The 57671-nt window shown below is 71.4% G+C and carries 50 protein-coding genes; 30 read left to right on the top strand and 20 right to left on the bottom strand.

Going from position 1 to position 57671, the window contains the following annotated elements; genetic code table 11:
• Nucleotides 1–24: 24 nt before the first annotated feature.
• Nucleotides 25–1683: an amidohydrolase gene (locus ACZ4TV_RS16050; RefSeq protein WP_468134965.1), complete on the top strand. Its 1659-nt coding sequence runs from the start codon at nt 25–27 to the stop codon at nt 1681–1683.
• 61 nt (nt 1684–1744) lie between these two features.
• Here the strand turns inward: ACZ4TV_RS16050 and ACZ4TV_RS16045 are convergent, their stop codons facing one another.
• The 5 genes from ACZ4TV_RS16045 to ACZ4TV_RS16025 all read right to left on the bottom strand — a co-directional run bounded on the left by ACZ4TV_RS16045 (nt 1745) and on the right by ACZ4TV_RS16025 (nt 9992).
• Nucleotides 1745–3184 (bottom strand): serine/threonine-protein kinase, encoded by a 1440-nt coding sequence (locus tag ACZ4TV_RS16045; protein WP_468134963.1) that lies wholly within the window; start codon nt 3182–3184, stop codon nt 1745–1747.
• Entirely contained in the window at nt 3181–3990 is an 810-nt protein-coding gene (locus tag ACZ4TV_RS16040) for an FHA domain-containing protein (protein WP_468134961.1), read from the bottom strand. Before ACZ4TV_RS16040 ends, ACZ4TV_RS16045 begins: the two co-directional genes overlap by 4 nt.
• A gap of 409 nt (nt 3991–4399) precedes the next feature.
• Nucleotides 4400–6430 carry a DUF8189 domain-containing protein gene (locus ACZ4TV_RS16035; RefSeq protein ID WP_468134959.1) on the bottom strand — a complete coding sequence of 677 codons (2031 nt, stop codon included), beginning with the start codon at nt 6428–6430 and terminating at the stop codon, nt 4400–4402.
• A gap of 28 nt (nt 6431–6458) precedes the next feature.
• On the bottom strand, nt 6459–7970 hold the full coding sequence (locus tag ACZ4TV_RS16030; protein ID WP_468134957.1) for a DUF8189 domain-containing protein: 1512 nt from the start codon (nt 7968–7970) through the stop codon (nt 6459–6461).
• Nucleotides 7971–8321: 351 nt separating this feature from the next.
• Complete coding sequence (locus ACZ4TV_RS16025; protein ID WP_468134955.1) at nt 8322–9992, bottom strand: PLL family lectin; 1671 nt, start codon at nt 9990–9992, stop codon at nt 8322–8324.
• Between the two features lie 292 nt (nt 9993–10284).
• On the opposite strand from ACZ4TV_RS16025, the gene ACZ4TV_RS16020 reads away from it, so the two are divergent.
• Nucleotides 10285–10944, top strand: coding sequence for a cutinase family protein (locus ACZ4TV_RS16020; protein WP_468134953.1), 660 nt, complete (start codon nt 10285–10287; stop codon nt 10942–10944).
• 71 nt (nt 10945–11015) lie between these two features.
• Here the strand turns inward: ACZ4TV_RS16020 and ACZ4TV_RS16015 are convergent, their stop codons facing one another.
• Both ACZ4TV_RS16015 and ACZ4TV_RS16010 read right to left on the bottom strand, forming a co-directional pair.
• Nucleotides 11016–12068, bottom strand: a complete 1053-nt coding sequence (locus ACZ4TV_RS16015) for a BTAD domain-containing putative transcriptional regulator (protein ID WP_468134951.1) — start codon at nt 12066–12068, stop codon at nt 11016–11018.
• Nucleotides 12069–12245: 177 nt separating this feature from the next.
• A complete protein-coding gene (locus ACZ4TV_RS16010) occupies nt 12246–12668 on the bottom strand; it encodes a DUF6223 family protein (RefSeq protein WP_468134949.1) in 423 nt (140 codons plus the stop codon).
• 221 nt (nt 12669–12889) lie between these two features.
• On the opposite strand from ACZ4TV_RS16010, the gene ACZ4TV_RS16005 reads away from it, so the two are divergent.
• Nucleotides 12890–14017, top strand: a complete 1128-nt coding sequence (locus ACZ4TV_RS16005) for a sensor histidine kinase (protein ID WP_468134947.1) — start codon at nt 12890–12892, stop codon at nt 14015–14017.
• Nucleotides 14014–14676, top strand: coding sequence for a response regulator (locus ACZ4TV_RS16000; protein ID WP_468134945.1), 663 nt, complete (start codon nt 14014–14016; stop codon nt 14674–14676). Before ACZ4TV_RS16005 ends, ACZ4TV_RS16000 begins: the two co-directional genes overlap by 4 nt.
• Nucleotides 14677–14713: 37 nt before the next feature.
• On the opposite strand, the gene ACZ4TV_RS15995 is transcribed toward ACZ4TV_RS16000, so the two are convergent.
• A complete protein-coding gene (locus ACZ4TV_RS15995) occupies nt 14714–15970 on the bottom strand; it encodes a PucR family transcriptional regulator (protein WP_468134943.1) in 1257 nt (418 codons plus the stop codon).
• A gap of 113 nt (nt 15971–16083) precedes the next feature.
• On the opposite strand from ACZ4TV_RS15995, the gene lysA reads away from it, so the two are divergent.
• The 4 genes from lysA to ACZ4TV_RS15975 all read left to right on the top strand — a co-directional run bounded on the left by lysA (nt 16084) and on the right by ACZ4TV_RS15975 (nt 23763).
• Nucleotides 16084–17367, top strand: coding sequence for a diaminopimelate decarboxylase (lysA, locus tag ACZ4TV_RS15990; protein ID WP_468134941.1), 1284 nt, complete (start codon nt 16084–16086; stop codon nt 17365–17367).
• A gap of 92 nt (nt 17368–17459) precedes the next feature.
• A complete protein-coding gene (locus tag ACZ4TV_RS15985; protein ID WP_468134939.1) occupies nt 17460–18935 on the top strand; it encodes an APC family permease in 1476 nt (491 codons plus the stop codon).
• An 819-nt stretch (nt 18936–19754) separates the two neighbouring features.
• A complete protein-coding gene (locus ACZ4TV_RS15980) occupies nt 19755–21920 on the top strand; it encodes a PIG-L family deacetylase (RefSeq protein ID WP_468134937.1) in 2166 nt (721 codons plus the stop codon).
• A gap of 331 nt (nt 21921–22251) precedes the next feature.
• A complete protein-coding gene (locus ACZ4TV_RS15975) occupies nt 22252–23763 on the top strand; it encodes a DUF6056 family protein (RefSeq protein WP_468134935.1) in 1512 nt (503 codons plus the stop codon).
• A 43-nt stretch (nt 23764–23806) separates the two neighbouring features.
• Here ACZ4TV_RS15975 and ACZ4TV_RS15970 read toward each other — a convergent pair whose 3' ends face one another.
• Complete coding sequence (locus ACZ4TV_RS15970) at nt 23807–24490, bottom strand: helix-turn-helix transcriptional regulator (protein ID WP_468135196.1); 684 nt, start codon at nt 24488–24490, stop codon at nt 23807–23809.
• A 130-nt stretch (nt 24491–24620) separates the two neighbouring features.
• On the opposite strand from ACZ4TV_RS15970, the gene ACZ4TV_RS15965 reads away from it, so the two are divergent.
• The 6 genes from ACZ4TV_RS15965 (at nt 24621) to ACZ4TV_RS15940 (ending at nt 31530) form a co-directional block, all read left to right on the top strand.
• The gene (locus tag ACZ4TV_RS15965) at nt 24621–25055 is read left to right on the top strand and encodes a hypothetical protein (RefSeq protein WP_468134933.1); all 435 of its coding nucleotides are present in this window, start codon (nt 24621–24623) and stop codon (nt 25053–25055) included.
• A gap of 143 nt (nt 25056–25198) precedes the next feature.
• Nucleotides 25199–27040, top strand: coding sequence for a glycoside hydrolase family 15 protein (locus ACZ4TV_RS15960; RefSeq protein ID WP_468134931.1), 1842 nt, complete (start codon nt 25199–25201; stop codon nt 27038–27040).
• Nucleotides 27037–27519, top strand: coding sequence for a hypothetical protein (locus tag ACZ4TV_RS15955; protein ID WP_468134929.1), 483 nt, complete (start codon nt 27037–27039; stop codon nt 27517–27519). The genes ACZ4TV_RS15960 and ACZ4TV_RS15955 overlap by 4 nt, the downstream gene beginning before the upstream one ends.
• A 248-nt stretch (nt 27520–27767) precedes the next feature.
• Nucleotides 27768–29915: a SpoIIE family protein phosphatase gene (locus ACZ4TV_RS15950; RefSeq protein ID WP_468134927.1), complete on the top strand. Its 2148-nt coding sequence runs from the start codon at nt 27768–27770 to the stop codon at nt 29913–29915.
• Nucleotides 29916–30404: 489 nt separating this feature from the next.
• Entirely contained in the window at nt 30405–30767 is a 363-nt protein-coding gene (locus ACZ4TV_RS15945) for a transglycosylase family protein (protein ID WP_468134925.1), read from the top strand.
• 559 nt (nt 30768–31326) lie between these two features.
• Nucleotides 31327–31530, top strand: a complete 204-nt coding sequence (locus ACZ4TV_RS15940) for a hypothetical protein (RefSeq protein ID WP_468134923.1) — start codon at nt 31327–31329, stop codon at nt 31528–31530.
• Nucleotides 31531–31626: 96 nt separating this feature from the next.
• On the opposite strand, the gene ACZ4TV_RS15935 is transcribed toward ACZ4TV_RS15940, so the two are convergent.
• The 3 genes from ACZ4TV_RS15935 to ACZ4TV_RS15925 form a co-directional block, all read right to left on the bottom strand.
• The gene (locus ACZ4TV_RS15935; RefSeq protein ID WP_468134921.1) at nt 31627–32253 is read right to left on the bottom strand and encodes a DUF305 domain-containing protein; all 627 of its coding nucleotides are present in this window, start codon (nt 32251–32253) and stop codon (nt 31627–31629) included.
• A 111-nt stretch (nt 32254–32364) separates the two neighbouring features.
• Nucleotides 32365–32808: a DUF6153 family protein gene (locus tag ACZ4TV_RS15930; RefSeq protein WP_468134919.1), complete on the bottom strand. Its 444-nt coding sequence runs from the start codon at nt 32806–32808 to the stop codon at nt 32365–32367.
• A gap of 166 nt (nt 32809–32974) precedes the next feature.
• The gene (locus ACZ4TV_RS15925; RefSeq protein ID WP_468134917.1) at nt 32975–33196 is read right to left on the bottom strand and encodes a hypothetical protein; all 222 of its coding nucleotides are present in this window, start codon (nt 33194–33196) and stop codon (nt 32975–32977) included.
• Between the two features lie 388 nt (nt 33197–33584).
• Between ACZ4TV_RS15925 and ACZ4TV_RS15920 the strand changes: the two genes are divergently transcribed.
• Together ACZ4TV_RS15920 and ACZ4TV_RS15915 are read left to right on the top strand one after the other, a co-directional pair.
• Nucleotides 33585–34391 carry a hypothetical protein gene (locus ACZ4TV_RS15920; RefSeq protein ID WP_468134915.1) on the top strand — a complete coding sequence of 269 codons (807 nt, stop codon included), beginning with the start codon at nt 33585–33587 and terminating at the stop codon, nt 34389–34391.
• A gap of 92 nt (nt 34392–34483) precedes the next feature.
• The gene (locus ACZ4TV_RS15915; RefSeq protein ID WP_468134913.1) at nt 34484–35053 is read left to right on the top strand and encodes a DM13 domain-containing protein; all 570 of its coding nucleotides are present in this window, start codon (nt 34484–34486) and stop codon (nt 35051–35053) included.
• A gap of 75 nt (nt 35054–35128) precedes the next feature.
• Here ACZ4TV_RS15915 and ACZ4TV_RS15910 read toward each other — a convergent pair whose 3' ends face one another.
• Nucleotides 35129–35926, bottom strand: a complete 798-nt coding sequence (locus ACZ4TV_RS15910) for a VOC family protein (protein WP_468134911.1) — start codon at nt 35924–35926, stop codon at nt 35129–35131.
• A 250-nt stretch (nt 35927–36176) separates the two neighbouring features.
• Between ACZ4TV_RS15910 and ACZ4TV_RS15905 the strand changes: the two genes are divergently transcribed.
• Complete coding sequence (locus ACZ4TV_RS15905; RefSeq protein ID WP_468134909.1) at nt 36177–36647, top strand: Dps family protein; 471 nt, start codon at nt 36177–36179, stop codon at nt 36645–36647.
• Between the two features lie 60 nt (nt 36648–36707).
• On the opposite strand, the gene ACZ4TV_RS15900 is transcribed toward ACZ4TV_RS15905, so the two are convergent.
• Nucleotides 36708–37433 carry a dienelactone hydrolase family protein gene (locus tag ACZ4TV_RS15900; protein ID WP_468134907.1) on the bottom strand — a complete coding sequence of 242 codons (726 nt, stop codon included), beginning with the start codon at nt 37431–37433 and terminating at the stop codon, nt 36708–36710.
• A 341-nt stretch (nt 37434–37774) separates the two neighbouring features.
• On the opposite strand from ACZ4TV_RS15900, the gene ACZ4TV_RS15895 reads away from it, so the two are divergent.
• A complete protein-coding gene (locus tag ACZ4TV_RS15895; RefSeq protein ID WP_468134905.1) occupies nt 37775–38602 on the top strand; it encodes a helix-turn-helix domain-containing protein in 828 nt (275 codons plus the stop codon).
• 253 nt (nt 38603–38855) lie between these two features.
• On the opposite strand, the gene ACZ4TV_RS15890 is transcribed toward ACZ4TV_RS15895, so the two are convergent.
• The 4 genes from ACZ4TV_RS15890 to ACZ4TV_RS15875 all read right to left on the bottom strand — a co-directional run bounded on the left by ACZ4TV_RS15890 (nt 38856) and on the right by ACZ4TV_RS15875 (nt 42314).
• The gene (locus tag ACZ4TV_RS15890) at nt 38856–39470 is read right to left on the bottom strand and encodes a pyridoxamine 5'-phosphate oxidase family protein (RefSeq protein ID WP_468134903.1); all 615 of its coding nucleotides are present in this window, start codon (nt 39468–39470) and stop codon (nt 38856–38858) included.
• Nucleotides 39471–39506: 36 nt separating this feature from the next.
• Entirely contained in the window at nt 39507–40637 is a 1131-nt protein-coding gene (locus ACZ4TV_RS15885; protein WP_468134901.1) for a globin domain-containing protein, read from the bottom strand.
• A 464-nt stretch (nt 40638–41101) separates the two neighbouring features.
• Nucleotides 41102–41548: a DUF7144 family membrane protein gene (locus tag ACZ4TV_RS15880; RefSeq protein WP_468134899.1), complete on the bottom strand. Its 447-nt coding sequence runs from the start codon at nt 41546–41548 to the stop codon at nt 41102–41104.
• 127 nt (nt 41549–41675) lie between these two features.
• On the bottom strand, nt 41676–42314 hold the full coding sequence (locus ACZ4TV_RS15875; protein WP_468134897.1) for an endonuclease: 639 nt from the start codon (nt 42312–42314) through the stop codon (nt 41676–41678).
• A gap of 422 nt (nt 42315–42736) precedes the next feature.
• On the opposite strand from ACZ4TV_RS15875, the gene ACZ4TV_RS15870 reads away from it, so the two are divergent.
• The 7 genes from ACZ4TV_RS15870 (at nt 42737) to ACZ4TV_RS15840 (ending at nt 52428) form a co-directional block, all read left to right on the top strand.
• Nucleotides 42737–43885, top strand: coding sequence for a baeRF2 domain-containing protein (locus ACZ4TV_RS15870; RefSeq protein ID WP_468134895.1), 1149 nt, complete (start codon nt 42737–42739; stop codon nt 43883–43885).
• A 249-nt stretch (nt 43886–44134) separates the two neighbouring features.
• The gene (katG, locus tag ACZ4TV_RS15865) at nt 44135–46324 is read left to right on the top strand and encodes a catalase/peroxidase HPI (RefSeq protein WP_468134893.1); all 2190 of its coding nucleotides are present in this window, start codon (nt 44135–44137) and stop codon (nt 46322–46324) included.
• A 135-nt stretch (nt 46325–46459) separates the two neighbouring features.
• Nucleotides 46460–48883, top strand: coding sequence for a SpoIIE family protein phosphatase (locus ACZ4TV_RS15860; RefSeq protein WP_468134891.1), 2424 nt, complete (start codon nt 46460–46462; stop codon nt 48881–48883).
• 227 nt (nt 48884–49110) lie between these two features.
• Nucleotides 49111–50499, top strand: coding sequence for a UDP-glucose dehydrogenase family protein (locus ACZ4TV_RS15855; RefSeq protein ID WP_468134889.1), 1389 nt, complete (start codon nt 49111–49113; stop codon nt 50497–50499).
• A 507-nt stretch (nt 50500–51006) separates the two neighbouring features.
• Complete coding sequence (locus ACZ4TV_RS15850) at nt 51007–51660, top strand: phosphoribosyltransferase (protein WP_468134887.1); 654 nt, start codon at nt 51007–51009, stop codon at nt 51658–51660.
• A gap of 85 nt (nt 51661–51745) precedes the next feature.
• Complete coding sequence (locus tag ACZ4TV_RS15845) at nt 51746–51949, top strand: cold-shock protein (protein ID WP_468134885.1); 204 nt, start codon at nt 51746–51748, stop codon at nt 51947–51949.
• Between the two features lie 74 nt (nt 51950–52023).
• Nucleotides 52024–52428 carry a ChaB family protein gene (locus ACZ4TV_RS15840; RefSeq protein WP_468134883.1) on the top strand — a complete coding sequence of 135 codons (405 nt, stop codon included), beginning with the start codon at nt 52024–52026 and terminating at the stop codon, nt 52426–52428.
• A gap of 12 nt (nt 52429–52440) precedes the next feature.
• Here ACZ4TV_RS15840 and ACZ4TV_RS15835 read toward each other — a convergent pair whose 3' ends face one another.
• A complete protein-coding gene (locus ACZ4TV_RS15835) occupies nt 52441–52893 on the bottom strand; it encodes a YbhB/YbcL family Raf kinase inhibitor-like protein (protein WP_468134881.1) in 453 nt (150 codons plus the stop codon).
• Between the two features lie 213 nt (nt 52894–53106).
• Here ACZ4TV_RS15835 and ACZ4TV_RS15830 point away from each other — a divergent pair, with 213 nt between their 5' ends.
• Both ACZ4TV_RS15830 and ACZ4TV_RS15825 read left to right on the top strand, forming a co-directional pair.
• Entirely contained in the window at nt 53107–54336 is a 1230-nt protein-coding gene (locus ACZ4TV_RS15830) for a serine hydrolase domain-containing protein (RefSeq protein WP_468134879.1), read from the top strand.
• A gap of 75 nt (nt 54337–54411) precedes the next feature.
• A complete protein-coding gene (locus ACZ4TV_RS15825) occupies nt 54412–55167 on the top strand; it encodes a VOC family protein (RefSeq protein WP_468135194.1) in 756 nt (251 codons plus the stop codon).
• A 69-nt stretch (nt 55168–55236) separates the two neighbouring features.
• Here the strand turns inward: ACZ4TV_RS15825 and ACZ4TV_RS15820 are convergent, their stop codons facing one another.
• Complete coding sequence (locus tag ACZ4TV_RS15820) at nt 55237–55473, bottom strand: DUF6213 family protein (protein ID WP_468134877.1); 237 nt, start codon at nt 55471–55473, stop codon at nt 55237–55239.
• A gap of 215 nt (nt 55474–55688) precedes the next feature.
• On the opposite strand from ACZ4TV_RS15820, the gene ACZ4TV_RS15815 reads away from it, so the two are divergent.
• The 3 genes from ACZ4TV_RS15815 to ACZ4TV_RS15805 all read left to right on the top strand — a co-directional run.
• Nucleotides 55689–55901, top strand: a complete 213-nt coding sequence (locus tag ACZ4TV_RS15815; protein ID WP_468134875.1) for a hypothetical protein — start codon at nt 55689–55691, stop codon at nt 55899–55901.
• Between the two features lie 142 nt (nt 55902–56043).
• Complete coding sequence (locus tag ACZ4TV_RS15810) at nt 56044–56472, top strand: Hsp20/alpha crystallin family protein (protein ID WP_468134873.1); 429 nt, start codon at nt 56044–56046, stop codon at nt 56470–56472.
• 81 nt (nt 56473–56553) lie between these two features.
• On the top strand, nt 56554–57671 hold a 1118-nt coding region (locus ACZ4TV_RS15805), incomplete at its 3' end, for an Hsp70 family protein (RefSeq protein ID WP_468134871.1).

The raw sequence follows: 57671 nt of genomic DNA, 5'->3' as shown, positions 1-57671 counted from the left end.
CCTGTCACCCACCGGAGCCCGCACATGCGCCACGCAGACCTCGTCCTCCTCAACGGCACCGTCTGGACCGCCTCCCCGGTACGCCACCGGACATCGGCAATGGCCGTCACGGGCGGCCGGATCACCGCCCTCGGCACGGACCGGGAGATCCGTGAACACATCGGTCCGCGGACCGAGGTAACCGACCTCGGCGGCCGGTTCGTGCAGCCCGGGTTCACCGACGCACACGTACATCCGCTGATCGCCGGGATCGGCATGCTCGGCTGCGATCTGAGTCCGGGCCGTACCGCCCGGGAGTACCGCGCCACGATCGCCGCCTACGCCGCCGCCCACCCCGAGGCCGCCTGGATCCAGGGCAGCGGCTGGTCCTTCGACGCGTTCCCCGGAGGCCTGCCGCACCGCGACCGGCTCGACGACATCCTCCCCGACCGGCCCGCCTACTTCCCGGTCCGCGACGGACACTCCGCGTGGGTCAACTCACGGGCCCTCGTCCTGGCCGGAATCGACCGGCACACACCCGATCCCGCGGACGGCCGCATCGAACGCGACGCCGCGGGCGAACCCACCGGCGTACTGCACGAGGGCGCCATGACGTTGGTCGGGACGCTCGCGCCGGCCCCCTCGGCGGCCGAGGCCCGCGCCGGACTCCTGGCCGCCCAGGACCTGCTGCACTCGCTCGGGATCACCGGCTGGCAGGACGCGCTCGTCGGCGCGTACGCGGGCTTCCCGGATCCGCTCGACACGTACCTCGCCTGCGACGCCGACGGCTCGCTGACCGCCCGGGTCCGCGGCGCGCTCTGGTGGGAACGGGACCAGGACCTCAGCCAGCTCGACTCGCTGCTCGCCCGCCGTGAGAAGGCCGCTCAGGGCCGGCGCTTCACCGCCGGCAGCGTCAAGATCATGCAGGACGGGGTGGTGGAGAACTTCTCCGCCGCCATGCTCGAGCCCTACCTGGACCCCTGCGGCTGCCCGGGCGACAACGCCGGCATCTCCATGGTCGACCCCGCCCTGCTCCGCGACGCCGTGATCGCCCTCGACGGACACGGCTTCCAGATCCACTTCCACGCTCTCGGCGATCGAGCGGTCCGCGAGGCGCTGAACTCGCTCGAAGCGGCCGTGGCCGTCCACGGCCACACCGGCCTGCGCCACCACCTGGCCCACCTCCAGGTGGTCCATCCCGACGACATCCCGCGCTTCCGCACCCTGCGCGCCGCCGCGAACATGCAGCCGTTGTGGGCAGCGCACGAACCCGCGATGGACGAGCTGACGTTGCCCTTCCTCGGCGAGGAAAGGGGCCGGCGCCAATACCCGTTCGGCGCCCTGCACGCGGCTGGTGCGGTGCTCGCGGCGGGCAGCGACTGGTTCGTCTCGAGTCCGGACCCCTGGCACGGCATCCACGTCGCCGTCAACCGGCAGGTCTGGGCCGAGGAACTCGGCGAACCGGATCTGCGCCCCCCGTTCCTCCCCGAGCAGCGGCTCGCCCTCACCGACGCCCTGGCCGCGTACACGGCCGGCTCGGCATGGGTGAACCACCAGGACGAGGCCGGAGTGATCGCCACCGGCCGGCTCGCCGACCTCGCGGTCCTGGACCGCGACCCCTTCGCCATCGCCCCCACCGAGCTGCACACGGTCCGCACCGTGGAGACGTACGTCGGCGGTGTACGGGTCCACAGCGCGGGGTAGAGGCGGTTCCCGGGCGTCGTGGGCAGCGTCCTGCGTCAGGGTCCTGCGTCAGGGTCCTGCGTCAGCGCACGGCCGTGGGGTGCGGGCACCCCGGCAGCGTCGGCCGTTCCTTGGTGCGTACGGCGGGCAGCCACGCCGCGGGAGGCACGGAGCCGGGCGGGAGACGGACGCGGAACCAGCGGGTGGAGCGCAGGCCCTCCTCGTCGATGATGGGCTGCCCGTCGTCCAACCGGCAGTCGGCGGCGAGGACGTCGCCGTGCCACACCCGGGTCGGTACGACGTTGTCCGCGGCGTACGGCTTGAGGGGATCGACCGCCAGGCCCAGACTGCACTGCGGGTCCCGGTCGACCCGCTCCTGGCAGCCCCGCTCCGCGTTGAACACCCGGACGGCGCCGGGCGCCGCGCCCGCACGGCCGGGCGGTGCGGACGGGCCCACCCGTACCGCGTCCGCGCACAGGGTCGCGCCGGCGATCCCGCACAGCGCGGTGGCGAGGACGGCGGCGCGGGCCCGGCCCCGCAGCCGACCCGCCCCCGTCCCTCCCCTCCCCTGCTGGGCGCGGATGCGGGCGAGCAGGCTTTCGGCGGTGTGCGGGGCGCGCGCCGCGTGGGTCGGGGCGAGGCAGTCGGCGGCCAGCGCGCGCCAGAACGGTGGCAGGGCGTGGTCCATGCGCAGCGGGGCCCGCCCCGCGCCGTACTCCTGGACCGCGGCGCCCCGCGCCACGGGCGTGGCGCCGGAGAACGGTGAGCCACCGGACGCGAACACCTCGTGGATGACGATGCCCAGGGCCCAGATGTCGGCGCTCGGCCGGACCTGCACGCCGAGTTCCCCGAGGGGCGCCCTCCAGCGCTCGGGCGGGAGGTAGTCCAGGGTGCCCATGGGAGGCGCGTACCCGTGCGTCCCCGTCAGCTCGGTGGCGAGGCCGAAGTCCGAGAGCTTCACGGAGCGGTCCGCGCCCAGGAGGACGTTCTCCGGTTTGAGATCGGCGTGGACCCAGCCCGACCGGTGGAGATGGGCGAGTCCCTCGCAGATTCCCGCGATCAGCGGGCCGCGATCGGCCTCGGGCACGCTGGCGTCGACGAGTTCCCGCAGACTGCCCGCGGCCCTTTCCATGACCAGCACGATCGCGCCGTCCAGGGACGGCAGGTCCGGTGCGGCGAGGACGAAGGTCTCCAGAAACCCGATCAGCCGGGGATGCCCCGCCCTGCGCCCGAGTTCGACCTCGCGGCGGGCGGATTCCACGATCCTGCGCGCCTGGCGCGGCGCGAGCCCGGCCGTCGGCATGATCTTGAGCGCGACGTCGGTGGGGCCCGCAGGCGGGCCCGCGGGGGCCCCGCCGGTCCGGTCCGGGTGCCCGCCGGCCGGCCGCGCCGCGTAGACCGTGGACCAGCCTCCGGACCCGATCAGCTCGGTGACCACCCACTCTCCCACCTGGTAGCCGGGTGGGAGCAGGTCCGTGCGGTCGCACTCCGTGGTGCAGCCCGCGCCGTGCGGCGGTGTCATCGCTGGGGCTGCCGCTCCCGCCTGCCGGCCCCCGTCAGGGGCGGCAGCAGCGCGAGGTGCTCTTCCCGTACGAGCCCGAACCGCAGTGCGAGCCCGACGATCTGCTCCCGCTTGCCGTTGCGGCGGTCGCCCTTGCCGTGCTCGCCGGTGTCCAGGACGCCGATGCGCAGCTTCTCCTCGGCGAGGTAGTCGATGTGCGAGCTGATCGCCCGCGCGGTCAGCGTGCCGCAGGTGACGTGCCGTCGCAGCCGCTCGACGATCTGGGGTGTGGTGGGGACCGCCACGGGGGACTGGTCGCGCAGGCGCGGTTCGCAGAGCGCGACGAGGACGAGGAAGTACGTGGCCGTCTCGTCCAGGGAGTACGCGGTGACCGTGCGGTTCCCCCAGGGGACGCCCAGGGCCTCCGGGTCCAGATAGACGTGGTCGGGCGCGAACACCTGGAAGGAGACGGCGACGTCACCGCGGGTGGGCAGCACCACGCGCGAGAACTCGAACGGGATGGGAGCCCCGACCCGTCGCGGCGGAACCCTCAGGTATTCCCCTGCTCCTTCCGGATTCTCCACGAGATAGCTGTGGGTGGTGCTGTGGTTCGTCAGCTGCCAGTGGTCGTCGGTCACGCGGATCTCCCCGGCGAGCCGGGAGATCGCCGGGTCGGCGAGGCGCAGTTCGACGGGGACCGCCGTCGAGCCCCGTCCGAAGCGGGCGACCTCGCCGGGGCCGAGCCGTAACGTCACCGCGTCACCGCGCGGCGCGCCGCCGTCGGCGCCGCCGCTTCCCTGCGGCAGATGGACGACTACGCCGCTCACCGCTCCCCCTGTTCCACGCGTATCACTTGTCGGACGAGCGGAACGATACTCATCTATCAGGGGAGTTCACCGGCGTACTTCGGCCACTTCGGCCGTGACCACCGGCGGGGCGGGCTGCCGGCCCCGGCGGCGCGAGGAGGCTTCCTGGAGCCGCCCCGCGTTCTTCGGGGCCCGCGGCCGGGCGGATCGGCCGAAGATCTCACGCAGAAGTGTGGGGAGACGGCCTGCCGGTGTCGAAGGCCGGAGCGCGGAGTCCGCCCTCCTGCCCCGGGGTCGGATGCCTCGTCACGCGCCCGGCAAGGTGGGGAAAGTCACCGTGTACTGAGGGGCGAAGCGGCGGTTCGGGAGGTTTGCAGCGCGATCGAACCACCGTTTTCCCCGTTCACGTGGCGAGATCCGAACTCCGCGCTCAGAGAGCGGGGCTGCCCGACACGAGGGGTGCGACCGCGCGATCGCCGAAGGCCGTCCACGGCCGCCACCCGCCACTCGGCCGGGCCTGGACGCGGGTCCGCATCCGGCCCTCGGTGGTGACGGCGAAGACGTGCATCCGCCCGATGGAGTCGAGCGCGGCCGCAGGAGTGGAGGCGAGCCGGATGCCGGGCTCGCCGAACTCCCCGCCGGGATCCCAGCTTCCGCCCGGGGCGATCTGCCACCGGTGGCCGAGCCGGGCGCCGCCGGGCGTCAGGGAGAACGCCTCCAGGCGGCCGTCGGCGTTGGCGGCGAACGCCGGGGCGGCGGCGCTCCAGCCGAACATCGGCAGCCACTCGTCCCAGCCACCGCTCGGCACGGCCTGCCGCCGGGCGAAGGTTCCCACGCCCGACGGTCCGATCGCGGCGACGGTGAGCCGGCCGCTGCCGTCCCCGGCCACCCGCGGTGCGGCGCCGGCCGCGGTACCGAAGCGGCGCCATGCGGCGGTCCAGGCGCCGCCCGGGGCCTCCTGCCACCGGTGGTGGATCCCGGAGCCGCCGGGCGAGAGGGTGAAGACCTCCAGCCGGCCGTCGGCGTTCGCCGCGACCACCGGTGGCGCGCCCGAGGGTCCGGCGAAGCCGGGCTCCCACGGGTCCCAGGTGAGAGATCCGGGTGACCACTGGCGTCGCCGCGCGACGGAGGCGCCGCCGGGGCTCAGGGCGAAGACCTCCAGCCGGCCGTCGGCGTCGCGGGCGACGGCAGGGGCGGCGCCGGCCGGGCCGCCGAACTCCTCCCAGTCGTGCCAGCCGCCGTCCGGCCGCTGCACCCTGTGGTGCAGGTTGACGCCGTCCGGGGCGAGTGAGAACACCTCCAGCCCGCCGTCGACATTGCGGCCGAGCGTGGGAACCGCACCGGCCGGCCCTCCGAAGGGCTCCCACCGCGCCCAGGTGTCGGTGTACGGGTCCACCTGGACGCGCCGCAGCATCGAGCGGTCGGAGGCGTCGAGCGCGAACACCGTGAGACGGCCGTCGACGTCGAGGCCGGCCACCGGATTGTCCGGGCTCTGCCACGGCGGTGGCGTGTCCCGCCAGTACAGGGGCGCCACGTACAGCCCGTGCCGGAACCAGCCCGCGGCGCTGACGTGCCACGTCTCCCCGTCGGCGACCACCTCGACGGCGTGACCGGGTACGTGCCCCGCGTATGCGGCGAGGTCGAAGCGGAACGGGTTCCGGGACGCCAGTACGTCGGTGCCCTCGTAGCCGCCCCGCGGTCCGATGAACAGGTAGTACCAGCCGCCGCGTTCGACGACGTACGGCGACTCGGTGACCGAGACGGTCGCGTCCGTGCTCGCGTCGGTGAACGCGACGCCCGGATCGCTCCAGTGCAAGAGATCGGCGGAACGTCGGTAGGCCACGACATGGTGGCCGCCCGCGCCCGCGAGGTCGGTGTAGTACATGACCCACTCGCCGCCGACCCGCAGCACCATCGGGTCACGCGCCGCGAGCCCCCGGAAGAGCGGGCCGGACGGCTCGCGGGTCCAGGTGAACAGGTCGGCCGACGTGGCGAGGTTGATCGCCGCACCGCTCTCGCCACCCGCGGCGTAGAACATCCAGAACCTGCCGCCCGCCTCGACGACGTGCGGCGCCCACAGGTGTTCCTCGCCGAAATAGGACGGGTCGACGGTGAGCGCGTCGGCGTGGGAGGTCCACGGCCCGTGCGGGCTCGGCGCGGAGGCGTGGGCGAAGGAGATCTCCGCCGTGCTGTCGGGGGATTCGCCGCGCGGCGCGCTGTCCCCGACGATGGCGAACAGGTGCCAGCGGCCCTGAGCCTTGATCAGCGTGTGGTCGTTGAGATAGCGCGGGCCGGCGGAGGTGGACGGGTCGTAGACGTACGCCAAGGGTCCCGCGCCGACCCACTGAGGGGGCGCGGGGTCCTCGGGGGGCGCGGCCACGGCCCGGCCGGCGCCCAGGAGCGGGAGCGCGCCCGCCCCCGCGACACCCCGTAACAGGTTCCGTCTGCTGATCGGAAACATGAGTCCCTCCAGAGCGGTCGCAGGCGGGTCAGTCGAGGGCGGGGCCGGCGGTGTCCCGGAGCCAGGTCCAGTCCGACCAGGTGCTGAAGCCGGTCTGCCATGTGTGGTAGGTGCCGGCGCGACTGGTGCCGAAGACCTCGATCCGGCCGTCGGCGTTGGCGGTCGCCGTGACTTCGGTGCCTCCGGTGCCGAAGGCGGCCCATTCGGTGAAGGGGGCGTTGGCGGCGGTCTGCCAGGTGTGCATGGCGGTGTCGCCGTTCACGGCGAAGACCTCGACGCGGCCGTCGGGAGTGCGTTCGCTGGTGAGCTGCGAGTCGGCGGGGCCGCCGGTCGGCTCCCAGTCCGACCAACTGCTGGGACCGGTCTGGTATTTGTGGAACACCCCCACCGGGCCGGAGGCGAAGACCTCCAGGCGGCCGTCGGCGTTGTGGTCGGTGGTCAGGTCGTGTCCGCCGCCACCGAAGGTGTCCCACGGGGACCATCCGGCGTTGGGAGCCGTCTGGTACTGGTGCTGGAAGGCGGTGCCGTTGAGGGCGAACACCTCCAGGCGTCCGTCCGGTGACTTCGCCATCTCGACACGGCTGTCGGCGGGGCCGCCGCCGGTGGGTTCCCAGTCGGACCAGCCGCCGTTCGGGGCGACTTGATACCTGTGGAAGAGCCCGACCGGTCCGGAGGCGTAGACCTCGATGCGGCCGTCGGCGTTCACGCCGGCCGCGGTGTCCTTGCCGCCGCCGCCGAAGGTCTCCCAGTTCGACCAGCCGCCCGACGGGGACAGTTGCCAGCGGTGCTGGAAGGTGTTCCCGTTGACGGCGAACATCTCCAGGCGGCCGTCCGCGTTCGGTGCGATGGCCAGCTCGGCGTTGCCCGGTCCGCCGAGCGGCTCCCAGGCCGACCAGCTGCCGTTCGCCTGCTCCTGCCAGGCGTGGTGCACGCCATCGGCACCGGCGGCGAACACCTCGAGGCGCCCGTCCGCCGACCGCGCGGACACCACCCGCCCCGACTCCGCCGGATACACCAACGGCCTGGGCCGTGGACCGCTGCCCGGGGTACAGGGCAGCACCACGCCGCGCTCCGCGAGGTAGGCCTCGGGGTCGATGCCGTAGGAAGTGGACCGGTCTCCCCAGATCCGCAGATGCAGGTGGGGGCCGGTGGAGTTCCCCTCGCTGCCCATCAGGGCGATCTGCTGGCCGGCCGCGACGTGGTCGCCGACGGAAACGTCCCGCCGGGACATGTGCCCGTACTCGGAGATCTTTCCGTCGGGGTGCAGGACGCGGATCCACTGGCCGTAGTCGCCGGTGTACCCGGAGATGGTCACCTCACCGTCGCCCACGGCGTGGATCGGCGTCCCGACGTCGTTGGCGATGTCCACGCCGTTGTGGCCGCTGTGGAAGTGCTGGGACACCATACCGCCGGCCGGGCACGCCGCGGCCAAACCGCCGGTCCGGGCCGCGGCCGGAGTCGTGGCAACCAGCGCCGGCAGGAGGGCGGCTGCCGCCGCGAGGACACAGTTCAGTGCGCGTCGGGATAGTCCGGGAAGCACGGGATGCTCCTGCCCTTGGCGATCTCGGGGTGGGTGGGACGGACGTGCGGTGACCCGTGCGAACGGGCGGTCTGGAAGGTAGCAACGGTGTGGGGGCCGGGAGACCCCGGAAGGTTACGGACTGACAGGCGCGAGCGCGTCGGCTAGTGCTGTGGCCGGAAAGGTTTGCCGGGTCGCGGCGTCCGGTGCGGTGGATCGCAAGGCGGAGGATCGCGGCTCGTACTGGACGTACTTGCGCGGTCCGACAACGCGGCGAGGTGCCGTGCCGGGGGCCGTGACCCGGTGAACCTTTCCGGTCACAGCACTAGCTCGGCTCTGTCGGGCGCGCCCCGCTAGTTGACCGCGGCCCCGCTAGTTGACCGCGGGGCCGGAATCGTTCAGCCAGGCCCATTGCGACCAGGAGGTGAACCCGGTCTGCCACCGGTGATAGACGCCGGCGTGGCTGGTGCCGAACACTTCGATGCGGCCGTCGGCGTTGTTGCCCGCGCCGATCCCGGTGCCACCGCTCCCGAAGGTCTCCCACTGCGAGTACGACGCGTTCGGGCCGGTCTGCCAGGCGTGGCTCGCGGTGTCGGCGTTGATCGCGAACACCTCGACCCGGCCGTCGACCGACCGCGAGGTGGTCAGCTCGGCGTTGGAGATTCCGCCGGTCCCCGCCCAGTCCGACCACGAGCTCGGGCTGGTCTGCCAGCGGTGGAACACACCACTGGCGTTGGAGGCGAACACCTCGAGCCTGCCGTCCTGGTTGTAGCTGGCGGTGACGGCGTGTCCGCCGCCGCCGAAGTTCTCCCATGCGGACCAACCGCCGTTGACGCCGGTCTGGTACAGGTGCTCGAACGTCGCGTCCGACAGCGCGAACACTTCGAGTCGCCCGTCGGGTGCGTTCTCGATGGCGAGTCGCGCATTGGCCGGGCCACCGCCGGCGCCTTCCCAGTTGGCCCAGCCGCCGCTGGGCGCGGTCTGCCAGCGGTGGAACACACCGTCGGCATTGGAAGCGAACACCTCGATGCGGCCGTCGGCGTTGTTGCCCGCTGCCAGTCGGTACCCTCCGGTGCCGAAGTTCTCCCAGCCGGACCAACCCGCACTGGGCGCGGTCTGCCACATGTGATCGAACGTGCTGTCCGACAGCGCGAACAACTCCAGCCGGCCGTCCGCATTGGACGCTGCCGCCAGCTGCGCACTGCGCGGACCACCCACGAACCGCCACGGCGACCAACTGCCGTTCACCGCGGTCTGCCACGAGTGATACACGCCATCGGCGCCGGCGGCAAAAGCCTCCAGCCGCCCGTCCGCGGACCGCCCGGACACCACCCGGCCCGAGGCGTACGGGTGCTTGGGGCCGCCGCCCGTACCGGACCACAGCGCGTTGGCGATGAGCGTCGCGTCGTCCGCCTCGATCGCGTACAGGCCGCGCAGGTCCTCCCTCGGTCGCTGAACATGCCAGCACACCTCGCCGATCGCCTCGTTGTTCCACGAGCCGCCCGGATACTGCTGTTCCATCGCATCGAGGAAGGCGTTGGTGGCGTGGGCCGGGTTCAGACGCTCTTCCCGGGTACCCCACCAGTCCTGCTGCTGGAACAGCCCGAGGCTGGTGTAGTCGACGGCCTGGGAGTAGTTGTTCATGCTGCTCTCCACGATGATCGTGGCGATGGCGATCGCCGCGGCTCTCGGGTTGAGCCCCCGGTCCTTCACCGCCTGCGTGACCATCCGCGCGCAGGACACCTTGTAGGCGTTCAGGTAACCGGCCATCTTCGCGTGCAGCTGCGGGTTGAGCTGGTCGGCCATGATGCCGTCGGTGGCCGAAGGGCCGGCCGGATCACAAGGCTCGGTCGGGATGGCCAATCCCTGTGGGCCACTGAAATACCGGGAGACACCGGACCGGTCATCGCCGGGGCCCGGGACAGGCCCGTGCTGGGCATCCTGGGCGATGGAGACCGAGGTGGTCATCCCGATGAGCAACGCCCAGATACCGGCCATGACGGCCAGTCCGGTGAACACGCGGTATAAGCCGGTTCTTGCCATGGTGTGCCTTTCCGTCGTGAAGTGACGTGCGCGGAACGTAGGAGTCGGCCGCTGCCGTCGGTCGTCGGCGGCCGACAGTAGAAGGCACCGATGAAATGCCGATGGAATCGGCAGCCACCCCCCACGTGCGGCCGAACTGCTGGCCGGAGTACCCGCCTTGAGCGATCCCGGGCGTTTCATCGGGATGTCATCGGCCGCTGCCACTGTCGTCCGGTGACCTCGGCCGACCGCGTACCGCATCGGGAAAGGGACGCGTGGGCCGACTACATGCCGACTACATGGGGAGGATCGAATGCGAGCAAAGAGGATGACTGCCGCGTTGGCCGGACTTCTGCTGACAGCAGGGCTTTCGGTGGCACAGGGGTCCACGGCGCAAGCGGCGGCTTCGTGCGGGGGCACCTACACGATCGTCGTCGGCGGCACGGGCAGCTCATGGAACAACGACGGCTTCACCGGCAACATCCAGCAGCACGTCGGGTACCCCACCCAGATTCCCAATGGCGCGAGCGCCCGGGCGGGCGTCAACGAGCTGAACCGGCTGGTCCGGAACCAGCGTGCCGCGTGCCCGGGCCAGCACGTCAAGATGGGCGGGTACTCCCTGGGCGCCGCGGTGGTGCACATCTGGGTCACCGAGAACTGGCAGACGTTCGACAACGTCAACGCCGTTCTCATCGCGGACCCCAAGCGCCAGGCCCCTCCCGGTGCCAACGGCGGAGCCGTGCCGTTCGGCGGTTTCGTCGGCGCTCCGCTCGCCGGCGCTGACAAGTTCTTCGGCAACGTGCCCGTCAAGACGATCTGTCACTGGGACTACGTCTGCGACGAATCGGCCGGCATTTGGACCTACCCGGGCAACCACGTGAACAACTACCCCCACGACTTCAACATGGATCACCACAACGACAGTGCCAACGAGACGTGGTACAACGGCGCTTGGCACCCCGCCGACTGGTAGTCGCGCGAGCTCGTCCCTCCGCCATCTGTCGCCGGCCGGGAGCGACCGGCGACAGATGGTGAGGTGTGTCCTCAGAACGCTTCGGCACCGTCACCGCGCAGAATCATCTGGTGCGTCCGCCGCAGCATCGGGCTCGGAGGGACCCCCAGCTCGTCGGACAGACGCCGGCGGGCGCGGTCGAACACGGTCAACGCGTCGGCCTGTCGGCCGTTGCGGTACAGCGCCCGCATCAGCACGACGGCCAGCGCCTCGTTCAGGGGATGCGCCGTGGACAGGGCGAACAGCTCGGCGATCGCTTCCGAGTCCTGGCCCAGCCGCAGCTGCCACTCCACCTTCCGCTGCACGATGGCGATCCTGCGCTCGGTGAGCCGCAGCCGCTCCAGTTCGGCGAGCGGCCCGGGCAAACCGGCCAGGAGCTCCCCGCGAAACAGCTCCAGCGCCTGGGCACACAGGCGGACCGCCTCGGCCGGTTCGCCCGCTCGATCGGCCGCCCCGCTGTCGGTGACCAGTTCCTCCATGCGTGCCACGTCCACGTCGACCGCGCCGGCGACCAGCCGGTAGCCACGCCGGGCGTGCTCGATGACCGAGTCCGGGCTGTCCCCTATGCGCAGGGTCTTGCGGAGCCGGTAGATGTACACCGGCACCACGTTCGCGACCGGCGGCTCCATCCCCCATACGTCGTCGAGCAGTTCCTGCTGGCTGAGGGTCCGCCCCGAGCACAGCGCCAGCGCCGCCAGCACGGCTTGCTGGCGCAGATGCCCCAGGTTCAGGGGCCGCCCGTCCCGCCATGCCTGCAGCGGTCCGAGCACGGAGATCCGTACCTTCGGTCCGGCCGCTCGGCCGCCGGCGGTCCGCGGCACCGGGCTCCGCGACTGCGTGCGGGGACCACGTCCGGGGACGACCAGGCCGCAGTCGAAGGCGTGGACGATGGCGGCGGCCCGGTCGCGCAGACCGAACGTCACCAGGATCCGCGCGAGAAGTTCGGCCACGGCGTCCTCGGGGATGGCGAGGGCCGCGGCGATCTCGTCGTCCCGCAGGCCACAGCCGACCGCGGCGAGCACCTTGCGCTCTTGATGCCTGAGCACGGTGGCAGTGGGGCGGTCGGTGGTGGCGGTCGTCGGCATCGCTGCTCCCCGGGCTCCGGACTGGTCTCTGACGGGCGCCGTCGACAAGCTAGTCGGGGGAGCGTCGCGCAAGGCATCCGGAACGATCCGGAGTGACACGCGCGCCCGGAACGGGCCGCGTTGTCACGGAGCCGCCGCCTGGCCGACCGCGCGCCACATCGCGCCGCCGGCCAGAGGTCAGCCTGTGCGGCGGGAGCGGGCGGCGGCCATCCCACCGAGGGCCGCACCGATCAGCCCCACCACCATGGCCACGTAGGCACCGCCCAGCCCGTTGCCCGTGCCGAGACCACCGTCGGCAGTGGCCGCGACCAGCCCACCGAGGGCCATGCCGACCAGCCCTGCCGCGATGGCCGCCACGGCCCCGAGTGACCCGTTGGCGGTGCCGAGACGACCGGCCGGGCGGGCCAGCGCCAACGCGGCGATGACCACGCCCGCCAGCCCCAGCAACGCCCCTGTGGTGGCCCCGAGTCGGCCGAGGCCGAAGTCGTAGAAACCGGCGGCGACCGGCTGGGCCGAGGCGTGCGCGGCCGCCGGTGCGGCAAGAGCGAGACCCCCGAGCAGGGCGGCCGCGGTGGCGGCAAGCAGGCGACGAACGGACATGACGTGCTCCTTCTCTTCGTACGACGACTGGACGCCTCCTGAGCATGTCCGCCGGACCCCCCGCCGGTCGTCCGGCGGACGCAGGCACTTCGCCCTGCCGCCGGTGGCGCACCCGGCTACCACGGACGCTGCGGGAACCGCGAAAGTACTGCGTACGCGGTAGCCGTCCGCTCGTCCCTGAGCGGGACTCGCCCGCGCCGGCGTCCGGCTAGGGTGCGCGCATGGGCAAAGGACGGTTCGGTGTTCGCGCCGGTGTCAGGGACTGGGCGATCGCCATCGGCGTGGCAGCGACACTGCTGGTCACCGGGCTGGCCGGGCAGCACTCCGCCACGAGGCTCGACCTGCTCGGCTACGCGCTGCTGACAGCCGGCGGCCTGGCGCTGGCCGCCGGCCGCCGGGCTCCGGTTCCCGTCCTGGCCGTCACCGGGCTGTGCGCGGTGGGTTACCAGGCGGCCGGTTTCGACGTGCCGGCCGTCGCCTACCTGTTCGCGGTGTACGCCGCCATGAGGGCGGGGCACCGCACCGTCACGGTGGCGGCGAGCGTGACCGTGCTCGCCGCCCTCCCGCTCGCCGCCCTGGCGTCGGGCCTGCACGACACGGGGGAGGCGTTCGCACAGGCCCGCGGCGCCCTGGAGATCGCCTGGCTGATCGCGGCCGGCGCCGCGGGCGAGGCACTGCGGCAGGCCGAGCGGCGGGCGGACGACGCCGAGCGCACGCGCGAGGAGACCGCACGGCGCCGCGCCGACGAGGAGCGGCTGCACATCGCGCGGGAGTTGCACGATTCGCTCACCCACCAGATCTCGGTCATCAAGGTGCAGTCCGAAGCCGCCGTCCACGTGGCCCGCAAGCGGGGTGAACAAGTACCGGAGGCGCTGCTGGCGATCCGGGAGGCCGGGCGTGAGGCGGCCCGGGAGCTGCGAGCGACGCTGGAGGCGCTGCGCGACGACGACACGACCCCGCCGCACGGGCTCGACCACATCCAGGAGCTGGTCGAGCGGGCCGGCCGAACCGGTCTGGAGGCGACGCTGACGATCGAGGGACAGCGCCACGACGTGCCGGCCGCGGTGGGCCGGACCGCCTACCGGATCGTCCAGGAGTCGCTGACCAACATCGCCCGTCACGCTGCCGCCACTTCGGCGTCGGTCCGCATCGACTACCGGCCTGACGCCCTCGCCCTACAGGTCGACGACGACGGCAGGGCCAGGCCGGACATCGCCCCGGAGCCCGGCATCGGGCTGCTGGGGATGCGCGAACGCGTCACGGCCCTCGGAGGTCACCTGCGGGCAGCACCGCGCAGCGAGGGCGGCTTCACCGTCCAGGCCGAACTTCCCGTGGAACGAGCGTCATGATCCGTGTCCTGCTGGTCGACGACCAGCCGCTCATCCGCAGCGGATTCCGCGCACTCCTCGACCTCGAGGACGACATCGAGGTGGTGGCCGAGGCCGCCGACGGGCAGGAGGCCCTGGAGCGCGCCAAGGAGCACCTGCCCGACATCGCACTCATCGACATCCAGATGCCGGTCGTCGACGGCATCGAGGCGACCCGGCGCATCGCCGCGGACCCCGCCCTGGCCCGGGTGCACGTCGTCATCCTGACCAACTACGGCTTGGACGAGTACGTCTTCGACGCGCTGCGCGCCGGCGCCGCCGGATTCCTCGTCAAGGACATCGTGCCGGAAGACTTCCTGCACGCCGTACGCGTCGCCGCGCGCGGCGACGCCCTGCTCGCACCCTCGATCACCCGCAAGCTGATCAACCGGTACGTCACCCAGCCGCTCCCCACCGAGACCGGTACGGGGCTGGAAGAGCTGACCAGCCGCGAACGCGAGGCCGTCGTCCTGGTCGCGCGGGGCCTGTCCAATGACGAGATCGCGCGCCGCATGGTGATCAGCCCGCTGACCGCGAAAACCCACATCAACCGCGCCATGACCAAGCTCCATGCCCGTGACCGGGCCCAGCTCGTGGTCCTCGCCTACGAATCCGGCCTGGTGGCCCCGCGCACCTCCTGACGTCCACCGCCGGGTACGAGCCTGTCCGCCGGATCCCTTACGGCCGGGACGGGGAGCGGTCCGCGTCGCCGGCTGCTGCGCGGAGCTGGAGCCAGCTGGAGAGACGAGTATCCGGGTCGTCCAGGTCCAGGCCGAAGAGTTCGCGGCTGCGGCGCAGACGGTACTTGAGGGTGTTCTGGTGGATCGTCAGGCGCCCTGCCGCTTCGCTGATGTTGCCGACCGCGTCCAGCCAGGCCGCCACGGACGACGCGTAGAGGGTGTGGTGCGTGCGGTCGTGTTCGAGCATCGCCTCGATGCCCGGGTGGCGCAGCCTCGGCCGGCGGGCGAGTTCGTCCGCCAGGTGTGCGAGCAGGACCCGGGCGTGGACGTCCGCCAGGGCCGCCACCGCAGGTGCCTCGGGATCGGCGGTGGTCACGCGCAGTACGTCGTCGACCTCCGCGCGCAGCTCGGCCAGCTCGGACAGCCCCGCGGCGCATTCACCGAGGGCGGCACGCAGCGGCCGGGTGCGGGGCCGGGCGACGGCTGCGAGAGCCTGGGCGGCCAGGCGCCGTCCTGATTCCGGATCCTCGCTGGGCAGCAGGGTGTAGACGGCGCCGGGAGCGGTGGCGACCGCGGCCGAGGGGCGTACGGCAGCCCAGTGCCGGCCCAGGTCCCCTCCCAACCGAGTGAGCAGAGCCTGCGTCTGCGGGGAGGCGCCGACCGGGGCGAAAGCGATCAGCAGCAGCGGTGCGCCGGCCGGCAGGCCGAGGCGGTAGGCCGTCTCGCGCGCCTGTGCGGTGCCGTCCAGAGCCGCTCGCAGTGCCTGGCCGCGGGCGTGGAGTTCCAGCGCGGCGGCGCCGCGGCGGCGGAGCATGTGCAGGGCGGCTGTCCGGGCACCGTCCAGCAGGGCCTGCTCCCCGTCAGGGGTGAGCGGGGTGTGGTCCTCGATCGCCCAGATCGTGCCGAGCGGGAGGTCTCCCGCGCGGATGGCGACGGCGGCGCGCGGCAGTTCGGCGTCGGCCAGGGCGGGGAGGCGTACGACGCCGGTGGCGGCCAGCACCTCCCGGTACTGGAGCAGCTGTCCCTCGCGCTGCGGGCCGGTCTGGTCGGGTACGCGCCGGCCGAGGATGCCCTGGCGGCGCAGCTCGTCGATGCGCCCGCCCGGCAGCGTCGAGTGAGCGAGGACCCGTGTGTCGAGGTCCTCGATGGCCACGGAACCGCCGATGACCGCGGCGATGGCGTCGGCGAGGGCGAACAGCTCCTCGCCGGTACCGTCCCCGCCGTTGTCCGAGGTTGTCAGATCCGACCACGTCATGGCGGGATCGTAGGCGATCGCGCCAAGGCGGGGGAGGGGTGGCGGCCTCCAGCATGGTGCGAGCGGCCGGCCAAGAGCTCGGGGCGGCCGTATCCCAACCCTGGAGGAAGATCATGTCCGTCGCGCACGCACCAGCCGCTCCGCCGTACCAGGAAGCGCTCCTCGGCCTCTTTCCACCGGGCACGGCGCTCACTCCTGGCGGCGAGCTGTTGATCGGCGGCTGTCCGGCGACCGAGCTCGCAGAGCGGTTCGGCACTCCGGCGCTGATCGTCGACGAGGCAGCACTGCGCCACCGTGCCCGCCGGTACGCGGACGGTCTCGCCGCCCGCTGGCCGAAGTCACGGGTGGCGTTCGCCTCCAAGGCGTTCCCGTGCACGGCCGTGTACCGGCTGCTGGCGCAGGAGGGATTGAGCATCGACGTGGCGGGCGGTGGCGAGCTGGCCCTGGCCTTGGCCGGCGGAGTAGACCCGGCCTCGCTGGTGGTGCACGGCAACGCCAAAACGGACACGGACCTGCGGATGGCGGTGGAAGCCGGGGCTGGGCTGATCGTCATCGACAACCTCGACGACATCGACCGGCTGGAGCGGATCGTCACCGGTGAGCAGCCCGTGCTCGTCCGTGTGACGCCCGGCATCCGCCCCGACACCCACGCCGCGGTCTCCACCGGGCAGGACGGATCCAAGTTCGGCCTGACCCTGCCCCGGGCGCGGGAGGCGATCTCCCGGCTGCGCGGGAGCGACCGGCTGCGGCTGGACGGTGTCCACGTCCACATCGGATCCCAGATCCTCGACACCGACCCCTTCGCCCGCGCCGTGGAGGCCGTCGCCGGTCTCGGGACCTTCGCCGTCTACGACCTGGGCGGCGGTCTCGGCGCCCGCTACACCTACGGCGATCACCCGCCCACCATCGAGGAGTACCTGGACGCCCTCGTGGGGGCAGCCCGCAAGGTGCTGCCCACGGACGCGGAAATCATCATCGAGCCCGGCCGGTCGATGGTGGCCGAAGCCGGGGTGACGCTCTACCGGGTGGTCACCGTCAAGCACGGGGAGCCGGTCTTCGCCGCCGTGGACGGCGGGATGGCGGACAACCTGGAAGTCGCCCTGTACGGGCAGCGTTTCGAAGCCACCGTCGCCACCCGCGTGGGCGGCGGCGAGCCCCACCACCTGGTGGGCCGGCACTGCGAGTCCGGTGACACGCTCAGCGCCGCGGTCCCCCTGCGCGACCCGCGCCCCGGCGACCTGATCGCCGTACCGGCCACCGGCGCCTACTGCTTCTCCCTCGGCAACAACTACAACGGCGCGCTGCGGCCGCCCGTCGTCTTCTGCCAGGGCGGCGAGGCGCGGGCCGTGGTCCGCCGGGAGACGTACGGCGACCTCACACGCCGCGACCTCCCCTGAGACCGACTGACACCGCTCGGGCACCTGCCCGGTCCCAGAACCGCCCTCCCACGACGGCCCTCACCGCCGGCCCGCCCCTTGAAGGAGTTCCGATGCCACCTCGGCCGACGCTGCGCCAGCAGCTCCTCAGACGCAAGCCCCTGCACACCTTCGCGAGCGAGTCGGAAGGCGGTGGTCTGCGCCGCACCCTGGGTCCCTTCCAGCTGACGATGATCGGAATCGGCGCCACCATCGGCACCGGGATCTTCTTCCTGCTCGGCAGCGCGGTTCCGGAAGCCGGGCCGGCCGTGATCGTGTCCTTCGCCCTCGCCGCCGTCGCCGCGGCCCTCACCGCGCTCTGCTACGCCGAGCTGGCCTCGGCGGTACCGGTGTCCGGCTCCTCGTACTCCTACGCGTACGCCACCCTGGGCGAGTTCGCGGCCTGGGCCGTGGGCTGGTGCCTGCTGCTGGAGTACGCGGTATCCGGCGCCGCCATCGCGGTGAGCTGGGGGCAGTACCTCAACGACCTCACCCGGCGCCTCTTCGGATTCCAGATGCCCGACGCGATATCCGCGCCGCCGGGCGCCGGGGGATACGTCAACCTGCCCGGCGTCGTCCTGGTGGCCCTGTGCTGCCTGCTCCTGGTCCGAGGCGCCAAGGAATCGGCCCTGGTCAACACCGTCATGGTGCTGGTCAAGCTGGGTGTGCTGGTCCTGTTCATCGGTGTGGGCATCACCGGCTTCGACTCCGGGAACCTCCAGCCCTTCGCCCCCATGGGCATGGCCGGCATCAGCACCGCCGCGGCCACCGTCTTCTTCGCCTTCATCGGCCTCGACGCCGTCTCCACCGCCGGCGAGGAGGTCCGCGACCCCCGCCGCACCCTGCCCCTGGCCATCGTCGGCGCCCTGATCGTGGTCACCACCCTGTACATCCTGGTCGCCGTCGTGGGCGTCGGCGCCCAGCCCTGGACGGCCTTCGAGGGACAGCAGGCAGGACTCTCCGCCATCCTCGGCGACATCACCGGGGCCGGCTGGCCCGCCATCCTGCTCTCCGCCGGAGCGGTGCTCTCCCTCGTCAGCGTCACCCTCGTCGTGCTCTACGGGCAGAGCCGCATCCTCTACACCATGGGCCGCGACGGCATGCTGCCGCCCGCCTTCCGCCGGGTCAGCCCGCGCACCGGCACCCCGGCCGTCGCGACCCTCCTGACCGGCGGCTTCGTCGCGCTCCTCGCGGCCGTGTTCCCCCTCGACCTGCTGGCCGACCTCACCAGCATGGGCACCCTCGCGGCCTTCGCCGTCGTCTCGCTCGGCGTGATGATCCTGCGCCGCACCGCCCCCGGCCTCGACCGCGGCTTCCGCGTCCCCGGCTACCCCGTCGTCCCCGTCCTGTCGATCCTGGCCTGCGGCTACCTCATCTACGAGCTGCCGCTCGACACCTACCTCCTCTTCGGAGGCTGGCTGGCCCTGGCTCTGGCCGTCTATCTCCTCTACAGCCGCAGGAACTCACGGCTCCAGGACATCGATCTCTCGGCGAACCGCGCGGATCACGTCGCCGTTCGGCAGCGCATGTCATCGGGGGAATCGGCGTAACGGTGATCACCGACTTCAACGGCACCTCCGGTTCCGGCACTTGGGCACGATGCCCCCGGCCGCGTGGACGGGCCACGGCCACTTGGACGGAATGGTGACCTTCACGTCCTGAGTCCGTAACGGCCCTACAGGAAGCGGGAGTTCAGCGACTGCGCAGGGCAGAACCGAATCGCCGACCACACCATTCGAGCCATGTGAAGGCACACGGGGGCCACCATGCGCACTGCCCGCACGAGCTGGAAGACCTACGCCCTCGGGGTCGCGGCCATCGCCGCGCTCCTCTTCGTCTTCCGAGCGGGCCAGGAGACGAGGACGGTGACGTCGTTCGCCCTCGGCTACCAGGACCGCGCTCTCCACAGCAACAGCGATGTGGCCGCGCAAGTACGTCCAGTACGAGCCGCGGTCCTCCGCCTTGCGACGCACCGCACCGGACGCCGCGCCCCGGCAAACCTTTCCGGCCACAGCACTAGGGCATTGCCTGTGTCGAGCCGACACGGCCCATGTGAGATGGGTCACCTCGGAGGCTCGTCCTCCTGTGTGAGTCCGCTCACCTCGCCACCGGCGATGTGGCGGACCCGAGTCGGCCGGCCCGCCCCGTACGGCGTCCGGGCGACCCGTCAAACGCCAGTAAACATGCAGAAGTTACCTGTATGTCCTGTTTAGGGGGATTTACTCCACTGTGCCCCTTGATGGTGTGTCAGCCGCACACACCTGGGGCATAATCGGCCGCGGTCGTCTCCGGAAGCAGTGGAGCCATCGGGGCACCGACTCACCTCCCAGGCGAACTTCCGTACCGGAACGACTCTCAAGGCGTTGCAGATGTCCATGGCCAGGCGCACCCGCCTCGCGGCCTCGCTTGCCGCGCTCTCCGTCGCCGGCGTCGGCGCCGTCGGCGTGACGACCTGGGCCTACGGGTACGCGCCCGCGCGGCAGCCGGCCGCCGCCCCCGAGTCCGTAGTCGGTGCGAGCGCGAGCGTGAAGGCGAGCGTGACCGAGGGCTCGGTCCTCCAGGTCGTCGCCCATCCTGATGACGACCTCTTCTTCATGAACCCCGACCTGAGCCGTTCCATATCGGCGGGCATAAAGGTCGCCACCGTCTACCTGACCTCCGGCGAGTCCGATGGCAGGAACGAGGCCCACAGCCCGCACCTGGAGGACACCGCGCGTCCCGCCGACCGCGCCGCCTACGCGGAGGCCCGGCAGAACGGCATACGGGCCGCCTACGCGGAGATGGCCACCGGCGTCCGCACCAGCGCCTGGAAGCGCACGTCCATACCCACCGTCGGTGGGGGGAGCGCCGAGCTGGATGTGCTCGTCGCCAGGCCCGAGGTCAATCTCGTCTGGATGCAGCTGCGCGAGGCCCGCAGCATCTCCGGTGACAACCCGGACAGCCTCCGAGGCCTGTGGGACGGCCGAATACCCGCCCTGGGCGCCCAGCTGACCTCCGGGACGCCGGTCAAGCACTCGTTCTCGTACACCAAGGATCAGGCGATAGACGCCATCGCGAACGTCTTCGCGATGTACCAGCCGACCACGATACGGACGCAGGACCCGACGCCCGGCAGGGCGGAGGGCGGCGGCGCCTTCCTGGACCACCAGGACCACATGTACGGCGCCCGCTTCGTCCAGGCCGCCGCCGAACGCTACGCGACGAAGTCCACGAACCGGCCGCACTTCTCGGTCCAGAACTACGTCGGCTACCCCAACAGCTCGCTGCCTCCGACGCTCGACCCGCGGACGGCCGAGGAGAAGCTCGGCTACCTCAAGACCTACGCCTGGATGGACCACCAGAACTGGTGCGGCAGCCCCGCCGGCTGCGGCGACCGCAAGACCGCGACCCGGCCCGCGGGTGCCGGCTGGAGCCAGACCATTCGCTACAGCCGGGGCGACAGCACCTCCTGGATGACCGAGAGCGTCTCCGGCAGGCTGTGGGCCTTCGCCGTTCTCGACGGCCGGATGGCGTACTGGTCGCGCAGCGGCCCGCAGGCCCCTTGGCAGGGGCCCCGGTTCCTCCCCGGCGGCGGCATCGACGCGGGTGCGACGGCGGTCCGGCTCCCGGACGGCAGGATCGCCGTGTTCGGCGTCCGCACCACCCTGGGCACGACCCCGCAGGGCTACGGCCGGGACATCGTGTACGCCGTCCAGGCCGCGGCCGACGCCACATTCGGCCCGTGGCAGTCGCTGGGCACCCCGGATACGACGGACAGGTCCGGCACCTCGGCGATCAGCGGACCGACCGTGGCCGTGGACCGAACGGGCCGCATGACGGTGTACGTACGGGATTCCAGGCGCACCCTGCACGCCCGTGCGCAGGCGACCCCGGCCGGCGCGTTCGGTGCGTGGCAGGCTCTGGGCGGCGCCGGTCTCCAGGGCGATCCCGTCACCGCGACCGACGGGTCGGGGCGGCGTCATGTGTACGCGGCGACGGCCGGGACCGTGCTGGCCTGGGTCCAGCCGACACCGGACGCCCCGCTCGGCGGCCCCTTCCCGACCGGGCTGCCGTCGACCACGGGCCCGCTGTCGGTCAGCCCGGACGGTGACGGCGTCCGCCTGTACTTCCGTCGACCCGGCACGGGCGCCGTCGGTACGAGCCTGGCCACCGCGGGAGGGCCCGCGCCGGTCTTCTCCCCGGTCGCCGAGGCAGGCGGCCAGGCCGGCTACGGCGCTGTGGGCGTCGCGGGCCGCTTGCTCGCAGGCCGTGCGGGCGCGGGCACCATCAGCATGGCCGGTACGGACGGTCCGCCGTCCTGGAGCGAGTCCCGGATGCTCTACACGGGCGCTCCGGCAGGCGTGGCCGAGTGGGCCGGCACGTCCGTCGCGGCCGCCCTCGGCCTGGACGCCGAGCTGCACGTCACCACGGTTCCGGCGGGATCCGAGCCGTTCGGCAGCCGGTCGCCGTCCCCCTGGCATCGAGCGGTCCAACCCGGAACGACCGTGCTGGCCGGCCGCGGGGGTCCGGCCTCCACGGGGGGACGGCTGCCGTAGGGACCGGCCCCGCGGCGGATCATCGGGTAGAGGCTGCGGCGACCAGGCGACCAGGCGGCAACCGCACTACGGTGCGTTGCTCTGTCCGACATATGTGCGCCCTTGGCGGTGCACGGGGAAATGCCCTCGGCGGCGGTCCTGTTGGAGAGGAGCACGACGGGGGCGGCGGCGAACAGCGACATGGGTGCGCAGCTGCCCTGGCGGGCCGGCCGGCGTGGTCTCCCGTGGCACACTGGCGGCGTATCTCGGATGCCGGTGGCGGCGGAACATGCGGAATCGGCGGGCACGTTGGCCGTTTATCTGACCGCGCCTCGCTGCAAAGGGTTGGTGAATGAGAACTGCTGCGACCGAGGGCGAGCGCGAGCGCGAAGGTCGTCGTCCCCTCGTCCACCGGCTTCTGTCAGGGGTGGCCGGCACTCTTGTGGCAGCTGCCGGTGCCCTGATCGCCGTCGGATGCTTCCTCGGGCTCTACGTGCGGCCCACGTCCGATGACTGGTGCGCTGCCTGGAAATCCCGTGATCTGGGAATCATCGGCATCACGTCCGATTACTACACGACCCAGAACGGCAGGATCGCCAACGCCTTCCTGAGCGGTGTCGTCTATGGCGATGGACTGGCCGGACCCAAGATCCTGCCCCTGGTGATCGCCGTGACCTTCACGCTCGGCCTGGTCCTGCTGGGGTACGAGTTCATCCGGTTTCTCGGCGGAACCCCCCGGGTGCTCCTCCTGGTCGCCTGCTCCCTGGTCATCCAGGCCCTGCTCTACTACGCCGGTACGCGCAGCTATCAAGTGCTGCTCTGGGCTCCTGCCACGATTTCGCACACCATTCCCAGTGTCATCGGATTGTGGGCGCTCGTGCTGGGCATCCGCACCGCCCGCAGTCCACGCGCCGCCGTGCGCAGAGGCGGCCTCGCCGCAGCGCTCTTCATCGGCTTCGCGCTCGGCACCCTGAGCGAGCCGTTCGCGCTCGTCAGCGGCCTGCTCGCGGCCGGAGTCGGGTTGCTGGCTCTGCCCCGCCTCAAGCTGGCGCGGAACTGGTACCCGTTCACCTGGTGCCTGCTCTGGTGCTTCGGCCTCGTATGCGGCCTCGTCGTGCTCTACACGTCCCCGGGCGCCCGTTGGCGCCGCGCGCAGCAGCCGGACAAGGGATCGATGCTGTCGGCGAGCGAACTCAGGGGCACCTTCGAGGGCTGGCTGCACATGTGGGAGGCGGTCACCGGCCAGTGGGCCTACCTCGGAGCCGCCGCCGTCGGCGTCCTCCTGGGTCTGGGGACGAGCCTCGGTGCTGCCGCGCTCGGGAAGCGGGAACCGCGACGGGCCGGCCCGCGGAAAACGCTGATCGGTTTGGCGCTGCTCCCCGTACCCGTGGTGCTGCTGGGATCGTTCGCGGTGGTGCTGGGCCTGCGCAGCGGGTACGGCCCGTCCGGGTGGACGTACGCCCGTGCCTGGACGAGTCATCTCGTACTGATGGAACTGGCGCTGTGCGCCTACGGAGCACTGCTCGGACAGTGGGGCGGGCGCCTGCTGGCACGCCGCTGGAACACCACCGTGATCCTGTCGACCGCCATCGTGGCGGCGAGCGCCCTGGCGCTGGCCTCGGTGGCCGTGCTCGTCCCGAGCGTGCAGCAGCTCACGACGGCTTCGGCCACCCGTGCCGTGGCCTGGGACGCCCAGGACTCCCGTATCCGGACCGAGGCGGCGCGGGGCGCCGCGGACGTGGGCTACAGGCCCCTGTACATCGGGGGCCTGGCCGAGCCCTTCTTCACGTCCGACTACGAGAGGGACTGGGCCGCAGCCTGCGTGTCGCAGTGGTACGGAGTCGATCGGATCCACCGCAAGTGAGCACACCGCACACCGCACACCGTTCGGCGCGTGCGCCGGGTCATCAGAGCGGGGCGGCGGCCGGTCGCAGCAGGACGCAGCACCGTCCGGGGCTGGGCGCCAGGCACGCCTCCACTCCTGCCTCGTCGAGGCCGCTGAGGACACCGCGCAGCAGGTGGAGGTTCATGCCGCACACCGTCTGGGTGTGTTCCCGGGCCAGCGCGTGGAAGGGGCAGTTGGCCAGGACGATGACATCGTCCTCGCGGCGTGGTTCGAAGCCGTAGAGCTCCAGCAGGTCGAAGACGTCCGTCCGGTGCTGCCCGCCCAGTTGTGTGCCGAGTTCCTCGGCCTTGCGGTGCAACACCTCCCGCACGGGCTCACCGGTGGCGTCGGATTCCTCCACGGCTCGGGCGAGCAGCCGTCCGGCCAGCTCGTAGCGGCGGTCCGGCAGGTTGACGGCGACCTGTTTCGCCGAGCGGCGGTAGAGCTTGGCCGGTCTTCCCGCGCCCGGTCCGGAGCGTCCGCTGCGGCGCTCGTAGACGACGTCGAGCAGTGATTCGCCGGCGAGCCGGTCCAGGTGGAACGCGGCGGTCTGCCGCGCCAGCCCGAGGGCGGCCGCCGCCTCGTCGCGGCTGACGGGGCCGGGCTGGCGCACCACGTGGTCGTACAGCCTCCTGCGGGTCGGCTCGTCGAGAGCGGCGACGGCGGAGATGTCGGCGACGGCGGAGACGGCGGAAACGTCGGAGATATCGGAGACGTCGGGGTCGCGTACGTCCTTCGGGGTGTCCACGAGACCAGTGTAAAACCCACAGCCATTGACTAAAGAGCTGAGCGGGGTTTCTATTGTTAATGAACCTTGTCGATAGAAGGAGGGGGCCATGTCCTCCGCAATCACAAGCACCACCTCCGCCGCCCCGCGGCGGAGGATGCTCACCGACCCCGGCTACCAGGCGTTCGTGATCCTGCGTGCCGGCTTCACGGTGGCGCCGATCCTGTTCGGGCTGGACAAGTTCACCAACCTGCTCGTGGACTGGCCCACCTACCTCGCGCCGTGGATCGACGACGTCGTTCCCGGCAGCGCCCAGGCGGCCATGTACGCGGTGGGCGTGATCGAGATCGTGGCCGGCGTCGTAGTGGCGCTGGCTCCGCGCTTCGGGGGCTGGCTGGTGGCCGGCTGGCTGGCCGGCATCATCGTCAACCTGCTGACCATCCCGGGTCACTACGACGTCGCCCTGCGCGACTTCGGACTGCTCCTCGGCGCCGTCGCGCTGGCGCGGCTCGCCCAGCACTACCACGCCGAGCGGCGGCGGTGAACAGCCGCGAAGCGCACTGAAGTCCTTTCCGGCGGGTGGAGCCTCACGGAACCACCCGCCCGTGCCCTGCCTCCTCGGATCGCCCGGAACCCCGGTCAGCGGGTGCGGGAGCGAGCGAGCAGGCCCGATGAGAGGCTGAAGCCGTGGGATCTGCTTCCGGAGCCGATCGCCATCGCCCGGTGGTCCCGCGGGCCGGTGGCTACGTACCGCTGCGCGACTACGCCGTGATCGGCGACGGCCGGGCCGCGGCACTGGTCGCCCGCGACGGGTCGGTGGACTGGCTCGGACTGCCGGATCTGGACTCGCCCGCGGTGTTCGGTGCCGTGCTCGACGCCGACCGCGGCGGCCGCTTCCTCCTGCAACCGGCGGTGCCGTACCGCAGCGAACGCCGCTACCTGCCCGGCACGAACGTCCTGGAGACGACCTTCGTCACCCCGCAGGGCACTGCGCGGGTAACCGACGCGCTGACCCTGCACGACGAGCTCGCGCTCGCCCCGATGCGCGAGCTGCAACGGCGTGTCGACGGTGTGTCCGGGGCCGTGCCGATGCGGTGGAGGGTGCAGCCTCGATTCGGCTACGGCACCCGCACCACGCGGTTGGTCCGGCGCGCGGGAGTGCCGGTGGCCACAGCCGGTGCGGACGCGCTCGCCGTATGCGCCTGGAAGGCCGGCGAACCCCGGTGCGAGGGGGACTCGATCAGCGGCAGCTTCCTCACGGCTCCGGGCGGGAGCGCCGTGATCGCCATGCCGTTCGCCCATCAGGAGCCGCTGGTCCTGCCCGCCCGCGCCGAATGCGACGTACGCCTGGAACGTACGTGCGCGGCCTGGCGGCGCTGGGCGGACGATCGGATCTACACCGGCAGGTGGCATCAGGCGGTGATGCGCAGCCTGCTCACCCTGAAGATGCTGGTCTTCGCCCCCTCCGGCGCGGTCGCGGCCGCGGTGACGACCTCGCTGCCGGAACACGTCGGCGGCGAGCGCAACTGGGACTACCGCTTCTCGTGGGTCCGCGACTCCGCTTTCACCCTGGCCGCCTTCCTCCGGCTCGGCTGCCCCGCGGAAGCGCACGGCTACTTCTGGTGGCTGATGCACGCCTCCCACCTCACCCATCCCCGCCTGCAGGTCCTCTACCGGCTGGACGGCGGCGCCCACACCAGGGAGCAGGCGCTCCCGTGGGAGGGCTACCGGGGCTCGTCGCCGGTCCGCACCGGCAACGCGGCCGCCCGTCAGACACAGCTCGACACCTACGGCGAGCTGATGCAGACCGCCTGGCTGTACGCACACGCCGCCGGACGGCTGGACGCGGACGTCGCCCGGCGCCTCGCGGAACTCGCCGACCTCGTCTGCGCCACGTGGCACGAAGCCGACTCGGGCATCTGGGAGGTCCGCAGCGAGCCCCGCCACTTCACCCAGTCCAAGATGATGTGCTGGGTGGCGCTCGACCGCGCGGCACACCTCGCCGAGCAGCGCTTGATCCCCGGTCGCAACGCGGCCCGCTGGCGGTCCGCCCGCCAGGAGATCGCCACGTTCATCGAAACCCGCTGCGTCTCACCACGCCGCAACTGCTACGTGCGCTCCGCCGGCAGCGAGGACCTGGACGCCGCCGTCCTCCTCGGCCACCTCTACGGCTACGACGGAGACGTTCAGCGCATGGGCGCGACGATCACCGCCGTGGGGCAGGAACTGCGTCACGGGCCGTTCGTCGACCGCTACCGCGGCGAAGACGGCCTGAGCGGCTCCGAGGGCGCCTTCCTCGCCTGCTCCTTCTGGCTCGCCGAATCCCTCGCCCGCACCGGACAGCTCGCCCAGGCCACAGCATTGATGGACGAACTGGTCGAGCTGGCCAACGACGTGGGCCTCTACAGCGAGGAGATCGACCCGGCCACCGGTGACTTCCTGGGCAACCTGCCCCAAGGGCTGAGCCACCTGGCGCTCATCAGCGCCGCCTGCGCCATCGACGACGCCGGCAAGGAGGCGGGCGGGTGAGCGCGTGGGGAGCGGCCGCCGGGGCGTTCGTCGGCACGCTGGTGCTGACCACCGCATTGCGCGCCGCCGGCGAGATGCGCCTGACGCGCATGGACCTGCCGTTCCTGCTCGGCACGGCGGTGACCGTCAACCGCACGCGCGCCAAGGCCGTCGGCTACCTGATGCACTTCCTCAACGGCGAGATCTTCGCGTTCATGTACTACGCCGTCTTCCTCGCGATCGGCATGGCCGGCTGGTGGCTGGGCGCCCTCTTCGGTCTCCTGCACGGCCTGTTCGCCGGCACGGCGCTGGTCAGCGTACTCCTGCCGCTCGTCCACCCCCGGATGGGCAGCCCGCTCACCAGCGCCCCCGAGGTGGCCCTTCTGGAACCACCCGGTTTCCTGATGCTCAACTACGGACCGAGCACTCCCGCGGTCACCGTCCTCGCGCACATCGGCTACGGAGCCATCGTCGGAGGCTTCACCGGGCTCGGTGCCTGAGACGCCCGGTCCGGGGTGCCGTCACCGTATGGCGGCCATATGGTCGCACTATGGGTGACGGCCGGTGTGACGGGTCCGGCGCTCGGATGCCGCGGCGCGGCAGACGATGGTGGCAGCCGGAGCGAAGCTGATGCTGCCGCACGTACGGGCCTTCCAGCGGCAGGCGCGGAACGCGGCTACGCCTGCCCTCGCCCGGCGTTGCCACAACGCTGCGGGGGCATCCGCGCCGGATCAAGGGCGGTGAGGGCATGCAGCCGCCGGCCTCCTCCGCCGCAGGACCCGGCCTGGAGCAGCTCGACGCCGCCGTAGCGGACCTGGTCCGGGTCACCGGGGCCTCCGTGGCTCTTGTCTATCTGCTTTCGCCAGGTGAGCGGGTCCTGCACCTGGCCGTGGTGTCGGGAGCCCCGGGGCAGATCACTGCTCCGTGGGCGCGCATCGACCTCGGCGCACCGATCCCGGTCGCGGACGCCGTACGGGAGGAGCGCCTGGTGTGGTTGGGCGGCCGGGAAGAGGTCGCGCGACGCTATCCCCGGCTCGGGCTCGTGCTGCCCTATGACTTCATGCTCGCCGCCGCCCCGATCACGGACGGCGCCCCGATCACGGACGCCGCCGCCCCGTCGGGCGGCCTCGTTCTGCTCTGGCCCATCTGGCGCCCGCCGGAACTGAGCCCGACCGAACGCGACGCCATCGATGCCTTCTGCCGCACCGCGGGGGCAGTGCTCCAGCAGGCCGCCGCCGGCGGGCATCCGGCGCTCCTGCCGGTGGACAAGCCCCGGGTGCTGCCCCCGCCCAGCTCCCGCACCCCCGAACGGGACGAGGCACTGGCCGTGGTCGACTTCGCCGAGCGCCTGCCCGTGGGCTGCTGCGCCATGGACCTGGACGGCCGCGTCACGTACATCAACTCCGCCGCGACCGACCTCGTCGGCGCCGGCGCCGCCGTCCTTCGGGGCTCCCGGCCCTGGGAGGTGCTGCCGTGGATGCGCGATCCCGTCTTCGAAGACCATTACCGGGCGGCGGTGGTCAGCCGCCAGCCCACGTCCTTCACCGCGCTGCGTCCACCGGACACATGGCTGTCGTTCCGGCTCTACCCCGACGCCTCCGGCATCAGCGTCCACATCATCCCTGCCACAGCCCCTGAGAAGCCGCACGCACCCCGGCACCCGCCATCCGCCGAGCTGGCCGGCGTGACCTCTCTCTACCATCTGATGCACCTGGCCGCCGCCCTCACCGAAGCGGTCGGGGTGAAGGAGGTCGTCGATCTCGTCGCGGACCAGATCGTGCCCGCCTTCGGTCCCCAGGCGCTGGCCCTTCTGACAGCCGAGGAGGGCCGACTGCGCATCATCGGCTACCGCGGATACACCGCCGAGCTCATGGCCCGCTTCGATGCCCAGCCGCTGACCTCCGACACGCCGACGACACGGGTCCTTAGCACCGGTGTGCCGGGCTTCTTCGCGAGCTTCGCGGACCTGAAGCGCGCGTTCCCCGCAGCCGTCCATCTGGACGACATGGCCTCCTGGGCCTTTCTGCCTCTGATCGTTTCCGACCGTGTCGTCGGCTCCCTCGTCCTCGCCTATGGCCGGCCCCACTCCTTCACCCCGGCCGAACGCGCCGTGCTGACCTCACTGGCGGGCCTCGTCGCCCAGGCACTGGACCGTGCCCGTCTCTACGACACCAAGCACGAGCTCGCGCACGTCCTGCAATCGGTCCTGCTACCGCACACCCTTCCCCGCGTCCAGGGCCTGGACGTGGCGGCCCGCTACCTGCCGGCCGGCCGCGGCATGGACATCGGCGGAGACTTCTACGACCTCATCCGCTGCGGCGAGAGCGCGGTCACCGTCGCGATCGGTGACGTCCAGGGCCACAGCATCACCGCGGCCGCCCTCATGGGCCAGGTCCGCACCGCCGTCCACGCCCATGCCACCGTCGGCACGCCACCCGGCGAGGTCCTCGCCCGTACCAACCGCCTTCTGATCGATCTCGATCCGGGGCTGTTCACCAGCTGCCTGATCGCCCACATCGACCTCGCACAGCACTGGGCTCATCTCGCCACCGCCGGACACCCCCCGCCGATCCTGCGCCACCCCGACGGACGCACCGAAGTCCTCCGCGTGCCCCCCGGCCTGCTGCTGGGCATCGACCCCGACGCCGGCTATCCGATGACCGAGATGACCCTGCCTCCCGGCAGCATGCTCGTCCTCTACACCGACGGACTCGTCGAGATCCCCGGCTTCGACATCGACGACACCACGGCCGAGCTCGCCCGCCGGCTCGCACGATTCGAAGGCCGGACGATGGACGACGTCGCTGACGCTCTCATCGCATACGCCACGGCGTCCGCGCCCCGCCACGACGACATCGCCCTCCTCCTCATCAGGACGTCGTCCTCCGGGCAGTGAGGCCCCTCCGCTGTAGTGGATGCTCTGCGCAGCACGTCACGCCGCAGCGGGGCGCGACGCCAAGGGCAGACTGGCGATTGCCGGTCTCGTGGCCGGCGTGATGGCCGCGCTTCCAGCTCCGTACGCGCACGCGGGCGACGACGCCGGGAGGATGTCGTGCTCGGTTGAGGAGCTGGCCGCCGCCATCCGCGCGGCCAACGTGTCCGCGACCGCCCGGTGGGCGCCGTACCGGGCTGCATCGAATGAGGGCCGGGGCGGCCGGGAGGCCGAAGAACCGTCGCCCGGCCACCCGTCATGGGCGATTCCACGCGATGACGGCCTCAGGAGGGGTCGTAGAGCGTCCGTTCGGGTGGCGTCATCCCTTCGCCGACGGCAGTGCTGCTGGAAGCACGTCGGTCCGTGCTGTGCTGTGGCGACGGCCGAGGACGGCCGTACGCGGGCCCGCCCGCTGTTCGTGGCAGGTCCCGGCCCAACAGCGAAGGAGGACTGATGTCGCACCACCGGAAGGATCGGCGAAGCCGGAGCACGATCGGCCAACTGCTGGCCGGTGCGGTCTTGTTGACCGTGGCCCTACTGGACGTCTCCGGGGCGCACGCCGCCGCGGTGCACTCCAAACCGAACCCGGACTGGGACGCCATCGCCCGGTGTGAATCCGGCGGGAACTGGAGGGCGAACACCGGCAACGGGCATTACGGGGGGCTTCAGTTCACCCGGTCGAGCTGGAAAGCGGCAGGAGGCCGCAAGTACGCACCACGCGCAGACCTCGCCACGAAGGCGGAGCAGATCGCGACGGCGAGGAGGCTCGCCAAGATCCAGGGCATGGGGGCCTGGACCTGCGCACGCCGCCGCTGAGGGGAAACGCCGACAGGGCGGCGGGGCCGCCCTGTCGGGCCGGTCCCGGTCGCCCAGTCGATTCCCAAGCTCTGGAGTTCCTCAAGTGGGGTTGGTCCGGCGACCGGGCGGGGGATCCCCCTGACACGGACCGAACGGGGCCGCAACGGGGAGCGGGGGTAGGGGACATGGAGTTCCTGGTGATAGTGGGGTTCATCCTCATCGTGCTGATCGTGGCGGCGGCGGGGGGAAGCGGTGGGTCGTCGCGCAAGCGGGGGCGCGGGGGCTCGTGGAGCGACGGCGGCAGCGGTGGGGGTGGCTGCGGGGGCGGCGGCTCGTCCTGCGGAGGCGGTGGAGGCGGTGGAGGCTGCGGAGGCGGTGGCGGAGGCGACTGACGTCCGAGGCGGACGAGCGCGGGAGCGCGCACGCCCGGACGCGGCCACCCGCGGTAACGCCGTCTGCGCTGGAGAGAGCTCCTCCGGTCACGCGTGAGAGTGGTTCGGCCGCAAGCCGGCTTGTCCTGCCCGCTGCCGCGTGGCACCGTCGCATGTCCTTGATCCACAACAGAGGAGGCGGCCCCATGTCCGAGGACCTGGCAACCGACATCATCCGGAAGCTGGAAGACATCGTGGCTTCGAACCCCCTCCCGGAACACACCGTGGAACTGCTCCGTGTGTCCCTCAGTCAGGCCCGGACGGCAAAAGCGGCGGGCCACGATCAAGAAGCGATCACCATCGCCAACCAGGCCCTTCAGACGGCACAGAACGCGTCCACGGACCAATAGGCCCCCGGCCCCAGTACACGCCCGGAGGCGTAGGGGAGGAGGGGGGAGGGTGTGGGCAGCCGGTCGGCTGCCCACACCCCGGTGTGCCGGTGGTGATCAGCTCTTGCCGAGGAGGGTGTTCATCCGGGCGATCTCGGCGCTCTGGGAGGTGATGATCTGGCCGGCCATGTCCTTGGCGGGCTGGTACTTGCCGTCGGACTGCTCGGTCTTGGCCATGGCGACGGCGCCTTCGTGGTGCTTGATCATCAGCTGGAGGAAGGCGGTGTCGAACGCCTTGCCGGAGGAGGACTCCAGCTGCTTCATCTCCTCGGCCGTCATCATCCCGGACATGTCGTGGCCGCCGTGGCCTTGGCCCTCGGCGGGGGCCTGCTCGCCCCAGGAGGTGAGCCAGCCGGTGAGGGTCTTGATCTCCGGGTCCTGGGCCTTCTTGATCTCGTCGGCGAGCTTCTTCACGTCGGCGGACTCGGCGCGGGTCGCGGCGAGGTCGGCCATCTCGATGGCCTGACGGTGGTGAGGGATCATCCCCTTGGCGAACGCGACGTCGGCCGCGTTGTGGTCGCCCTGCTGTGCCGGGGCGGAGACGGACGGCGAGGCGGTGTCGTGGCCGTTGTGGGCCGAGCCGCTGTCGTTGCCGTTCCCGCCGCAGGCGGCGAGGACGAGGGCGGCGGTGGCGGCCGCGGTCACGGCGGTGGTACGGCGGATCAGCGAACGCTTGGTGGTCATGGTGGTGCGACTCCTGCTGTGAGGCACGTGCGCGTGCGGACGTGCAGAGGTAGGACGAGGCCGAGGGGCAAGGTCGCCGGCCGCCTGAGGGCCGGGCATGGCGGGTTCGCCCTATATCCGCAGGAGTTGCAGTTCGCTCAGTGACGGTGGTGCCCGTCCGCAGGCGGTGGCGTCGGGCACGATCCCGACCGCGAGGAGCGCCTCGGCGTCGGTGGTGCCGGGCAGGGCCGCCGGTGCGGGCAGGACGGGGGGACCGGCCGTGCCGGCGGCGGCGCAGGTCGCATCGGCGTGCTGGGCATGTCCGCCAGGTCCTCCGTCGGCCGGATCCTCGGCGTGGACGCACCCGCCGGGGCAGGGCGCGTCGGAGGCGAGCGCCTCCGCGTGGCCGGCGTTCGACGCGTGGTGGGACGTGGCCGCTGCGTGCGTGCCGGCCGGGTCTGCGGCACCCGGCCCCAGACCGTGCATGGCCACCAGCCCCGCGAGCACGGCGAGGACGAGGAGCAGGTACGAGCGCAGCCCGAAAGGCTTCGTCGCTCCCTGCACCCGGTCGTCCATGTGCGCATCGTAAGCGGCCTCATCCGCGGGTGGCGAGGCGAGGCCACCTGACGGCCGATGAAGAAACACCCCCTGGGGTTCTCCCAGGGTGATCTGCAGTGGGTGCTCACCGCGTACGTCATCACCTTCGGCGGACCGCATCCGGCGGGCCTCGCGCGTGTCTGGCTCAGCCCGACGACGCGGCCGAGATGCGCCCCACCCCGTAACGCAGTCCAGCACGGTAGCCGCGCACGCCCAGGACGGGCATCCGGCCAAGCACGCTGAGCACGTGGCCGACGCGTCTTCCGGCCAGCGGCACGACGCGGCGGGCCCGCACACCGGCCATCGGCACACCGACCATCACGACGCTCCGGCACCTGACCGTCACGACGCTCCGGAGTCCGGCCACGCGGCTCACCACTGCGTGTCCGGCCAGCCGGAACACAGTGTCGCGCTGCCCCTCCCGTGCGAGTCTGCGGCCATCGGGCTCCTGTACGCGCACGCAACCCCCGCCACCGGGCCCGTCGTAGTCCTCGGGGCGTCAGTGCCCGTGCCGCACTCAGCGGTCCTACGGATCTAGGTCCGCACGCCGCCCAACCGGTCGACGACCGTTGGGCGCACGCCACCACCTCCGCGCCAGCGCGCCGACGCCGGATCAGCCATGCCCTGTGCGGGCGGAGCCATGCGCCGAGTCGAGCCGCGTTGTGCCCGGCTCGTCCGCCGTCCGGTCCGCCCTCCCTGCCGCCTGGCTCGTCGAGGGCCCCCTGACGATCCGTCGCGGACCCACGGATCTCACCTTGAAAGGCCAGCTCTTGTCCCCCTCCTCCGGTCTTGCCACGACCCCGTCCCCGATCCCCTCGCAGCCGACCCGCAGCCAGCGCCGTACCAACAGCAGACGGGAAGGCGCCTCTCTGCCGTGGCGCTACCTCGGCTACGTCGGCTACTACGTCGGTGCCGGCCCCATCAGCGGCGCCGTCGTCCATCACCCCATGGACCCCACCCGCTACTCGATGATCGCCGCGTCCGGGGTGCTGGTCTTCCTCCTCGCGACCATCCTCAACGACATCGTCCTCGCGTCGGAAAGGCCCGCCCTCCCGCGCATGCTGCGCGTGCTCGGCACCTCCACGATGCTCTCCTTCGGCCTCGGCATGCTCAGCGGCGGCATGCAGCACTTCGCAGACCTCCCGGACCGTTGTGCCGTGCTGATACCACTGGGCATCGTCCTCTCCTTCGTCGCCTATTTCCTGAAGGAGGCCAGGAGGCCGTGGCGGCGCATCTTCGGCCTCATGGGCCTGGCGGTCCTGGTCGTCGCGGCCGCCACCTTCCTGGGCCTGCGCCACATCGCTCCCACCATGGCCGAGTCCGGAGGGGGACACAGCCACGGCGATGCCGTGCCCGGGAAGGGAAGCGGCGAAGGCCATGACGGCGGTACCGGTACCGGCAGTGGCAGTGGCAGTGGCAGTGGCAGTGGCAGTGGCAGTGGCAGTGGCAGTGGCAGTGGCAGTGGAACCGGAACCGCCGATCCGGCCCCCGCGCCGACCGCCTCTCCCCAGGTCACCCACCCCGGCAAGGAGCCCGGGCACGACGACGGTCACCAGCACTGAGCGGCCGTAATACTTCCGTCATGGGCGGGCGGGTGGTCGGCGGGGGCCCCGATGACGTTGAATCGCCCTCGAAGACGACGAGGGAGCAGACTGTGGGACGTGTAGGTGGGCGGCGCGGGCCGCTGGCGATCGGTGCGGTGGCCGTGGCGGCGGTACTGGTGGCCGTGGGGCTGTACTGGTTCCAGCCGTGGAAGCTGTGGCAGGACCAGACCGTCAGCGAGGCGCTGCCCAGCGCCTCGCCGAGCGCGCCGGCCCCCGCCCCCGCCGCGCCCGTCCCGTCGGCCGCCACGCCCTCGGCGCCGCCCGGGCCGCAGACGCTCGCCCAGGGCACGCTCATCAGCCACGAGCACGCGACCACCGGCACCGCCAAGATCGTCCGGCTGCCCGACGGCTCGCACACCCTGCGGCTTGAGGGTCTCGACACCAGCAACGGCCCGGACCTGCGCGTCTGGCTGACCGATGCCCCGGTGAAGGAGGGCGAGGCGGGCTGGCACGTCTTCGACGACGGCAAGTACGTCAGCCTGGGCAAGCTCAAGGGCAACAAGGGAGACCAGAACTACGTCATCCCCGCCGAAGTGAAGCTGTCGGACTACACCAGCGTCACCATCTGGTGCGACCGCTTCGACGTCTCCTTCGGCGCCGCCGAACTCGCCGCCGCCTGAGACCGGCCCCCGCCCGCGTCGGGCGGCGCAGGCGCCGCCGCCTGCCCGGCCCTGTCCCGCCCCGCGCGCCCGGGCTCAGCTGCTGACCGGGGTGAGGACCACGAAGTCGGCGTTCGACGGGTCGAGGCAGACGGCGAGGCGGCCGACGCCCTCCGCGTCCTGCGGCCCCATCTGCACGCTGCCGCCGTTCTGGGTGACCTTGGCGACCGCGGCGTCGCAGTCGGCGACGGCGAAGACGGGGTGCCAGTAGGGCCGCCCGTTCGTGAGGGCGAGGTTCTCCCCGGGGAGCTCCATGAGGCCGCCGTGCATGCGCTCCTGGGGAAGTCCGGCAGGAGTGATGAGGGCGTACGTGCCCCCGCCGCCGGGCAGCTCCATGTCGTTGAACTGCCAGCCGAAGATGCCGCCGTAGAACTCCTTCGCGGCTGCGGCGTCACTCGTGTACAGCTCGGTCCAGGACAGTGAGCCCGGCTCGTCGACCAGTTCGAGGCCCTTGTCCGTGCCCGGCTGCCAGACGGCGAACTGTCCCCCCAGGGGGTCGCTGTACTGAGCCATCCGGCCCCACTCGTCGAGGTCCCTCGGAGCCACCCGAACCGTGCCGCCCGCGCGCTCCACCGCCTGGGTGGTGGCGTCCGCGTCGTTGACGCGGAAGTAGATCATCCAGGCCGAGCGCGCACCCTTCTCGGTCAGCTTGCCGAGTCCGGCGACGGTCTTTCCGTCCTTGCGGAGCACCCCGCCTTCCATGTCCTCCCCCTCGCCCATGGACTCGTACTCCCATCCGAGCACGGCGGCGTAGAAGGCCGCGGCGGCCCGGACGTCGGGGGCGCCGAGGTCGAGCCAACAGGGGGAGCCGGGTACGAAGTCAGTGGTGATCATGGAGATTGCCTTTCGCAGGTCCTGTTCGACACTCAGCGTGGCATCGGACACCGGCCCCCGCCCGTCGACCGTTGCCGCTCGCCTCGGCCCGATCCGTGCCCCCCGCATCCGTTGGCATGCGGCTCAGCCGAGTGAAGCAATACGGGGGCTCCGGATCGAAGGACCGTTATCTGCCGGACATCGCGGGTAAGCGAGCTTCGTCCAGATTTTCGTCGTCCCGTACTGACGACCTTGCGGAAATGGAGATGCTATGTCCGTCGTCAAGAACGCCCTTCCGGAAGCCGACCTGAAGGTCGTCGGTGAAGCTCTGCAGGGCGCTCTGGTGGATCTGGTGGACCTTGCGTTGGTCGCCAAGCAGGTGCACTGGAACGTGGTGGGCCCCCGTTTCCGGTCCGTACACCTTCAGCTCGACGAGGTGGTGACCTCCGCCCGCACCCACTCCGACGTGGTCGCCGAGCGCGCATCCGCCCTCGGAGTGACGCCCGACGGCCGAGCGGCCACGGTGGCGTCGTCCAGCGTGATCTCCGGGGTACCGGAGGGGTGGGTGAAGGACGAGGACGCGGTACGCGTCCTCGTGGACGCCCTCGGCGTCGTGATCACCCGCATGCGGGAGCGCATCCAGTCCACCGGGGAGCCCGACCCCGTCACGCAGGACCTGTTGATCGGCCTGACCGGCGACCTCGAAAAGCACCACTGGATGTTCCAGGCCGAGAGCGCCTGACCCACCGAGGACCGCGCGTTCCGCTCTCAGAGCCTGTGAACAAATCCCAGTCTGCCCAGATCACTCCGTTATGGGCAGGCACTCGGCGAGCAGGTCGACGACGTCCCGCCAGGCTCGCTGCGCGTGCTGAGGGTGATAACCGACCCCAGGAAGCACGATGTGGTCGACCGGTGGGTGATGGAAGGCGTGCAAGGCGCCGCCGTAGACCACGAGGCGCCAGTCGACGCCCGCAGCCTGCATCTCGGCAGTGAATGCCTCCCGTTGCGCGGGCGGCATGATCGGGTCTTCCGACCCGACCCCGGCCCACACCGGGCAGTGAATGCGCGCCGTCTCGCCTGGCCGGCCCGTGGTCAGTCCGTTGACTGTCGCGATCGCGCGCAGGTCGACGCCGTCGCGCCCGAGTTCCAGCGCGATTGCGCCCCCGGTGCCGTAGCCGACGGCGGCGATCCGGTCCGGGTCGGTCCGCGGCTCGGCGCGGAGCACGTCGAGCGCCGCGTGGCCGATGCCTCGCATCCGGTCGGGGTCGGCGAGCAGCGGCATGCAACGGGCCAGCATCTCCTCGGGGTCGCCCAAATAGCGTCCGCCGTGGAGGTCGAAGGCCAGCGCCACGTATCCCAGCTCGGCGAGCGCATCGGCCCGGCGGCACTCGACGTCGCTGAGCCCCATCCCCTCGGGCCCGACCAGGACCGCGGGCCGGCGGTCGACACCGGCCGGGAGCGCGAGGTGCCCGATCATCGTCAGGCCGTCGGCCGCGTATTCGATCGTGCGCGTTGTAACTGTCGTCATGAGCCTGGACTGTAGTGATCGTCGAGCCCGGTCGGGCCGGCGTTCTGCCGCTGGCAGAAGGAAGGTCTCTGGCGAATTCCGGAACCACTCCCTCAGCGGTTCAGCTCAGAGTCTGTGAACAAACCGCCGTCCGCCCGAAGGGCGGGCGCACCGGACGCCGCTGCGCGCAGACGGGGTTTGTTCACAGGCTCTCAGGTGTGACGTGTGACGGTGTGACCAAGTGGGGCCGGCTTTGGCAGGATCAAGGCTGACCGAATGCGGCTGCGTGTCCGTCGCCACGGGGGAGGGAGAGGGATATGCCGGTGGTCGCAGGCACAGGCGTGGCCGCTCGGGGAGTCGAGATGACTCGGCTGGGTGGGCGGTGGCGGGTGACCAGGCCGTGGCCTGCCCAGTTGCGCCCGATCGTGCACAGCTATGCGGGCTACTGGGAGGCGGCGGCCTCGCCCTACCGGGTGCGGCTGGTTCCCACGGGCCGAGCCGTCGTGGTGATCAGCCTGGGCGAGCCGTTCGCCCAGATCCGCCGGCTGGGCGAGGCCGACCCGAACAGTCAGGTGACCGGCTCGCTGGTCGCGGGTCTGGAGGACGGGCCGCGGGTGTGTGACCATCCCGGTGGCCAGGAGGCGATCCGGATCGAGTTGACCCCGCTGGGCGCCTATCGGCTGTTCGCCGTGCCGATGAGCGAGTTGACCAACAGGGTGGTCGAGCTTCGCGACGTCCTGGGCCCCGGGGCCGGAGTGCTGGTGGAGCGACTGGCGGCCACCGGCGACTGGGGAGCCCGGTTCGACCTGCTGGACCTCGCGCTGTCGGCCCGGCTCCAGCGTGGCCCGCATCCCGCGCCCGAGGTGAGCCACGCCTGGCGATTGCTGTCCGCCGCGGGCGGAGCGATCCCGGTGGGCCGGATCGCGGCCGAAGTGGGCTGGAGCCAGGGCTACCTGGTCCGCCGGTTCACCGAACAGATCGGCCTGACGCCCAAGATGTCCGCCCGGGTCCTGCGCTTCCACCGGGCCGTGAGGCTGCTGACGCAGGAGGGTGCGGATCTCGGCGAAGTGACTGCCGCCTGCGGCTTCTACGACCAGGCTCACCTCAACCGCGAGTTCCGAGCCATGGCCGACACCACTCCGGGCCGGCTGGCCGCCGCCCGCGTGACGGAGGGGGCCCTCGCCCTGTGAGGGGCTAGGTCAGATTTGTCCAAGCCAGGCCGTCCGCACGTCGATAGTGTCCCCGTTCGAAGTCGTTCTCGGAGGGGGTACTCGATGGAAGACCTGCTGCGCATCCTCGTGGCCGGCGCGCTCAGCGGAGGCTTGATCGGTTTGGCGGGGGCCTTGGGCCGGCGCCGCCGCAGGCGTCGAGAGGGAGATGACATGAACGGCCGCTGACGCCCGTACATCCCCGGATTCACATCCGGGGACGAGGGACCTCTGGTCACTGGGGGATCGGCCAGCCCCGTACCGAGTCGGTGAAATAGTCCGCGTCCTTGGGACGCCCGGGGTCATGGCTGGGGGGACGGCGGGACGGTTCCAGGTGGGGTATGTACTTGGAGCAGTGGATGTACGCCTCTTCGACGCTGAGTTGGACCCACAGCTCAGGGCTCCGCCCAGGGGAGACGTCCGTGGGCAGGTCGGCGTGGAGGGTACGCATGTCGGTGTCGGTGTAGAGCCGGGCCACACCGTTGACGTGAAGTCCCACGTGGTGGTGGGTGAAGTCCACGAACAGCATGCCGAGGTGGGGGTTCTCCATCATGTTGCCGGCGCTGGCGAGTACACCGTTCCCGCGGAATTCGGGGTAGGCGAGCGTGTGGTCGTCGATCACGTGGACGAATCCCGGAGGCCCGGCGCGGAAGCTGGAATCGCATTCGCCGCGGGAGTCGGCTGTGGCCAGGAAGGCCATGGTCTGCCGGCCGATGAAGTCCCGCATCTCGGATGTGAGGCAGGGGCGCACCTGCCGGTCGTAGAACCGGGCGGCGCGTTCGGCGGTGCCCAGTTGCTGCTGCAGCTGGTGTTCACCTGCTGAACCGAAGGGCTGCGGGGGCAAGGTCACGGGGCGTTCTCCTGGCAGGACGGGCAAGCGCGTGGCTCAGGGTATGGACAGGACGGGCGTCTCGAACGGGTCGTGGTGGATGCGTTCGGGCAAGGTGCCGCCCAGCGTGAGCGTCTCGCTGGCGGAGACGACCATCTGGACCGGGCCGCTGAGATAGACGTCGTGCTGGTACCACGGTCCGTACTCGGCCAGCACCTCCGGCAGGGACCCGCGGATTCCGGGGATGTACTCGTGGGAGACCGCGCCCCTGATGGACAGCCAGTGGTGGCGCTGGGCCATCCGGAGCATGTCGTCGACCCCGTACAGCTCGGCGCCGGTACGGGCACCGAGGAAGAGGTCCACCTGGTGGCGTCCGCCGCGACGGGCGACCTCCTCGACGAGCGCTCGGATCGGGGCGAGGCCGGTGCCGCCGGCCACACAGAGCAGGTCGCTGTGGACGGCGGCGTCCAGCACCATGTCTCCCAGCGGGGCTCCCAGGTGGACCACGTCGCCCACCACGGCCCGGTGCACCAGGGCGTTGCTGACCGATCCGCCGGGCACCGCGCGCACGTGAAAGGTGAGGGTGCCGTCCTCGCGTGGCGCGTTGGCGGGGGAGTAGTAGCGCCAATGCTTCGGACACCAGGGCGTCTCGACGCTGACGTACTGTCCGGCGGCGTACGCGTAGGGCATGTGGGGACGTACCGTGATCTCGGCGATGCCGTGACCGCGCGAGAGGCGGTGCACGATCGTGGCCGGCCACACGGCGGGCCGCAGCGCCTCGTCCTCTTCGGCCGCGCTGATCATGACCTGGGCGACGGCGCCGTACGCCTTGGTCCAGGCGGCGGCGATGTCCGCGGTCCACGCGGGGCCGGCGTAGCGGGCGAGGGAGGCGAGGAGGCACTCGCCCACGGCCGGGAAGTGCGCGCTGAGCGTGCCGAACTTGCGGTGATCGCGTCCGAGGTGTCCGCAGAAGCGGACCAGGCTGTCCGGGTCGTCGACCAGGTCGACGATGCGCAGCAGTGCGCGCAGCAGGCGGCCACGCTGGGCGTCCATCCCCGGCGGGAACATCGGACGGACCTCGGGGTAGCGGGCGAAGAGGATCGCGTAGAAGTAGACCGTCATATCTGCGGCCAGCGGCTCGACCACCGAGACGGAGGCGCGTATGAGCGCGATCTCGTGGGCCGACAAGGGGGGTTCGGCGACCTCCGGCTCAACGGCGTGGAAGGCCGGGGCGGGTGCCGGTTCCCGCGGAGGCGGGGGCGCGGATATGCCGCTCGAGCGATTGAGCCGGAATCTCAAGGGACCAGCGCTCCTCCATCCGCAATGCGAGATGGCTTCCTTCCGGCGGACGACCGTGGGGCGGCATCGCTCATCGGGCCACGCCCCCGGAGCGCGATACGGGCGGCGTCTTCACCGGATCGCCGCCGAGCGGTGACCGGGGCGTCGAAAGTGTCGAGCATGAGTCCTCATGACGGGGCGGGAGCGTTTGAAACGGATCAAGCGCTTCCGGACGCTACATGACCCCGTAGGTGACTCAGAAGTAGCAAAGGCCTATGCCCGGCATGCACCCATTCTGGCCAGGCCGGTATTCCCGCTAAGTGGCATTCGCCTCGGACTCGGACTCGGCCGGGCAGGGCTCCTCGGTGAGGCGTTCAGACAGCGGGGGTCCGGGGGATGCCGGTGTCCGTGCACAGGGCCCAGATGACGAAGACGCCGATGGCGATGGAGACGATGGCCCAGATCGGTGTGTAGGGCAGCCACATGAAGTTCACGACGATGTCGAACGCGGCCGCCGCCACACCGAGCATCATCGCCCAGCCGGCGCCCGTGAGGATCCCGCTGCCGACGATGACGAGCACGATGCCCAGGATCAGGTGGATCCAGCCCCAGGCGGTGACGTCGAACCTGAAGACGTACTCGCCGAGGCGCGCGTAGACGTCGTCCTCCGCGATGCCGACGATCCCCTTGAGGATGCCGAGCACTCCGTCCACGAGGAGGACGACTCCGGCGAACATCGTGCCGCCCGTTGCCCAGGCGTTTCGGCTGGTGGTGTGCTCCGGACTGTGGGGGGCGCCGGTGGGAGGGTTCGTCTGTGCCACGAGAGGCTCCTTTGTCGGGCGAGACGCCGAAGACCGGCGTACGACTCACACTCCGTGGCCGACCTGCGGTGGAACACCGGAGCGCGTCCACGCGGGTGACGGCCGTGGCGGTGAGCCCGGACAACCCCTACGCCGCCCGCAGCTCCCGCGCCGCGCCCTTGGTCAGGCTGACGCGCACCAGGGCGGCGGCGAGGCGGGCCAGATCCTTCGCCGGCACCAGCTTCGCGAGGCCGTCCGGGGTGTGCGGAAGCCCGAGCTCCGCAGCGGACTCGAGGGAGCGTTCGTCGAAGAACGGGCGCAGTTCCGGCCACACGTCCTGGACCTCCCGGCAGAAGATGTCCGCGCCCACCGGGCCGATCCTCGGTATTTCCCGCACCAGCTCCCGCAGCTTCCCCGTATCGCCGGCGGCCTGCTCGCGCAGTTTTCGCAGGTCCCCGTGGAAGCGGTCGAGCAGCAGCTCCGCACCGTCGCCCAGTGCGGTCGCGGTGCTCTCGTCGTACCGGACGTAGTGCGCCCGCCCGAGCGCGTCCACGCGCTCCTGCCAGTCGGAGTCCGCCATCGCGCGGGGCGTCCGCAGCCCCGCCTTGAACAGCTCCCCGGCGGCGGCGGTCGCTATCTCCGCCTTGATGCGAATCGAGCACAGGACCGTGAGCACCAGCAGCTGGTACAGCGGGGCGGGCTTGTCGCGAAGGGTGATCCCGGCTTCGTCGGCATAGGTCCGCCCGTGCTCCCGCAGCAGCCGCGCGGTCACCTCGGCGGTGTCCATCGGAGCGCTCCTTTCCGTACCAGGCGCCCGTTCGTCCCGTAGCGACGCTGTCCCCATGGGCGGCTACCCACGTGGCGCCGGGCGACACGGACCGACGGCGCGGACGATGGTCGTGCCGGTCCGCCCGGGCCGGGCCGGGGTCCGCGGTCTGCTTCAACCCGTCGTGTGCGTCGCACTACGCGGTGCTGCCGCGCCCGGCCACGGCGAACTGTGGGAGACGACAGTCATACGTCCTCGGGTCCCCCTGGCGGTTTGCCGTGGGCACGCGCGGGCACGCGCCAGACACGACGAGGAGCCGGTGGGCGGGGACGCCGTCCCGATGCCACCGCGCTGCGAATCCGTACGAGCACGTCGAACACGCCGGGTGAGCGGGTGATTCGTCCTCCCCGCCCCCCTGCTCGGCATCAGAACTGGGGGACGTCATGGAACTCGGTTTCCTCAAGCCTCTTTTCGCCCGGCCGGGCCCCTGGGCTTCGGTCTACATCGAGACCACGCGCGCGACCGAGGACGGAGCCAAGGTGCAGGCGCTCCGTGAGCGCGCTATCGCGGGTCAGCTGATCGACGCGGGGGCCGACGGCTACACCACCGCGGCGATCATGGACCGGCTGGCGAACGAGCCGGTCTCCGGGACGCCGCCGGGCCGGGCCCTCTTCGCCGCGGGCGCCGAGGTCGTCCTCGACATCCCGCTGAGCGTTCCGCCGCCGGTGAGCGAGGCGACGTGGTCCTTCCTGCCGCATGTGGCGCCGCTGGCCGGCCTGCGCGGCGACGCCCCGACGTGCCTGGTCGCGTACATCGACAGCACGGGCGCCGACCTGGAGCTGCGCGAGGGGCACCGCCGGGAGGCCCTGGGCCAGGTGAACGGCAAGGAATGGCAGGGGCGCGGCCACCGCAGCATCCCTGCGGACCGGCACGAATGGCACTACCGGAACAAGATCGAGAACACCCGCAACGAGACCGCCGACGTCATCGTGAACGAGATCGTCCGGCAATGGCCCGAGAACGGCGCCGAACTGCTGGTCCTGACCGGTGACCCCCGTGAGCGACGCGCCGTGTACAACCGGCTGCCGGAGCCCATCCTGGCCGCCACCATCGAGGCGGAGAGCGGGAGCCGCTCCGCGGGCGCCTCGACCGCCGGGCTCGACCAGGAGATCGCACAGGCCTGCGAGAGGCTCACCCAGGACCGGCTTCGCAGGACGCTCGAACGCTTCCACACCGGACGGGGCAAGCCCGGCCAGCATCGCGAGTCCTCCGTCGACACGGGCCCCGGGGGAGCGGCGGAAGGGGTTCCGGCCGTTGTCGACGCGGCGCGCAAGCACCAGGTGGCCACGCTGCTGATGGCGCCGGACGCCCCCGACGCCGGGCGGCAGGTCTGGATCGGCCCGGGCGTGGACGAGGTCGCCGTGCAACGAGGAGAGGCGCGGGCGATGGGTGTGCCCCGGCCCGAGCAGGCGCGCGCGGACGACGCCGTGCTGCGGGCCGCCGTGGCGGCCGACTGCGAGGTCCTCCTGGTCCCGGCGGGGATGCCGGGCCCGGCGGGCGGACTGGGGGCGGTGCTGCGCTGGACCATGTGAGCGGACCGGCCGAGTGTTTTTCCCGTACGCCCCGGGGGCGGGAAAGCCGTGAACCAGCTGGTCAGACTCCGCAATGCGAAAACGACTTCGGACTTTGAGCGCTGTTGCGGTTCCTCTGCGTGTTCTCGCAGCAGTGCGGTCTGTGGTGCGCGACCATGGAAATGCAACCGACGTCAAGAGCGAGCAACCAAGCGAGCAACCAAGCGAGCAACGGCAGAAAGAAACACTGAGACAGGGAGAAAGGCCGACGTGTCCGGCAGCGAAAGCGAAAACCCAGTAATCCCGTCCCCGACTCCTACGCCGACGCGGCCCAGGACGAACCGGGACTGGTGGCCGAATCAGCTGGACCTTCAGGTTCTCCACCAGCACTCGCCCCAGGCCAATCCGATGGGCGATGACTACGACTATGCGGCAGAGTTCGAGACGCTCGATGTCGACGCGCTGAAGCGGGACGTCTTCGAGGTGATGACGACGTCGCAGGACTGGTGGCCCGCCGACTACGGCCACTACGGGCCGCTCTTCATCCGGATGAGCTGGCACGCCGCAGGGACGTACCGCATCGCCGACGGCCGGGGCGGTGGCGGCGCCGGTGCTCAGCGCTTCGCCCCCCTCAACAGCTGGCCGGACAACGCGAATCTCGACAAGGCGCGCCGGTTGCTCTGGCCGGTCAAGCAGAAGTACGGCCGGAAAATCTCCTGGGCCGACCTTCTGGTCTTCGCCGGCAACTGCGCCATGGAATCGATGGGGTTCAAGACGTTCGGGTTCGGCTTCGGGCGAGAGGACATCTGGGAACCGGAGGAAATCTTCTGGGGGCCTGAGGACACCTGGCTCGGAGATGAGCGCTACAGCGGCGACAGGGAACTGACCGGTCCTTTCGGCGCCGTTCAGATGGGCCTGATCTACGTGAATCCGGAGGGGCCCAACGGCAACCCGGATCCGCTGGCCGCCGCCAGGGACATTCGCGAGACCTTCGGGCGTATGGCGATGAATGACGAGGAGACGGTCGCGCTCATCGTCGGCGGCCACACCTTCGGCAAGTGCCATGGCGCGGTCGACGCCCAGTACGTCGGTCCGGAGCCCGAGGCCTGTCCCCTCGAGGAGCAGGGCATCGGCTGGAGGAACACCTACGGCAGCGGCAAGGGTCCGGACACGCTCACCAGCGGGCTGGAGGGCGCATGGACCAATGAGCCGACGAAGTGGGACAACGGTTACCTGGACAACCTGTTCAGGTACGAGTGGGAGCTGACGACGAGCCCCGCCGGTGCCAAGCAGTGGACTCCCAAGGACCCTTCGGCCCAGGGCACCGTGCCCGACGCGCACGATCCGTCGAAGAGGCACGCCCCCATGATGCTGACGACGGACCTCGCGCTGAAGACGGATCCGACCTACAGGCCGATCGCGCAACGCTTCCACGAGAACCCGGACCAGCTCGCGGACGCGTTCGCCAGGGCGTGGTACAAGCTGTTGCACCGCGACATGGGACCCGTCACGCGCTACCTCGGCCCGTGGGTTCCCGAGCCGCAGCTGTGGCAGGACCCCGTCCCCAAGGCCGATCACCCACTGGTCACGGACGAGGACGTCGCCGCCCTCAAGGACAGGATCCTCACATCGGGGCTGTCCCTCTCCCAACTGGCCGCCACCGCCTGGGCCTCGGCGGCGAGCTTCCGCGGCACCGACAAGCGGGGCGGGGCCAACGGGGCGCGGATCCGGCTCGCGCCGCAGAGGGACTGGGAGGTCAATGACCTGCCCGAACTCGCCGAGGTGTTGCGGACCCTCGAGCAGATCCAGCAGGACTTCAACCGCTCAGGGTCCGGCGGGAAGAAGGTCTCGCTCGCCGACCTGATCGTCCTCGGCGGGTGCGCGGCCGTCGAGCAAGCGGCGAAGAACGCCGGGCACGGCATCGACGTGCCCTTCGTGCCCGGACGCACGGACGCCACGCAGGAGCAGACCGACGTGGAGTCGTTCGCCGTGCTCGAACCGACCGCGGACGGGTTCCGCAACTACCTCCGGGCCGGCCAGAAGCTGGCGGCGGAGACCCTCCTGCTGGACCGGGCCAACCTGTTGACGCTGACCGCTCCCGAGATGACGGTTCTCGTCGGCGGCATGCGGGCTCTGAACGCCAACTTCGGGCACTCCCCACACGGCGTGTTCACCCACCGGCCCGAGACGTTGACGAACGACTTCTTCGTCAACGTGCTCGACATGGGCACTGAGTGGAGGGCATCCGACTCGGCCGAGGGCGTCTTCGAAGGCCGGGACCGCGCTACGGGCGAGCTCAAGTGGACCGCCACCGCCGTCGACCTCATCTTCGGTGCGCACTCCCAGCTCCGGGGCATCTCGGAGGTCTACGCGTGCGAGGACGCGAGGGAGAAGTTCGTGCGTGACTTCGTGGCCGCGTGGGACAAGGTCATGAACCTCGATCGGTTCGACCTCGCCTGAACCCGATGTCCGGGTCGGCCGTTCCCCGGCCGACCCGGGCGGCGCGCCCGTCCGGATGCGGCAGCCGGGGGAGCAGGGGCATCCTGGCTGTGTGACCGGGAGAGAGGCGCGGCCCGCGCGGTGGGGGGAGGCGTCATGAACGGGATCCCGGGCTTCGGTGAACCCCATGGCCCTCTCGACGTGTCCAGGGCGGCCATGGCGGTCCTCGACGGCGAGGACCGGGTGGTGGGATGGAGCCCGGCGGCCGCGAACCTGCTGGGGTACACCGCGTCCGAAGTGGTCGGCCGAGCCTTCGGCGAGCTCGTGACCGGCCCCGCCGGGTTCGAACTCCTGCCGAACCTGCGGGGCCTGCTGCGACTGCGCCACGCGAACGGGCGGAGCACGCGGACCGCGATCGCCGTCCTGCCCCTGTGGTCCGGCAGCGTCGCGGGACCCAGTGGCGACGGCGGTGACCTGCGCGGCGACGCCAGAACACGTCCCGCGCGCCTCCTCGCCATGGCCGACGCCGAGGAGACCGAGCAGTGGAGCGCCCTGCAGTCCATGCTGCGCGGGCTGGCCACGCAGTCGCCGGTCGGCCTGGCCATCTACGACACCGGCCTGCGCGTGGTGTGGACGAACGCAGCGCTGTACAAGGAGATGGGCCCCGCCGAGTACGCCGGCGTCGGCCCGGACGACATGGTCTCGCACGGCGTGATCCTTTCTCCCGGCATGCCCGGCACGCTGGAGGAAGTCATGAGCGAGGTGCTCGCCACGGGCGAGCCCGTGATGGAACTGCACTACCGGGGCCGCCCGCCCTCCGCCCCCGACCGTGACCACGTCTGGTCGTGCTCGTACTACCGGCTGGAGGACCCCGCCGGAACACCGCTGGGCGTGTGCGAGGAGACGGTCGACATCACCGCGCGCTACCTCGCCCAGCAGCGCCTGGACCTGCTCGTCCAAGCCGCCAAGAAGGTGGGTACGACGCTGGACATGAGCCGCACGGCCCGCGAGTTCGCCGCCGTGACGACCCCGTCCTTCGCCGACGCGGTCACGGTGGACCTGCTGGAGACCGAGCCCTACGGAGATCACCCGCACCCCGGCGCCGGGCCCGGCACCCGGATGGTCCGGGTATGGCCTCCCGAGGAACAGCCCGCCGCACCCTCCGCGGTCGTCTTCGGCGACGGCCGCGCGCCGGCGACCGTACGGGCGGTCCGCGAACCGGGCCTGCTGGCCATTCCGCTCCGCGCCGAAGGGACCGACCTGGGCATCGTGTCCTTCACCTGGGAACACCGCACCGACCCCTTCGACGACGGTGAACTGGCCGTGGCCGACGAACTCGCGGCGCGGCTAGCGGTGTGCGCGGAAAACGCCCGCCGCTACGCGCGCGAGCACGCCGCGGCCCTCCTCCTGCAGCGCAGCCTGCTGCCCCGGCTGCTGCCGCGACTGTCCGCCGTGGAGCTCGCCTACCGCTACCTTCCTGCCGACAGCCGGGCCGGCGTGGGCGGCGACTGGTTCGACGTCATCGCCCTGTCCGGTACCCGGGTGGGCCTGGTCGTGGGGGACGTGGTGGGGCACGGCCTGGGCGCCGCCGCCACCATGGGCCGGCTGCGCACCAGCGTGCGCGTGCTCGCCCGGATGGACCTCGCCCCCGATGAACTCCTCGCCCGCCTCGACGACCTCGTCATCCAGGGCGCCGACGAACGGGCCGCGGCGCGCATCGGGGGCCAGGACCTGCCGGAAGAGGAGGCCGTGGGCGTCACCTGCCTCTACGCCGTCTACGACCCGGTGTCCGGGAAGTGCACGATGGCGCGGGCCGGGCATCCGCTGCCCGCCGTCGTGAACCCGGACGACGGCACGGTGACCTTTGCGGATCTGCCGTCGGGTCCGCCGCTGGGGCTGGGAGGCCTGCCCTTCGAATCCGCGGAACTGACCCTCCCCCCGGGCAGCCTGCTCGCCCTGTTCACGGACGGTCTCGTGACAGGCCGTGACCGCGACTTCGACCAGCAGCTGGACGTTCTGAGCGGGATTCTGAGACGCTCCGCGCGGCCCCTGGACGATCTGTGCGACGAGGCCGTGGAAGCCCTGCTGCCGGGCCCGGCCGACGACGACGCGGCGCTGCTGCTGGTGCGCACCCGGGTCCTCGGCAGGGACCAGGTGGCCACGTGGGGGCTGACCGCCGACCCCCAGGACGTCGGCCGGGTGCGAGCCGCGGCGTCCGCCCAGGTCAGCGCCTGGGGGCTCGACGACCTGGTCTTCACGACCGAACTCGTGGTGAGCGAACTGGTCACCAACGCGATCCGGTACGCCGGGCACGGCCCTGTCCAGCTGCGCCTGATCCGCGACCAGACCCTCATCTGCGAGGTGTCCGACAGCGGCTACACGTCGCCGCACCTGCGGCGCGCCGCCGGCGACGACGAGGGCGGCCGGGGCCTGTTCATCGTGGCGCAGACGACCCAGCAGTGGGGTACCCGCTACACGGCCACGGGCAAGATCATCTGGGCCGAGCAGGCCATGCCGCCGGTGAAGCGCCCGCGCGGGCGGACCGGCGGGGTCGGCCTGGCGCAGTTGCCCGTGGAGTGAAAAGCCCCGGCGGTGGTCGCCGCGCCCGTGTCCGGCGTCCGACACTGCGCTGCCTGGTGTCGCTGAAGAGTGAATCCGCAGGCCGCGGGGCCGGGCCCGCATGCGCGTGACGGGCCGGAGCCACAGGATGGACGCGAGGCCGGCCTGCCGCCGGAGGTACCTGCCCGGCAGTGTGCGGCGTCTGGTACGGCAGGAGAAGTCCGCGGACGGTGAAGACAGGAGCAGCCATGCGCGTCGTGGTCGTTGGACTGGGCTATGTCGGGCTGACCGCCGCGCTCGGTCTGGCCGAGCAGGGGCATGTCGTGATCGGCGTCGACAGTGCCGCCGAGCGGGTCGCGCTGTTGGCCGAGGGGAGGCTGCCGTTCGAGGAGCCCGGACTGCGGATTCCGCTCGCCGCCGCGCTGGACGCGCAGAGCCTGTCCTTCACCTCCCGCCTGGACCGGGCCGCCGGCCCCCTGGACGCCGTGGTGGTGGCGGTGGGCTCGCCGCCGACGCCCTCCGGGCGCCCCGACCTGCGCCAGGTGACCGCCGCCCTGCGCGGTGTGCTCCAGCTGGATCCGCTCCCCGGCCTGATCGTGGTCAAGAGCACGGTGCCCCCGGGCACCAGCGCGGCCTGGCTCGCCGCTGACAGCCCCCTCGGCGCCCGGCTGGCCGGGCGGTACGTCTACAGCCCCGAGTTCCTCAACCAGGGCGCGGCCATCGACGACTGGCGCCACCCCGCCCGGCTGGTCGCCGGTCTCTCCGAGCCCGCGCTGGTCGGACAGGTGCGGGAGCTCTACCGCGGCATCGACGCCCCGCTCGTCGTCACGGACCCCACCTCCGCCGAGGTGATCAAGTACGCGAGCAACGCCTTCCTGGCCACCAAGGTCAGCTTCGTCGGCGATCTGATCACCCTGTGCGAGGGCACCGGGGCCGACATCGACGACGTGCTCACCGGCGCCGGGCTCGACCCCCGCATCGGTCCTGCCTTCCTGCGCGCCGAGGGCGGCTACGCCGGTTCCTGCCTGCCCAAGGACACCCTCGCCCTTCGCCACTGGGCCCGCCTCGCCGGTCGGCCGCTGCCCGTCATCGAAGCCGTCATCGCCGCGAACCAGATCCAGCAGCTGCGGTCCGTACGCATGATCGAAGAGGTCTTCGGCTCCGCCCGGCTCCACACCAGCGAGCCCATCGTCGCCGTCCTCGGCCTGCGCTACCAGCCCTGGACCGACGATCTGCGCGACGCGCCCTGCATGAGCCTGATCCCCGAGCTCCAGACGCTCGGCGTCCGCCTGCGCGTGTACGAGCCCACGCTCGGCCCCGAGCAGATCACCGACCGCTTCCCCGGGGTCGACGTCGCGGCGACCCTGGAGGAAGCCGTCGGCGGAGCCGAAGCCGCCATCGTGCTCACCGACTGGCCCGCGACGGTCGACGCCGACTGGAGGGACCTGGCCACCCGTATGGCCGCGCCACGGCTCGTCGTCGACACCAAGAACTGTCTGCGTGCCGAATCGATCACCGCCTCGCCCATGCTGTACCGCTCCATGGGGCCCCGCCGGGACACCGGCCTCGCCGCACCGCCGACGGAGCGCGGTGGGCCGGTCACTTCTCCGCAAGCGACCGCGGACCGCCGGCCCTGACCGGCCGTACCCGTCCCCCCCGTTTGGGGAGGGGACGGCACAGGCAATGCCGCCCGCCGGTCCGTGCCGTTTGGGTGGGGGCTGCTGGGGCAGGCGATGGATGAAGCGGTGGACGGCTCACCGGCCGCGGCGGGATCGGGCCGGAAGCCGTCGCCCCACGCGCACTGGAGCGTGTCGCGTACCCGGCGAGGGACTGGTTCCCGCACCCCGGACGCGAGGCGCTGCCGGAGGAGCGATGAGCAGCGTCACACGTGAGCAGCAAGCGATCCACGCGATCAGGGCCGGCGCCCTGTCGCCGACGGGACCGGAGTCGCGCGATCGGCTGCTGGAGCGGGTCGGCGACGGCGCCGGACATACGTACCCCTGCTTCGAGCCCGCACGCCCTCGACCCCCGCTCCCGCGCACAGCCGATCAGGCTGACCCCGTCCGGCTGCGAACCGGAGGTCCTGGCGCTGACGGGCCCACCGGCACGTGACGAGCGGCCGCGGCAGGAAGGAGCGATACGCCATGGCCTTCAGAGACCGGAAGGACGCCGGCAGGCAACTGGCCTCCCGGCTCGCCGAGCTGAAGGACGCTCAGGGATGGGCTGATCCGATCGTGCTGGCCCTTCCGCGCGGCGGCGTCCCGATCGGCGCCGAGGTCGCGTCCTCCCTCGGCGCGCCCCTGGACGTGCTCGTCGCCCGCAAGATCGGCGCACCCGGCCAGCCCGAGGCCGGAATCGGCGCGATCGCCGGTGAGGACCCTCCGCTGTTCGACCGCCGCGCCCTCCAACTCCTCGACGTCACGCCCGACGAACTCGGTGAGGACGTGGCCCGGGAGCGGATCGAGCTGCACCGCCGCGAACGCCTCTACCGGCGCGGCCGACCCGCCCCGGTGCTGCGCGACCGCACGGTCATCCTCGTCGACGACGGCCTCGCCACGGGCGTCACCGCCCGCGCCGCCCTGCGCCGGATCCGCGCCCAGCGACCCGCCCAGCTCATCCTCGCGGTTCCCGTCTGCAGCGAGCGGGCCACCGAGGAACTCCGCCGGGAAGCCGACCAGGTCATCTGTCTCCATCCCCACCGGTACCTGCACGCCGTGGGTGTCTGGTACGAGGACTTCGCCCAGGTCTCCGACCGGGAGGTGATCGACATCCTGGAACGCCGACAGGCGATCCGCTGAGCTGGCGCGGGCAGCGGCCCGTGCCCGTAGGACCGCAAGACCGCACGACCGCAAGACCGCAAGACGTAAGAAGGAGATAGGTCAGATGGCTACCGGCATTGTGAAGTGGTTCAACGCTGAGAAGGGCTTCGGCTTCATCGCACAGGACAGCGGCGGTCCGGACGTCTTCGTCCACTACTCGGCGATCGCCGCGACCGGTTTCCGCGAACTCACTGAAGGTCAGCAGGTGCAGTTCGAGGTCGTTCAGGGCCCCAAGGGACCGCAGGCCGAGAACGTCACCCCCGTCTGATCCCCGCACGACCGCTGCGCCCCGCGTGTCGGACCGGCGCGGGGCGTCGCCGTCATCACCCGTGGAGGTGAACCATGCCAGGACGCGAAGAGCTGCCGTCGACGCTGGAGCGCTCACCCAAGGACGCACAGCGCACGTGGATCAAGGCCCATGACTCGGCCGTGGACCAGTACGGGGAGGGTGAGCGGGCCCACCGGGTCGCCTTCAGCGCGCTCAAGCACAAGTACGAGAAGGTCGGGGACCACTGGGAGCGGAAGGAGCACGGCCGCAAGGGGCCCTCGGATCCGCGCGCCGCGACGCCGCGGGACAAGCCGGCTCCCAGTGGTGAAGGCGTCGACGAGCAGGCCAGCAAGCAGCACCTGTACCAGTTGGCCCAGCGTCTGGATATCAGCGGCCGGTCGACCATGAGCAGGGACGAACTGGTGGAGGCGATCCGCAAGGAGAACCGTTCGAAGACGCGCCAAGCCCGTTCCGAATAGGCCCGCTGGACATCAGCGCTGGTAGAGGCCGACGAGCGTGCCGCTGGCCAGCTGCTGCCCGTTCACTGCGGCGTGTACGTCGTCCGCCGTCGCGTCCTCGGGCAGGGAGACCGGCCCGGGCAGCGCGTAGAGGCGGAAGAAGTACCGGTGGGCCTGATCGCCGGCGGGCGGCCGCGGCCCACCCCAGCCCGGCGCGCCCCAGCCGGTGGTCCGCTCCTGTCCGCCGCCGGGGGTCTGCCCGGCCTCCACGCCGCCCGTGCTGGGATCGATGCCCGTCACGAGCCAGTGCACGAAGGTCCCGGAGGGCGCGTCGGGGTCCTCGCACAGCAACAGCAGCTCGGCGGTGTCATCCGGTACGCCGGACCAGGACAGGTCGGGCGAGACGTTCTCGCCGTCCTTGGTGTAGCGGCGCGGGATGACCGCGCCGTCGTTGAACGCGGCACTCTTGAGTTCGATTCCAGCCATGCAGATGCCCTACCCCGCCGCGGCGCGGATGCTGCCGCCGGGCACCGCCATGCATCCCAGTGGCCCAGCCGCGCGGGGGAGCCGTTGCGCCGTCCGGGGCCCCGCCGACCTGGGCGGAAAGCAGGAAGGCGCGACCGACGGCTCGCCGGGCGACCGAGGTGGCGCAGGCCTAGGCTGGTGATGTTGCCGTCCCAGTACGACAGGAGGCGTGCCGTGAGACCGACCCACATACGGCTGCGCCGGACCTGCTCGGCCGCCGTCGCCGCGGGTGTGCTGATCGCTCCGGCCGCCGCGGGTCCCGCATACGGGGCGCCCGCCCCGGAGCTGTCCGTCCCGGCCGCTCCCTCCCCGGACAGTGACGCGGGGTTCACCCCGCTCACCCCGGCCGTCGCGGCGAAACTGGACGCGGCCATACGGCAGGTCATGCGCGAGGCCCAGGTTCCCGGCGTGACGGTGGGGCTGTGGGCCCCCGGCAAAGGCAGCTACGTGAAGACCTTCGGCGTGGCGGACAAGACGACCCGCGCCCCCATGGAAACCGATCTCCACGTGCGCATCGGCAGTGAGACCAAGACGTTCACGGTCACCGCACTCCTCCAGCAGGTCGACCAGGGCAAGGCCGGCCTGGACGACCCCATCGGCAAGTACATCGACGGCGTCCCGAACGGGGACCGCATCACCCTGCGCTACCTGGCCGGCATGCGCAGCGGGCTCGCCAGCTACAGCCAGGACGAGGACTTCGACAAGGCGCTCATGGCCGACCCGGAGCGGACCTTCACCCCCCGGCAGTTGCTGGACTACGCCTTCAAGCACCCGGTGCAGTTCCAGCCGGGCGAGAAGTTCTACTACAGCAACACGAACCTGATCCTGCTCGGGCTGGTGGTCGAGAAGCTCACCGGGCGGCCGCTCCACGAGGTCATCGAGCAGGACGTCCTGGAACCGGCCGGGCTGCACCGTACGGTCTTCCCCACGGGCGCGGACCTCCCCGCACCGTACGCACACGGCTACACCGACCAGACCGCCTCGGGCAAGATCGAGGACGCCACCGACTGGAATCCCTCCTGGGCCTGGGCCGCGGGAGCGATGGTCTCCGACCTGGAGGACCTGCGCAGGTGGGCCCGCATCCTGGCCACCGGCGCGCTGCTGACGCCCGCGACCCAGGCTGAGCGCCTGAAGACCTTCCCGATGGGCATTGCGGGCGACGGCTACGGGCTGGGCATCTTCAACGTGCAGGGCTGGATCGGCCACAACGGCTCGATCCCCGGGTACGAGTGCCTCCCCGTCTACCTGCCCCCGGCGCGGGCGACCATGGTCGTCCTCCTCAACACCGACGTCCTGCACGACGGCCGCGAGCCCAGCGAGCTCTTCGGCGAGGCGATCACCCGCATCGTGTCCCCCGACCACGTGTACCCCGGCCACAAGCCCTCCGCGCCGAGGCGGGGCTGACGGCTCGTCCGAGGAAGGGAGGCCGCCGTGGTACTCGCGGCAGCAGATGTGCTGGGTGCGCCGTGCTGGCTGAGTCTGGTGGCGCGTGATCTTCAGGGCGCTGAACGCTTCTACGGAGCGGTGCTGGGCTGGACGTTCCGGCAGGGCGTGTTCGGGCGGGCGTCGTCGGTGGCGGAGCAGGACGGCGTACCGGTGGCGGGGATCGGAGCGATGGCCGGCGCACTGTCCGTACCGGTCTCGTGGACGGTGTACTTCGCGGTCGATGACGCCGACACGGCCGTCGCAAGGGTCCGGGAACGCGGGGGTACGGTCGGCGTGGGCCCGGTCTCCTATCCGCCCCGCGGCCGGGCGGCCCTAGCCACCGACCTCGAGGGTGCCTCCTTCGGCGTCTGGGAGGGGCAGGCGCTGTCCGAGTGGCGCGTGGGGGAGCGCGGGGCGCCGGCGTGGGTCGAGCTGCACACCAGGAACGCCTTCGACGCGGCCGTCTTCTACGGAGAGGTGCTGGAGTGGGCGGCGAACGAGGGCGGCGGATGCTGCGAGGTCTCCTACGAGGAGGACCGGGTCGTCCTGCGGCGGGACGGGGAGGCCGTGGCACGCCTGAACAGCGGCCCGGTCGAGGCGGCCTCGGAGCGGCCGTACCTGCGGCCGCGCTGGCTGGTCCATTTCAAGGTCCCGGACCTGCGTGCGGCGCAGGCGGCGGTCGTCGAGAACGGCGGCAGCATCGTCCCGGAGGCCCACGAGTGGGGCGGCAGGGAACTGCTCACAGTGAGCGATCCTGACGGCGGCCTGTTCACCCTCGACCAGTCGCTCCCGGGGGAGGACGGCCCCTGAGCGCGGGCCCGTGAGCGCGGATCCTCCGGTTCCGCCGCAGCCGTCCCGTCACTCGTCACTCGTCACCCGTCACCCGTCGTCCTCGCTCCGGGCGGGCATGAACGCGATGCACTCCGCGTCGATCTGGTCGGCGAGGTCCACCAGCACACTGGCGAGGCCCAGGGCCGTTCCCGGATCGAGGTCCGCCTCGCCTTCCCGTACCGAATGCAGCCACCCGGCGGCGAGGCGCCGCAACAGAGCGGTGACCTGGTCGGCAGGGATCAGCAGGTGTCCTGCCGTGGAAATGAGCGGTACCGACGCGTTCATCGTGGGATCACCTCCGCCGGGCGGTGGTCGGCTCCGGTCTCGACGGTCACCTCCTGCCGCGAGGCCGTTCTTGCTGGGCGGCTACCCCCGCCCGTCGGCGGTAAGCCGGACGGGCCGGGGAAGTGGACGCACCCGGCGTGGGTAGACGAAAAGCAGGATGCGGTCAGTCGAGGATGCGGTCAGTCGGCGGCCTCTCCGCCGAGGACGGAGGAGTGATGGAAGACATCGAACTCGACGATCCTCGTGTGCTCACCCTTGCCAAGGCACATCAGCAGGTGGCCCATGAGTCCGTCTGGCACGTCGGCGCCGCCCCGCCCTGGGACGCTCTGACCGAGGCGCAGAAGAAGGCAGCCGTGATCGAGGCCCGCGACTGGCTGCGCGCGGCCGCCAGGGCCGGTCTCCTCAGTCATCCCACGGCCACGGCCTGACCGTCCGCGACACCAGCTCGCCGCCTCGAACCCCAAGGTCAGGGCTGAATATGAGTGGACTCTTGTCAACTTTATTGAGGAGCGCTATATAGGTGGTGTCGCCATGTGCATCCTGCGACGAATGGGAGAGGAGTGAACGACGATGCTCATGCGCACTGACCCGTTCCGTGAACTCGACCGGCTCACCCAGCAGGTTCTGGGAAGTTCGGCCCGGCCGGCGGCCATGCCCATGGACGCCTACCGCGAAGGTGACGCCTTCGTCGTCGAGCTGGACCTGCCCGGCGTGGACCCCGAGTCCATCGATCTCGATGTCGAGCAGAACGTCCTCAACGTCAAGGCGGAGCGGCGGACCACCGCCTCCGGAGACAACAGTGACGTGCTGATCGCGGAGCGCCCCTCCGGCACCTTCAGCCGCCAGCTGTTCCTCGGCGAGACGCTGGACACCGACCGCATCGAGGCCTCTTACGACGCCGGTGTGCTGCGGCTGAGCATTCCGGTCGCCGAGAAGGCCAAGCCGCGGAAGATCGAGATCAGCGCCGGAAACGGCTCGCGCAAGGAGATCAACGCCTGACGCACGCGCGGCAGGGGCGTGGAGGGCGGACCGCTACCACCTTGAGCCCGCCCTTCAGCCGACGTCTGAGAGGAGTGGATGATGACCCGCGCAGTCGGCATCGACCTGGGTACGACCAACTCGGTCGTCGCCGTCCTGGAGGGCGGCGAGCCCACGGTCATCACGAACACCGAAGGAAACAGGACGACCCCTTCCGTGGTGGCCTTCGGCAAGGGCGGAGAGGTCCTGGTCGGAGAGATCGCCAAGCGGCAGGCGGTGACGAACGTCGACCGCACCGCGCGGTCGGTCAAGCGCCACATCGGCGAGTCGGACTGGCGCTTCCCGGACAGCGGCGACCTCGACGGCAAGCGGTACACGGCGCAGGAGATCTCGGCGCGCGTGCTGCAGAAGCTGAAGCGCGACGCGGAAGCGTATCTCGGCGAGGACGTGACCGACGCCGTGATCACCGTTCCGGCGTACTTCAACGACTCCCAGCGCACCGCGACGAAGGAGGCGGGCGAGATCGCCGGCCTGAAGGTGCTGCGCATCATCAACGAGCCGACGTCCGCGGCGCTGGCGTACGGCCTGGACAAGGAGAACGACCAGACGATCCTCGTCTTCGACCTGGGCGGCGGCACCTTCGACGTGTCCTTGCTGGAGATCGGCGAGGGGCTGGTGGAGGTCAAGGCCACCAACGGTGACACCCACCTCGGTGGTGACGACTGGGACCAGCGTGTCGTCGACCACCTCGTGAAGCAGTTCAAGAACGGCTACGGCATCGACCTCACCCAGGACAGGATGGCGCTCCAGCGTCTGCGCGAGGCCGCCGAGAAGGCGAAGATCGAGCTGTCCGCAGCGACCGAGACGACGATCAACCTGCCCTACATCTCCGCCTCCGCCGAGGGCCCGCTGCACCTGGACGAGAAGCTCACGCGCTCGCAGTTCCAGCAGCTGACCGCGGACCTGCTGGAGCGCTGCAAGGCGCCGTTCCACAACGCGATCAAGGACGCCAAGATCAAGGTGTCGGACATCGACCACGTCATCCTCGTGGGCGGCTCGACCCGCATGCCCGCGGTGACCGAGCTGGTCAAGGAGCTGACCGGCAAGGATCCGCACAAGGGCGTGAACCCGGACGAGGTCGTCGCCATCGGCGCCACCCTCCAGGCCGGTGTGCTCAAGGGTGAGGTCAAGGACGTCCTGCTCCTCGACGTGACCCCGCT

Source organism: Streptomyces sp. NPDC028910 (assembly GCF_055564955.1).
Note: the sequence above shows the minus strand (reverse complement) of the source record. Positions and strands in the feature narration are given on the sequence as shown.

Coding starts and splice junctions, on each gene's coding strand:
- lysA (WP_468134941.1), top strand. CDS start 16,084: ATGTCCGTCGCGCACGCACCAGCCGCTCCGCCGTACCAGGAAGCGCTC.
- ACZ4TV_RS16045 (WP_468134963.1), bottom strand. CDS start 3,184: ATGACACCGCCGCACGGCGCGGGCTGCACCACGGAGTGCGACCGCACG.
- ACZ4TV_RS15850 (WP_468134887.1), top strand. CDS start 51,007: ATGGCCTTCAGAGACCGGAAGGACGCCGGCAGGCAACTGGCCTCCCGG.
- ACZ4TV_RS15910 (WP_468134911.1), bottom strand. CDS start 35,926: ATGATCACCACTGACTTCGTACCCGGCTCCCCCTGTTGGCTCGACCTC.
- ACZ4TV_RS15985 (WP_468134939.1), top strand. CDS start 17,460: ATGCCACCTCGGCCGACGCTGCGCCAGCAGCTCCTCAGACGCAAGCCC.
- ACZ4TV_RS15930 (WP_468134919.1), bottom strand. CDS start 32,808: ATGGACGACCGGGTGCAGGGAGCGACGAAGCCTTTCGGGCTGCGCTCG.
- ACZ4TV_RS15980 (WP_468134937.1), top strand. CDS start 19,755: ATGTCCATGGCCAGGCGCACCCGCCTCGCGGCCTCGCTTGCCGCGCTC.
- ACZ4TV_RS15935 (WP_468134921.1), bottom strand. CDS start 32,253: ATGACCACCAAGCGTTCGCTGATCCGCCGTACCACCGCCGTGACCGCG.
- ACZ4TV_RS16035 (WP_468134959.1), bottom strand. CDS start 6,430: ATGTTTCCGATCAGCAGACGGAACCTGTTACGGGGTGTCGCGGGGGCG.
- ACZ4TV_RS15965 (WP_468134933.1), top strand. CDS start 24,621: ATGTCCTCCGCAATCACAAGCACCACCTCCGCCGCCCCGCGGCGGAGG.
- ACZ4TV_RS15905 (WP_468134909.1), top strand. CDS start 36,177: ATGTCCGTCGTCAAGAACGCCCTTCCGGAAGCCGACCTGAAGGTCGTC.
- ACZ4TV_RS15995 (WP_468134943.1), bottom strand. CDS start 15,970: ATGACGTGGTCGGATCTGACAACCTCGGACAACGGCGGGGACGGTACC.
- ACZ4TV_RS15870 (WP_468134895.1), top strand. CDS start 42,737: ATGGAACTCGGTTTCCTCAAGCCTCTTTTCGCCCGGCCGGGCCCCTGG.
- ACZ4TV_RS16005 (WP_468134947.1), top strand. CDS start 12,890: ATGGGCAAAGGACGGTTCGGTGTTCGCGCCGGTGTCAGGGACTGGGCG.
- ACZ4TV_RS15945 (WP_468134925.1), top strand. CDS start 30,405: ATGTCGCACCACCGGAAGGATCGGCGAAGCCGGAGCACGATCGGCCAA.
- ACZ4TV_RS15820 (WP_468134877.1), bottom strand. CDS start 55,473: ATGAACGCGTCGGTACCGCTCATTTCCACGGCAGGACACCTGCTGATC.
- ACZ4TV_RS15845 (WP_468134885.1), top strand. CDS start 51,746: ATGGCTACCGGCATTGTGAAGTGGTTCAACGCTGAGAAGGGCTTCGGC.
- ACZ4TV_RS16025 (WP_468134955.1), bottom strand. CDS start 9,992: ATGGCAAGAACCGGCTTATACCGCGTGTTCACCGGACTGGCCGTCATG.
- ACZ4TV_RS15940 (WP_468134923.1), top strand. CDS start 31,327: ATGTCCGAGGACCTGGCAACCGACATCATCCGGAAGCTGGAAGACATC.
- ACZ4TV_RS16015 (WP_468134951.1), bottom strand. CDS start 12,068: ATGCCGACGACCGCCACCACCGACCGCCCCACTGCCACCGTGCTCAGG.
- ACZ4TV_RS15815 (WP_468134875.1), top strand. CDS start 55,689: ATGGAAGACATCGAACTCGACGATCCTCGTGTGCTCACCCTTGCCAAG.
- ACZ4TV_RS16020 (WP_468134953.1), top strand. CDS start 10,285: ATGCGAGCAAAGAGGATGACTGCCGCGTTGGCCGGACTTCTGCTGACA.
- ACZ4TV_RS15900 (WP_468134907.1), bottom strand. CDS start 37,433: ATGACGACAGTTACAACGCGCACGATCGAATACGCGGCCGACGGCCTG.
- ACZ4TV_RS15895 (WP_468134905.1), top strand. CDS start 37,775: ATGACTCGGCTGGGTGGGCGGTGGCGGGTGACCAGGCCGTGGCCTGCC.
- ACZ4TV_RS15835 (WP_468134881.1), bottom strand. CDS start 52,893: ATGGCTGGAATCGAACTCAAGAGTGCCGCGTTCAACGACGGCGCGGTC.
- ACZ4TV_RS16010 (WP_468134949.1), bottom strand. CDS start 12,668: ATGTCCGTTCGTCGCCTGCTTGCCGCCACCGCGGCCGCCCTGCTCGGG.
- ACZ4TV_RS16000 (WP_468134945.1), top strand. CDS start 14,014: ATGATCCGTGTCCTGCTGGTCGACGACCAGCCGCTCATCCGCAGCGGA.
- ACZ4TV_RS15950 (WP_468134927.1), top strand. CDS start 27,768: ATGCAGCCGCCGGCCTCCTCCGCCGCAGGACCCGGCCTGGAGCAGCTC.
- ACZ4TV_RS15860 (WP_468134891.1), top strand. CDS start 46,460: ATGAACGGGATCCCGGGCTTCGGTGAACCCCATGGCCCTCTCGACGTG.
- ACZ4TV_RS16050 (WP_468134965.1), top strand. CDS start 25: ATGCGCCACGCAGACCTCGTCCTCCTCAACGGCACCGTCTGGACCGCC.
- ACZ4TV_RS15855 (WP_468134889.1), top strand. CDS start 49,111: ATGCGCGTCGTGGTCGTTGGACTGGGCTATGTCGGGCTGACCGCCGCG.
- ACZ4TV_RS15975 (WP_468134935.1), top strand. CDS start 22,252: ATGAGAACTGCTGCGACCGAGGGCGAGCGCGAGCGCGAAGGTCGTCGT.
- ACZ4TV_RS15840 (WP_468134883.1), top strand. CDS start 52,024: ATGCCAGGACGCGAAGAGCTGCCGTCGACGCTGGAGCGCTCACCCAAG.
- ACZ4TV_RS15810 (WP_468134873.1), top strand. CDS start 56,044: ATGCTCATGCGCACTGACCCGTTCCGTGAACTCGACCGGCTCACCCAG.
- ACZ4TV_RS15875 (WP_468134897.1), bottom strand. CDS start 42,314: ATGGACACCGCCGAGGTGACCGCGCGGCTGCTGCGGGAGCACGGGCGG.